Annotated in this window: 58 protein-coding genes (1 of these 58 running past the window's edge); 5 read left to right on the plus strand and 53 right to left on the minus strand. The window is 38.1% G+C overall.

The features are described 5' to 3' along the window. Positions 1-344: 344 nt before the first annotated feature. The 13 genes from ACFSR0_RS02355 to ACFSR0_RS02415 all read right to left on the minus strand — a co-directional run bounded on the left by ACFSR0_RS02355 (position 345) and on the right by ACFSR0_RS02415 (position 15261). On the minus strand, positions 345-2084 hold the full coding sequence (locus tag ACFSR0_RS02355; protein WP_379979525.1) for an ABC transporter permease/substrate binding protein: 1740 nt from the start codon (positions 2082-2084) through the stop codon (positions 345-347). Next, complete coding sequence (locus ACFSR0_RS02360; RefSeq protein ID WP_379979527.1) at positions 2077-3294, minus strand: quaternary amine ABC transporter ATP-binding protein; 1218 nt, start codon at positions 3292-3294, stop codon at positions 2077-2079. Before ACFSR0_RS02360 ends, ACFSR0_RS02355 begins: the two co-directional genes overlap by 8 nt. 218 nt (positions 3295-3512) lie before the next feature. After that, positions 3513-4148, minus strand: a complete 636-nt coding sequence (locus ACFSR0_RS02365) for a GntR family transcriptional regulator (RefSeq protein WP_379979528.1) — start codon at positions 4146-4148, stop codon at positions 3513-3515. Positions 4149-4164: 16 nt separating this feature from the next. Continuing rightward, complete coding sequence (ribF, locus tag ACFSR0_RS02370) at positions 4165-5103, minus strand: riboflavin biosynthesis protein RibF (RefSeq protein ID WP_379979530.1); 939 nt, start codon at positions 5101-5103, stop codon at positions 4165-4167. Next, positions 5090-6028, minus strand: coding sequence for a tRNA pseudouridine(55) synthase TruB (truB, locus tag ACFSR0_RS02375; protein ID WP_379979532.1), 939 nt, complete (start codon positions 6026-6028; stop codon positions 5090-5092). The genes ribF and truB overlap by 14 nt, the downstream gene beginning before the upstream one ends. Positions 6029-6188: 160 nt before the next feature. Then, a complete protein-coding gene (gene rbfA, locus ACFSR0_RS02380; RefSeq protein ID WP_379979534.1) occupies positions 6189-6536 on the minus strand; it encodes a 30S ribosome-binding factor RbfA in 348 nt (115 codons plus the stop codon). 16 nt (positions 6537-6552) lie between these two features. Further along, positions 6553-9228 carry a translation initiation factor IF-2 gene (gene infB / locus ACFSR0_RS02385; RefSeq protein ID WP_379979536.1) on the minus strand — a complete coding sequence of 892 codons (2676 nt, stop codon included), beginning with the start codon at positions 9226-9228 and terminating at the stop codon, positions 6553-6555. Positions 9229-9240: 12 nt separating this feature from the next. Next, positions 9241-9543, minus strand: a complete 303-nt coding sequence (locus ACFSR0_RS02390; RefSeq protein WP_379979538.1) for a YlxQ-related RNA-binding protein — start codon at positions 9541-9543, stop codon at positions 9241-9243. After that, on the minus strand, positions 9536-9832 hold the full coding sequence (gene rnpM, locus ACFSR0_RS02395; protein ID WP_379979540.1) for an RNase P modulator RnpM: 297 nt from the start codon (positions 9830-9832) through the stop codon (positions 9536-9538). Before rnpM ends, ACFSR0_RS02390 begins: the two co-directional genes overlap by 8 nt. A gap of 18 nt (positions 9833-9850) precedes the next feature. Then, positions 9851-11005, minus strand: coding sequence for a transcription termination factor NusA (gene nusA / locus ACFSR0_RS02400; protein WP_379979542.1), 1155 nt, complete (start codon positions 11003-11005; stop codon positions 9851-9853). Positions 11006-11026: 21 nt separating this feature from the next. After that, complete coding sequence (rimP, locus tag ACFSR0_RS02405; RefSeq protein ID WP_379979544.1) at positions 11027-11500, minus strand: ribosome maturation factor RimP; 474 nt, start codon at positions 11498-11500, stop codon at positions 11027-11029. A 223-nt stretch (positions 11501-11723) separates the two neighbouring features. After that, positions 11724-13676: a threonine--tRNA ligase gene (gene thrS / locus ACFSR0_RS02410; RefSeq protein ID WP_379979546.1), complete on the minus strand. Its 1953-nt coding sequence runs from the start codon at positions 13674-13676 to the stop codon at positions 11724-11726. Between the two features lie 382 nt (positions 13677-14058). Beyond that, positions 14059-15261, minus strand: coding sequence for a peptidoglycan bridge formation glycyltransferase FemA/FemB family protein (locus tag ACFSR0_RS02415; RefSeq protein WP_379979548.1), 1203 nt, complete (start codon positions 15259-15261; stop codon positions 14059-14061). A 157-nt stretch (positions 15262-15418) separates the two neighbouring features. Between ACFSR0_RS02415 and helD the strand changes: the two genes are divergently transcribed. Further along, positions 15419-17692, plus strand: a complete 2274-nt coding sequence (gene helD, locus ACFSR0_RS02420; protein ID WP_379979550.1) for an RNA polymerase recycling motor HelD — start codon at positions 15419-15421, stop codon at positions 17690-17692. 59 nt (positions 17693-17751) lie between these two features. Here the strand turns inward: helD and budA are convergent, their stop codons facing one another. From budA to ACFSR0_RS02590, 34 genes are all read right to left on the minus strand, one after another. Beyond that, the gene (gene budA, locus ACFSR0_RS02425; protein WP_379979552.1) at positions 17752-18453 is read right to left on the minus strand and encodes an acetolactate decarboxylase; all 702 of its coding nucleotides are present in this window, start codon (positions 18451-18453) and stop codon (positions 17752-17754) included. Positions 18454-18468: 15 nt separating this feature from the next. After that, complete coding sequence (gene alsS, locus ACFSR0_RS02430) at positions 18469-20133, minus strand: acetolactate synthase AlsS (protein WP_379979554.1); 1665 nt, start codon at positions 20131-20133, stop codon at positions 18469-18471. A gap of 234 nt (positions 20134-20367) precedes the next feature. Further along, positions 20368-21051, minus strand: a complete 684-nt coding sequence (locus ACFSR0_RS02435; protein WP_379979556.1) for a hypothetical protein — start codon at positions 21049-21051, stop codon at positions 20368-20370. A 103-nt stretch (positions 21052-21154) separates the two neighbouring features. Continuing rightward, positions 21155-21877: a YebC/PmpR family DNA-binding transcriptional regulator gene (locus ACFSR0_RS02440; protein ID WP_379979558.1), complete on the minus strand. Its 723-nt coding sequence runs from the start codon at positions 21875-21877 to the stop codon at positions 21155-21157. A 90-nt stretch (positions 21878-21967) separates the two neighbouring features. Beyond that, positions 21968-23134: a nucleotidyltransferase gene (locus ACFSR0_RS02445; RefSeq protein ID WP_379979560.1), complete on the minus strand. Its 1167-nt coding sequence runs from the start codon at positions 23132-23134 to the stop codon at positions 21968-21970. Between the two features lie 86 nt (positions 23135-23220). Next, positions 23221-23949, minus strand: a complete 729-nt coding sequence (locus tag ACFSR0_RS02450) for a class I SAM-dependent DNA methyltransferase (protein ID WP_379979562.1) — start codon at positions 23947-23949, stop codon at positions 23221-23223. After that, positions 23949-24290 (minus strand): ribosome silencing factor, encoded by a 342-nt coding sequence (rsfS, locus tag ACFSR0_RS02455; protein ID WP_379979730.1) that lies wholly within the window; start codon positions 24288-24290, stop codon positions 23949-23951. Before rsfS ends, ACFSR0_RS02450 begins: the two co-directional genes overlap by 1 nt. Positions 24291-24321: 31 nt before the next feature. Continuing rightward, positions 24322-24852, minus strand: a complete 531-nt coding sequence (gene yqeK / locus ACFSR0_RS02460; protein ID WP_379979732.1) for a bis(5'-nucleosyl)-tetraphosphatase (symmetrical) YqeK — start codon at positions 24850-24852, stop codon at positions 24322-24324. A 55-nt stretch (positions 24853-24907) separates the two neighbouring features. Next, the gene (locus ACFSR0_RS02465) at positions 24908-25543 is read right to left on the minus strand and encodes a nicotinate-nucleotide adenylyltransferase (RefSeq protein ID WP_379979564.1); all 636 of its coding nucleotides are present in this window, start codon (positions 25541-25543) and stop codon (positions 24908-24910) included. Positions 25544-25554: 11 nt separating this feature from the next. Beyond that, positions 25555-25866: a ribosome assembly RNA-binding protein YhbY gene (gene yhbY, locus ACFSR0_RS02470; protein ID WP_379979566.1), complete on the minus strand. Its 312-nt coding sequence runs from the start codon at positions 25864-25866 to the stop codon at positions 25555-25557. 12 nt (positions 25867-25878) lie between these two features. Next, positions 25879-26988, minus strand: a complete 1110-nt coding sequence (yqeH, locus tag ACFSR0_RS02475) for a ribosome biogenesis GTPase YqeH (protein ID WP_379979568.1) — start codon at positions 26986-26988, stop codon at positions 25879-25881. Beyond that, positions 26985-27512, minus strand: a complete 528-nt coding sequence (locus tag ACFSR0_RS02480) for a YqeG family HAD IIIA-type phosphatase (RefSeq protein ID WP_379979570.1) — start codon at positions 27510-27512, stop codon at positions 26985-26987. Before ACFSR0_RS02480 ends, yqeH begins: the two co-directional genes overlap by 4 nt. A gap of 87 nt (positions 27513-27599) precedes the next feature. Continuing rightward, positions 27600-29072, minus strand: a complete 1473-nt coding sequence (locus ACFSR0_RS02485) for an amidase (protein WP_379979572.1) — start codon at positions 29070-29072, stop codon at positions 27600-27602. 48 nt (positions 29073-29120) lie between these two features. Then, on the minus strand, positions 29121-29645 hold the full coding sequence (locus tag ACFSR0_RS02490; protein ID WP_379979574.1) for an acyl-CoA thioesterase: 525 nt from the start codon (positions 29643-29645) through the stop codon (positions 29121-29123). Positions 29646-29759: 114 nt separating this feature from the next. After that, positions 29760-30455 (minus strand): amino acid ABC transporter permease, encoded by a 696-nt coding sequence (locus tag ACFSR0_RS02495; RefSeq protein WP_379979576.1) that lies wholly within the window; start codon positions 30453-30455, stop codon positions 29760-29762. Positions 30456-30471: 16 nt separating this feature from the next. Then, complete coding sequence (locus tag ACFSR0_RS02500) at positions 30472-31326, minus strand: transporter substrate-binding domain-containing protein (protein WP_379979578.1); 855 nt, start codon at positions 31324-31326, stop codon at positions 30472-30474. Positions 31327-31508: 182 nt separating this feature from the next. Beyond that, positions 31509-32294 (minus strand): acetyl-CoA carboxylase carboxyl transferase subunit alpha, encoded by a 786-nt coding sequence (locus tag ACFSR0_RS02505; RefSeq protein WP_379979580.1) that lies wholly within the window; start codon positions 32292-32294, stop codon positions 31509-31511. Between the two features lie 2 nt (positions 32295-32296). Next, positions 32297-33157, minus strand: a complete 861-nt coding sequence (gene accD, locus ACFSR0_RS02510; RefSeq protein WP_379979582.1) for an acetyl-CoA carboxylase, carboxyltransferase subunit beta — start codon at positions 33155-33157, stop codon at positions 32297-32299. A 12-nt stretch (positions 33158-33169) separates the two neighbouring features. Continuing rightward, a complete protein-coding gene (locus ACFSR0_RS02515) occupies positions 33170-34534 on the minus strand; it encodes an acetyl-CoA carboxylase biotin carboxylase subunit (RefSeq protein WP_379979584.1) in 1365 nt (454 codons plus the stop codon). Positions 34535-34542: 8 nt separating this feature from the next. Then, complete coding sequence (gene fabZ, locus ACFSR0_RS02520) at positions 34543-34971, minus strand: 3-hydroxyacyl-ACP dehydratase FabZ (RefSeq protein ID WP_379979586.1); 429 nt, start codon at positions 34969-34971, stop codon at positions 34543-34545. Positions 34972-34974: 3 nt separating this feature from the next. Further along, a complete protein-coding gene (gene accB / locus ACFSR0_RS02525; protein ID WP_379979588.1) occupies positions 34975-35463 on the minus strand; it encodes an acetyl-CoA carboxylase biotin carboxyl carrier protein in 489 nt (162 codons plus the stop codon). Beyond that, positions 35460-36701: a beta-ketoacyl-ACP synthase II gene (fabF, locus tag ACFSR0_RS02530; RefSeq protein WP_379979590.1), complete on the minus strand. Its 1242-nt coding sequence runs from the start codon at positions 36699-36701 to the stop codon at positions 35460-35462. The genes accB and fabF overlap by 4 nt, the downstream gene beginning before the upstream one ends. Positions 36702-36713: 12 nt before the next feature. Next, the gene (gene fabG / locus ACFSR0_RS02535; protein WP_379979592.1) at positions 36714-37451 is read right to left on the minus strand and encodes a 3-oxoacyl-[acyl-carrier-protein] reductase; all 738 of its coding nucleotides are present in this window, start codon (positions 37449-37451) and stop codon (positions 36714-36716) included. A gap of 9 nt (positions 37452-37460) precedes the next feature. Further along, complete coding sequence (gene fabD, locus ACFSR0_RS02540) at positions 37461-38390, minus strand: ACP S-malonyltransferase (protein ID WP_379979594.1); 930 nt, start codon at positions 38388-38390, stop codon at positions 37461-37463. A gap of 53 nt (positions 38391-38443) precedes the next feature. After that, positions 38444-38668 (minus strand): acyl carrier protein, encoded by a 225-nt coding sequence (locus ACFSR0_RS02545; protein WP_379979596.1) that lies wholly within the window; start codon positions 38666-38668, stop codon positions 38444-38446. Between the two features lie 33 nt (positions 38669-38701). Then, on the minus strand, positions 38702-39664 hold the full coding sequence (locus tag ACFSR0_RS02550) for a beta-ketoacyl-ACP synthase III (protein WP_379979598.1): 963 nt from the start codon (positions 39662-39664) through the stop codon (positions 38702-38704). A gap of 9 nt (positions 39665-39673) precedes the next feature. Then, the gene (gene fabT / locus ACFSR0_RS02555) at positions 39674-40114 is read right to left on the minus strand and encodes a fatty acid biosynthesis transcriptional regulator FabT (RefSeq protein WP_379979600.1); all 441 of its coding nucleotides are present in this window, start codon (positions 40112-40114) and stop codon (positions 39674-39676) included. Positions 40115-40323: 209 nt separating this feature from the next. Beyond that, positions 40324-40554: a YkuJ family protein gene (locus ACFSR0_RS02560; protein ID WP_379979602.1), complete on the minus strand. Its 231-nt coding sequence runs from the start codon at positions 40552-40554 to the stop codon at positions 40324-40326. Positions 40555-40641: 87 nt separating this feature from the next. Next, positions 40642-41517 (minus strand): NAD(P)-dependent oxidoreductase, encoded by an 876-nt coding sequence (locus ACFSR0_RS02565; RefSeq protein ID WP_379979604.1) that lies wholly within the window; start codon positions 41515-41517, stop codon positions 40642-40644. Between the two features lie 66 nt (positions 41518-41583). After that, positions 41584-42819: a glycosyltransferase family 4 protein gene (locus tag ACFSR0_RS02570; protein ID WP_379979606.1), complete on the minus strand. Its 1236-nt coding sequence runs from the start codon at positions 42817-42819 to the stop codon at positions 41584-41586. A 16-nt stretch (positions 42820-42835) separates the two neighbouring features. Further along, the gene (locus ACFSR0_RS02575; protein WP_379979608.1) at positions 42836-43867 is read right to left on the minus strand and encodes a glycosyltransferase family 4 protein; all 1032 of its coding nucleotides are present in this window, start codon (positions 43865-43867) and stop codon (positions 42836-42838) included. Between the two features lie 161 nt (positions 43868-44028). Then, positions 44029-45756, minus strand: a complete 1728-nt coding sequence (gene ptsP / locus ACFSR0_RS02580; RefSeq protein ID WP_379979610.1) for a phosphoenolpyruvate--protein phosphotransferase — start codon at positions 45754-45756, stop codon at positions 44029-44031. After that, entirely contained in the window at positions 45756-46022 is a 267-nt protein-coding gene (locus ACFSR0_RS02585; protein WP_379979612.1) for a phosphocarrier protein HPr, read from the minus strand. Before ACFSR0_RS02585 ends, ptsP begins: the two co-directional genes overlap by 1 nt. A gap of 157 nt (positions 46023-46179) precedes the next feature. Next, positions 46180-46365, minus strand: a complete 186-nt coding sequence (locus ACFSR0_RS02590) for a hypothetical protein (protein ID WP_379979614.1) — start codon at positions 46363-46365, stop codon at positions 46180-46182. 160 nt (positions 46366-46525) lie between these two features. Between ACFSR0_RS02590 and ACFSR0_RS02595 the strand changes: the two genes are divergently transcribed. Both ACFSR0_RS02595 and ACFSR0_RS02600 read left to right on the plus strand, forming a co-directional pair. Next, on the plus strand, positions 46526-48748 hold the full coding sequence (locus tag ACFSR0_RS02595; RefSeq protein ID WP_379979616.1) for an ATP-dependent Clp protease ATP-binding subunit: 2223 nt from the start codon (positions 46526-46528) through the stop codon (positions 48746-48748). Between the two features lie 219 nt (positions 48749-48967). Continuing rightward, a complete protein-coding gene (locus tag ACFSR0_RS02600; RefSeq protein ID WP_379979618.1) occupies positions 48968-49279 on the plus strand; it encodes a DUF1827 family protein in 312 nt (103 codons plus the stop codon). Positions 49280-49347: 68 nt separating this feature from the next. Here ACFSR0_RS02600 and ACFSR0_RS02605 read toward each other — a convergent pair whose 3' ends face one another. From ACFSR0_RS02605 to ACFSR0_RS02615, 3 genes are all read right to left on the minus strand, one after another. After that, positions 49348-50928 carry a peptide chain release factor 3 gene (locus tag ACFSR0_RS02605; protein ID WP_379979620.1) on the minus strand — a complete coding sequence of 527 codons (1581 nt, stop codon included), beginning with the start codon at positions 50926-50928 and terminating at the stop codon, positions 49348-49350. A 130-nt stretch (positions 50929-51058) separates the two neighbouring features. Beyond that, positions 51059-52435, minus strand: a complete 1377-nt coding sequence (locus ACFSR0_RS02610; protein WP_379979622.1) for a hemolysin family protein — start codon at positions 52433-52435, stop codon at positions 51059-51061. A gap of 69 nt (positions 52436-52504) precedes the next feature. Beyond that, positions 52505-53644, minus strand: coding sequence for an AI-2E family transporter (locus ACFSR0_RS02615; RefSeq protein ID WP_379979624.1), 1140 nt, complete (start codon positions 53642-53644; stop codon positions 52505-52507). Between the two features lie 145 nt (positions 53645-53789). Between ACFSR0_RS02615 and ACFSR0_RS02620 the strand changes: the two genes are divergently transcribed. Beyond that, entirely contained in the window at positions 53790-54245 is a 456-nt protein-coding gene (locus tag ACFSR0_RS02620) for a GNAT family N-acetyltransferase (protein WP_379979626.1), read from the plus strand. A gap of 42 nt (positions 54246-54287) precedes the next feature. On the opposite strand, the gene ntdP is transcribed toward ACFSR0_RS02620, so the two are convergent. The 3 genes from ntdP to recX all read right to left on the minus strand — a co-directional run bounded on the left by ntdP (position 54288) and on the right by recX (position 56866). Next, positions 54288-54821 carry a nucleoside tri-diphosphate phosphatase gene (gene ntdP / locus ACFSR0_RS02625; protein ID WP_379979628.1) on the minus strand — a complete coding sequence of 178 codons (534 nt, stop codon included), beginning with the start codon at positions 54819-54821 and terminating at the stop codon, positions 54288-54290. Positions 54822-54921: 100 nt separating this feature from the next. Beyond that, positions 54922-56082 carry an A/G-specific adenine glycosylase gene (gene mutY, locus ACFSR0_RS02630; RefSeq protein WP_379979630.1) on the minus strand — a complete coding sequence of 387 codons (1161 nt, stop codon included), beginning with the start codon at positions 56080-56082 and terminating at the stop codon, positions 54922-54924. Beyond that, complete coding sequence (gene recX / locus ACFSR0_RS02635; protein WP_379979632.1) at positions 56063-56866, minus strand: recombination regulator RecX; 804 nt, start codon at positions 56864-56866, stop codon at positions 56063-56065. The genes mutY and recX overlap by 20 nt, the downstream gene beginning before the upstream one ends. A gap of 93 nt (positions 56867-56959) precedes the next feature. Between recX and rlmD the strand changes: the two genes are divergently transcribed. Next, positions 56960-57671, plus strand: partial view of a 23S rRNA (uracil(1939)-C(5))-methyltransferase RlmD gene (gene rlmD, locus ACFSR0_RS02640; protein WP_379979634.1) — the 5' portion only. It continues 665 nt past the right edge of the window; the window shows 712 of its 1377 coding nt (coding positions 1-712); it begins with the start codon at positions 56960-56962; its stop codon lies off the right edge, out of view.

The raw sequence follows: 57671 nt of genomic DNA on the forward strand, positions 1-57671 counted from the left end.
GAGTGCCCTTTTTTACACCCAAAGGGTGAAAAAAATAATTTGCAAAAACTGTTCAAGCAGAAGGGTTTACAAGGGTTACTGTTAAATACTGTGGATTATTCAGGTATATAGATATTTATTAAATATGAAAAATATATGATGAAAAATTTGCTTTGACACAACCTGTTAGCATCGACCAATCCTCTCAAACATCCCGCTCGCCTTCCTCGTTTTTTGTGTATTGCCATTTCATACATGGAACGAGAAGCAAAAAGACCAGCAAATTCAAAAGTTTGAGCAACTTATGAATTTCCGGTCTTTCTGGCTTTTAACTGAACCATATTGGCTCAGCTTTTTTTTTCATCTTATTTCGTCCATTCGTCGACTTTCTTTTGGTTCGCTTCGATCCAATCTTTCGCAGCTTGTTCTGGCGTTTGACCATCGTTTATGGCCAACATCACAGATTCAATGTCATCTGTCGTCCATTCAAAGTTATCCAAAATTTGGTTTGCTTCGGGAAAATCATCAGCGAACCCTTTTCTCGTCATTGTATGGATACTTTCTTCGCCACCCATTGTGCCTTGTGGATCTTCTAAATACTTCAAATCATACTTAGCAAACATCCAATGTGGTGACCAACCAGTAATGACAATTGGTTGTTGGTTTTTATACGCTTGTTCTAAGGCGACCATCATCGCACCTGAAGAAGAAGTCGAGACGGTCCAATTTGAAAGATTAGCATAGGTTTGTTGCGTCGTTTCTGCTGCAGCAACAACACCCGCACCAGGCTCAATCCCTACAATCGTTTGATTCGCTTGATCGGTTAGATCTTCGATTGAATCCACATCCATATAACTAGGAACGACTAGTCCCAGTTTTGCACCTTCTAGGTTTGCACCTAAATCAGTGACCTGGTCTTTGTACTTATCATATTGTGCTTTATGCGTGTTAGGTAACCAAGCAGCTAGCATCGCATCAGATTGTCCTTTAGCGACAGACTCCCACATAATCGCATTGTCTAACGGTGTGATATCTACTGTGTAGCCTTGCTCTCTCAATATTTCAGCCATGACGTTCGTTGAGGCAACTTCAGTGTCCCATTCAACATAAGCTAGATGAATGGTTCCCTTTGATGCGTCATTGGCTGATTGAGTGGTTTTCGTTTGCCAAACATTAACAAAAATGGATCCTAAAATGGCTACGACCGACACCAATGCTACGACACGTTTGGTTTTTTTGCTGATCTGTTCTTGTTCTTTTTTGTGTGAGGGTTTATTAATTAATTGGGTGAAGCGGTCCATCACGATAGCCAAGATAACCAAAGCTAGTCCATTAACAAAACCGTTACCGACTTGGGCATGTTGCAATGCTGATAAGACACCTCTACCTAGCCCAGGTGCACCAATCATTGAAGCAATCACGACCATGGATAATGCTAACATTGTCGTTTGATTAATCCCAGCTAAAATTGTGCTTTTGGCAAGCGGTAACTCAAGCTTAAACAACCGTTGCTTGCCTGTACTCCCAAATGAATCAGACGCTTCGACCAATTCTTTCGGAATTTGACGAATCCCTAAATTCGTAAAACGAACAGTAGGTGGCAATGCAAAAATAACTGAAGCAAAGACACCAGGCACCATACCAATACCAAAGAATGCTACGGCTGGAATCAAATACACAAAGCCAGGCATCGTTTGCATAAAATCAAGGATTGGCTGAATGATTTTTTCAGCACGATCGCTTTTCGCCATCCAAATACCAAGCGGTACCCCGATAATGATCGACACCACACTTGAGACAATAACTAAAGTCACGGTACTCATCAAATCTGACCATAAGTTTTGATTGTAGATATATAAAAGGCCAATCAAGCTAAACAACGCTAAGCCCCATTTTTTTCCGGAAATGATAAACGCAATCAGGCTGACGACTAGAATCAGCACAAGTGGATGAATCATCATAAGGACATCCGTAAAGCCATTCATCACGCTAGAGCCACTGTCTTGAATGACCTGAAACAGTCCTGAAAAGGTATTTGTCACCCAATTTGTTGCACTTTCAACCCAATTTGCAACAGGTATTGCTTGTTGTAAAAAGTTACTCATTTGTCACGTCTCCCTCTTTTTCATTTGCTGAAGTCTCCGTGTCCGCTAAAGCTTCAATGACACTCCCACGAATCACGACGCCCATTAAGCGATCTTGTTCATCAACAACGGCTAATGGCGTTGGTGAATCATAAATTAAATTAAAGATGTCGGTTACTAAAGTATCTGGATGAACTTTTTTGACATTTTTATCGATGACTTCTTTTAGTGCTTGACCATTTTTACGGGCACCAAGTGCCGACTCAGCAGTCAAACTACCTTTCAGTTGGCGCTTTTTGTCCGTCGCTAATAGCATGCTGACTTCTTCTTTACGCATCCGATTTAAGGCAACATTTGGTCCATCAATTTCAATATTGGTGGTCAACGCTGGCACCATAATGTTCGCAGCAGTCAGAACTTTAGAACGGTCGACATCTTCGACAAATTCTCGTACAAATTCGTTGGCTGGATTGGTTAAAATTTCCTCACCTGTACCAATTTGCATAATTTGACCATCTTTCATTAAAGCAATTCGATCGCCAATTCGTAGTGCTTCATTCAAATCATGTGTAATAAATATAATGGTTTTTTGAACTTTTGATTGTAGCTCCAAGAGTTCATCTTGCATTTCTCGACGAATAAGCGGATCTAAAGCTGAGAATGCTTCATCCATTAGTAAAATCTCAGGATCATTCGCTAATGCTCTTGCTAAGCCTACACGCTGTTGCATTCCACCGGAAAGTTGGTCAGGATATTGGTCTTTAAAAGAAAGTAATCCTGAGTTTGCGAGGGCTTGTTCAGCTTTCACCGTTCGTTCTTCTTTTGGCACACTTCTTACTTCTAATCCATACTCAGTATTTTCAAGAATCGTTCGATGTGGAAACAGACCGAAATTTTGAAAAACCATATTAATTTTATGGCGACGAATGTCACGCAAGGCTTCTTTATCCATTTTTGCGATATCTTCTCCATCAATAAATACATCACCATATGACGGTTCAATCAAGCGATTAATTAAGCGTACCAAGGTTGATTTCCCACTACCGGAAAGCCCCATGATCACAAATATCTCGCCTTCATTCACTTCAAAGTTGGCATCATACACCCCAACTGTCGCGCCTGTTTTTTCTAAAATTGTTGTTTTGGCTTCATTTTTTTTAACAAGTTCGAGTGCCTGTTGCTGACGCTTCCCGAAGACTTTAGTTAAATGTTCTACACGAACTTTGATCAAATCTTTCACACTCCCTAAAAATTTTCATGTTTTATTCAAACTGACCTTCCAATGTTAACATCGTGTGGTCACTTTGTCAAAAAATTAAGAAGCAATTAAGACAAAATCTGTCGCTATATTCAATTAGCTAAAACGAAAGACCAGAAAATCCAAAAGCTTGAGAAGCAACTTCTGGATTTTCTGGTCTTTCGATTTCTAACTGAACTATATTTTGCTTGTTACTCATAAAAGAAGCGCTGAACGCGATCAAAAACAGTCTTTGTCCCTACAAAATACAAATGATTCCCAACACTAAGCTTGGCGTATGGCCCAGGTGACAACAAAAGTTCTTTATCCGTCTGAATTGCAACGATCGTGGCACCTGTTTGATGCCAAAAATTTAGTTCATTAATACTTATTTCTAAATTTTGTGCCTGAGAAGTCAATTCTATTTCATAAGGAACAAAGGGCAATTGATCATGAACATTTTTAGTACGTGCAACGAGTTGGTCTAATAATTGATTTAAGTGATTGGTTTCTGTGCGCTGCCTCTCGATGCTCGCTTTCATCTGTTGGCGAATGGATAAAATAGACTGACTGGCTTTAAACTGTGTGACATATTCCGCCGCCTTCTCCTTAGACACAACAAAGGCACCACTGCCATGCTTCACATCCATTATCCCTAAATCAACCAATATACTGATAGCTTTTCGGGCTGTCTCAGGAGAAACATTAAAATGAGTAGCCAACGTCGAACGCGCATGAATTTTTTCCCCTTCAACATATCGGCCTTCCACAATCCGCTCCGATATTTCAACGGCTACTTGCTGGTAACGTGGTAGCTGAACCACTCGCTCATTTGGTTGCTCACTCATCTGGATTCCTCCTTACTCAATTTCCGAAATAAGTCCGTGTATCTTTTTCATCTTGTTGTAACTGAGCAATCAATGCCTCCATCGACGGAAAAGCTACCTGTCCTCTTAAATAATGTACCCAGCGAACGCGAACATGCTCGCCATAAATATCTTGATGGAAATCTAAAATATTTATTTCGACAGTTACCGGACGATTTTGTTCAAAGGTATTATTCGTGCCAATCGATCCCATTGAAGGAAACCAAGTGTCTCCTACTAAGATCTCAGTCACATAGACTCCTTCTTTGGGCAGGCGCACACTCGCCTTTGTCTGAATATTGGCTGTCGGATAGCCTAATGTGCGGCCTCTAGCATCGCCATGAACGACAATTCCTTCTGTTTCATACGTTGTTCCTAACATTGCGGTCACTTCTTCCATTTTTCCATTACTTAACGCTTCACGAATATTTGTTGAACTCACTTTTTCTCCTGCCAACGTCTCTTTCGGTACAGTCACAATCTCAAAGCGATTTTTAGCGTATTCTGCTAAATGTGGCATATCTGCGATGTCTTTTGGACCGTATGTATAGTCAAATCCCGCTACGACAACTTCCGCATGCCAACCAACAATATATTGATCTACAAATTCTTGTGGCTTTAATCCCGCAAAAGCTGACGTAAAATCAACAAAAAACAAGAAATCCACACCACTTTCGGCCATTTTTTCTTCTTTTTGCTTCAGGCTAGTCAAGTACTTCATAGTGTCAGGATTGATTTTTTGAAAGACGATGGACGGGTGTTGATTAAATGTCATAACTGCTAATTTCAGGCCTCTTTGATTGGCAATTTTGCGACCTGTTTCAATTACTTTTTGATGTCCTTTGTGTACCCCATCAAAAAAGCCCAAAACTAAAACGATTGGTTCGTCTGGTAGCTGCTCTTGATGGTAAGGATGTCTAATTTCAATTACGTTCATCTTCCCACTCATTTCGTATAACTTTTAAAGGTTTTAATTGATCACTGTCTTCACGATAGTTAGCATAAATGCTGACCACTTTTTCATGATAGAAAATGGCGATCGGTTGGTTCGGTATCTGAGTTAAACCAAAATCCGCTGCACTTAGGCGCATACCATTTTTCACTTTGGACCATAAGGCACCAGAAATGGCGACTTGTTCAAAATTTTTCACACCAAATTCAATTGGAAGCAAATACTTGTCAACTATGCCAGCCTCTTTATAAGTAGCTACTTGTGCAAGTGTGATGGCTTGCTCTTTCGTAAATCCGCCACTTGCTAATCTAGTCAGCTGTGACATATGGGCCGGATAACCTAATGATTCACCCAAATCAACTGCCAATGTACGGATATAAGTTCCCTTACCGCAATGGACTTGAAATTTCCAAGATTGAGTTTGTTGCTCCTCGTTCCATTTGGGTTCTGAGATGCGTGTGAAGGAGTCAATGGTTACTTTGCGGATGGGGCGTTTAACTTCCTCATTGTTACGCGCGTACTCGTACAAGCGCTTGCCCGCGACTTTGACTGCAGAGTACATCGGCGGAATCTGAGTGATTTCCCCAATAAATTGAACCATCGCATGATCAATCTGATCTTTCGTCAGCGGCTCAGTGACAGGCTTTTTCTGTACTACTTCGCCGGAAAAATCTTCCGTCGTGGTACTGTAACCCAACGTTACTTCACCTTCATAAACCTTTCCTTCGTCAGAAAGGAATTCAATGACTTTTGTTCCTTTGCCAATAAAGATTGGCAATACACCAGCGACATCAGGATCAAGCGTACCCCCATGACCAATTTTTTTGGTTTGCAATAGTTTTCGTAATTTAAAAACGCAATCATGACTGGTCATGCCAGGTTCTTTCCATAATGGTAAAATGCCGTCCATGCGTTCACTCCTTTTTCTTATTCAACTTTTCTATTATAGCATATGATAGAAATCGGTCCCATGCAATTGCTTTCTCTTTACAAGTAAAATTTGTTCAATCCTAAAGAAATACTAAAAAAAAAGCGTGTGACAAACATCGGTCACACACTCTTTTATGCGGTTACTCTTTATTTAGGTTACGCAATAGTTCATCGATTTTGTTTCCATATTGAACGGATTGATCCAATTCAAAGATCAGCTCTGGCGTTTTATATAGTGACAATCCTTGTCCTAATTCTCTACGAATTAAGCCAGTTGATTTTTCCAAGCCCATTTGTGCTTTTTGGCGATCAGAAGCCAAGTCTGAAAGGATACTATAATAAATTGTCGCTTGTTGCAAATCACCTGTCACATGAACATCGGTAATCGTTACTTCTTGCACGCGTGGATCTCTTACTTTTTTCCGTAAAATATCATTTACTTCTCTTAAAATTTCGTGCGCCACTCTTCTATCGCGATAGTTGGCCATAAGTCATCCTCCTATACTAGTCGACTTTAATTTCTTCCATGATGAAGCCTTCGATGACATCATCCATTTTTAAATCATTGAATTTTTCGATCATCGCACCACATTCAAATCCCATACGAACTTCTTTCACATCGTCTTTGAAGCGTTTCAAGCTTGCTAATTGTCCTTCGTAAATAACAATGCCATCGCGAATAACGCGGACACCACTGTCACGGCGGATAAAGCCTTCAGTCACATAAGCACCCGCGATGGTACCGACTTTCGATACTTTATACGTTTCGCGAACGATCATTTGACCAGTAATTTTTTCTTCAAATTCTGGATCAAGCATTCCTTTCATCGCTGTTTCGATTTCTTCGATTGCTTTGTAGATAATTCTATGCAGGCGGATTTCAACTTCTTCTGCATCTGCTTGTTGTTTCGCTTGCGGTGTAGGTCGAACATTAAAGCCAATGATAATAGCATTACTTGCGGCTGCAAGTGTCACATCACTTTCATTTACAGCTCCTACAGCTGAGTGAACAATGTTTACTTTTACGCCTTCCACATCAATTTTTTTCAATGAAGCTGCTAATGCTTCGGCAGAACCTTGCACATCAGCCTTAATAATCACATTTACGGCTTTTAATTCGCCTTCTTTTAGGCTATCGAACAATGTCTCTAAGGTTACTCGACTATTCGAAGCTCGGTGTTCCAATAGCGCTCTTTTGGCACGTTCTTCACCTGCTGCACGTGCAGATTTTTCGTCTTCAAAAACAACAAAACGGTCACCTGCTTGTGGTACATCATTTAACCCTGTGATTTCCACGGGAGTAGCTGGTCCTGCTGCCTTGTCACGGCGACCAATATCATTGGTCATCACCCGAACACGACCAAAGGTATTTCCGACGACAATTGGGTCACCCACACGTAACGTTCCTTGTTGTACAAGAAGTGTAGCTACCGGCCCTTTACCTTTGTCCAAACGCGCTTCAATCACAGTCCCAATAGCACGCTGTGTAGGATCAGCCTTCAAGTCTTCAACTTCAGCTACAAGCAAGATCATTTCCAATAATTCATCGATATTTTGACCAAATTTTGCTGAAATTTCAACAAATATCGTGTCGCCACCCCATGATTCAGGTATTAATTCATATTCACTTAATTCTTGCATGACATGTTGAGGATTGGCTCCTGGTTTATCAATTTTGTTGACAGCTACGATAATTGGGACTTTTGCCGCTTTGGCGTGATTAATAGCTTCAACTGTTTGCGGCATCACGCCATCATCTGCTGCAACAACTAGAATCGTAATATCAGTAATACTTGCTCCCCGCGCACGCATGCTCGTAAAGGCGGCATGTCCAGGAGTATCTAGAAAAGTAATTGGTTTGCCATTAATATCGATTTGATAAGCACCAATATGTTGAGTGATACCGCCTGCTTCACCACTGGTTACTCGAGAATGACGCAACGTGTCTAGTAAGGTTGTTTTCCCATGGTCAACGTGACCCATAATCGTAACAACTGGTGGGCGCGAAACTAGTTTTTCTTCATCAATCTCTTCAGGTTCGAAAAACTTATCAATGTCGGCAATATCCACTTGTACTTTTTCTTCGGCATTCATACCATAATCGGTCGCTAATAATTCAATGGTATCTTTATCTAACGGTTGGTTTTGATTAACCATGACACCTAGCATAAACAATTTTTTGATAATTTCAGCTGGTTCGCGGTGAATTTTTTTGGCAATATCGGCCACATTCATGCCCTCTGTATATTCCAATACTTCTGGAAGTTCACGGAATTTACGAGCTGGGACAGCCGGTTTTCTTTCTTGGGAAACGGTTTGTCGTCCCTTTTTCCCACGCTTATTAAATTTTGAACGATTTTGATTGTTGCCAAAATTATTGTTTTTGTTGCGATTGTTTGAGCGATTCGTTGGTTTATTGCGTTCTTGAGAATTGGCGTTGCTAGCATTGCCCGCCACTTCATATTTTGTATTTTTCGCCGGTCTATCATTTGTTGCATTTGCTGAGGGACGGTTGGTTGTTTGATTTTTTGGTGTGAATGGTTTCTTGGTATTTCGAGTAGCAGATGTTTTTGGTTTTTCTGTTGCTGAAGGTTTGTTTTGATTCATATTTTCGTTAGTACGTCCTTGGTTTGTATTCCGATTTTGAGAACGATTGGTTTGATTCGCCTTTGCCTGACCTGCGCTTGGTCGTTGATCGGTACCTTTTTTTTCATTCATCGTTGCCGCATGATTTGTTGGTTTCGTTTGTTTATTTCCACTTTGCTCTTGCGATTTAATCATGCCCAATTCTTTTGATTTCCCATTTTCTTTTCCACCGATTTTTTTCTCTGGTTGATTCGTTGCCTTTGTTACAGGTTTATTGTGAGAAACAGTTGGTTTTTCTTGTGTTCCCCTATTCGTGGCATTCGTTCTTGGTGCCTGATTCTTTCTATTTTGAAATTTCGGATTATTTCTCTGAGATTGAAATTTTGGTTCATGAGTGCTAGCTGCCATTTCTGCTTTTTTTGTTGAGTCGGATCCTTTCACTTGAAGAGACTGTCTTAATTGCTTTTCCTCTTTGTCCGAAAGAGCACCCATATGATTCTTTATATCAAAACCCAGCGCTTGCGCTTTTTCAACTAATGATTTATTTGAAGTATTTAATTCTTTGGCTAATTCATAGATTCTTTTTTTTCCCATGTAATCACCTTCCTATCCTGAGATTAATTCCTCGATTCTGCTTGCAAAGCCTTTATCTAGGATACCTAAGACCATTCTTGGTTTCCCAATAGCCTGAGTTATTTCCTCTGCTGTAAAACAATCAAAAACCGGAATATTGTAAAAAATACATTTGTTTTTTATTTTCTTTTGGGTATTTTTGCCAGCATCCTTCGCCAAAAAAACAACCTCTGCTTGATTGGATCGAATTGCTTGCACTGTCAAATCTTCGCCAGATACGATTTTTCTGGCACGCATGGCTAGCCCTAATAAATTGAGCACTTTCTGATTATTCATTTGCAAATAATTCTTTTCTTGCTTTTTGATGTGTCACATAAGCCAAAAGTTCTTGATAAAAATCATCCGATAACTTCACTTCTAACACCCGATCGAGGATTTTTTTATCCCAAGCCACTTGAGCTTCGGCAGGATCCAAAGCGATGTATGCCCCTCGGCCGGGCATTCTTCCAGATGGGTCAATTGCAACTTCGCCTTCTTTTGAACGAGTGATTCGAACCAATTCTTTTTTGGGAAAAAGGTTACCAGAAACAACTGATTTTCTTAAAGGAATTTTTCTTTTTTTCATCATAATCCCCCTTGTTTTTTATTCTTCTGGCTTTTCCGATTCAATCGGAGCAACTTCTACTTCAAGCGCCTCATCGGTTGAGTCAAGCAGTACATTGGCATTTTCTGCTTCTTGGCGATCAAGCTCTTCGTAAAAATCAGCCATATCGGTTTCGGATTTAATATCAATTTTGTGTCCTGTTAACTTAGCTGCTAGACGAGCATTTTGTCCACGCTTACCAATTGCAAGTGATAATTGATAATCAGGTACAACGACGGTGCAGGCCTTAGGATTTGTCGTATCGAATAACACATCAGAGACTTCGGCAGGATTCAATGCATTCGCAATAAAAATTGCTGGATCTTCATCCCATTCAACAATGTCCATGTTTTCACCTTTTAATTCATTGACTAATGCTTGTACACGTTGTCCTTTTGGTCCGACACATGTTCCCACTGGATCGACATTCTCATCATGAGAACGGACAGCAATTTTTGAGCGATCGCCTGCTTCACGAGCAATACTCACAATTTCAACCGTTCCATCGTAAACTTCAGGAACTTCTTGTTCAAATAATCGACGCAATAAATCAGGGTGACTGCGGCTTACAAATACTTGAGGTCCCTTTGAGGTATTTTCGACTCGTGTGACATATACTTTAATGCGATCATGGGGTTGATAAAATTCATTAGCCATTTGATCTTGTTTTGAAAGAACAGCTTCAATTTTTCCTAAATTAACGTAGATATAACGACTGTCTTGCCGTTCGACAATTCCTTGCATGATGTCTTTTTCATAAGCGCTGAACTCATTATAAATAATTGATCGCTCTGCTTCGCGCACTCGTTGCAAAATTACTTGCTTTGCTGTTTGAGCGGCTATGCGGCCAAAGTCTTTAGGTGTTACTTCAAAACGAATTTTATCACCAATTTCATAAGCTGGATTAATCAACATAGCATCTTTGAGGGATACTTCTAATTGCGAATCCATCACTTCTTCGGTTACTTCTTTCACTGCATAGACATGGATATTTCCTTTTTTTCGATCAAATTCCACTTCAACATTTTGCGCTTGACCATAATGACGCTTGTACGCTGAAATTAATGCTGCTTCTAGTGCATCAATAACAATGTCCTTTGAAATTCCTTTTTCTGCCTCCAACGCATCTAGCGCGTTCAACATTTCTTTACTCATTTTTTGATTGATCCTCCGTTATTAAAATTGAATTGCTAGACGAGCTTTTGCAATATTCGTTCGTTCGAATACTTGAGTTTTCGTTCGCGTTTTGACTCGGTAGGTTAATGTTAACGTTTCTTTATCCAGTTTTTCTAAAATACCTTCATATTGCTTTTCTCCATCTAATGATTGATATAGAGAAAGATGAATATATGAACCTACTGCCTTTTCATAATCTGCTTCTTTCTTTAATGGCCGTTCAGCTCCCGGTGAAGAAATTTCCAAAAAATAGGCTTGCGGAATGGGATCTGGCACAATATTATCCAGTTTTTCACTTAGTTGTTCACTTACCCAAGCGCATTCTTCAATATCAATGCCCTCTTCTTTGTCAATAAAGACTCTTAAAAACCAACTTTTGCCTTCTTTAACGAATTCTACTTCCACCAACTCAAAATTTTTTGTTTCCAAAATAGGGTTGACCAAATCTGTCACCATTTGAACCACTGTACTCAAAGGCTATCGCCCCCTTCTTGTTTTCTATTTACTCAGTCCCCATGTCATTAAAAAGAGTGAGGGATAAAAATCCCTCACTCAACCTAAGTATCATTACAAAAGCAATGATACCATATTTTCCCTCTAAACTCAACCTTTCGTTGTTGCGCTCAGCATATTCATCTCAAAGCTACGATACTCCGACTGTCTTTTTGAAAAGAAAGGATTTTCCTTTTTTTGTTTTTTACTGTTTATCATTGCCAGTACGACTGTAATTATTTACATCTGCTACAATGGCATCTACAAACATATTTAATTCTTCCACTACAGTTTCTTTGCTTCCATAGCGGCGAACATTGACGGTTGCATCGTTTACTTCTTGATCTCCCACGACCAATTGGTAAGGGATTTTTTGTGTTTGTGCTGCTCGAATTTTGTAGCCCATTTTTTCATTTCGATCATCGACTTCCACCCGAATTCCTTGTTCTTGAAGTCGTTCCTTCACTTCATAAGCATAATCACTATGTGCATCAACTGAAACAGGAATAATTGTCGCTTGAATAGGGGCCAACCAAGTCGGGAATGCCCCTTTGTAAACTTCTGTCAAGTAAGCAACAAAACGTTCCATTGTCGACACAATTCCTCGATGAATCATCACGGGACGGTGTGTGTTTTCACCATCTTCACCAACATAAGTAAGTTCAAACCGTTCAGGTAGTAAGAAATCTAATTGGATTGTTGACAATGTTTCTTCCATCCCCAACGCTGTTTTTACTTGAACATCAAGTTTAGGACCATAGAACGCAGCTTCTCCTTCTGCTTCAAAATACTCCAATCCTAATTCATCCATTGCAGCTTTGATCATTTGTTGTGCACTTTCCCACATTTCATCATCATCAAAGTATTTATCCGTATTATTTGGATCACGATAGCTTAAACGGAAACGATAATCATCAATTCCAAAGTCTTTATAGACAGCCGTCATTAAATCTAGTGTCCGCTTAAATTCATCCTTGATTTGATCCGGACGAACAAAAGTATGCCCATCGTTTAACGTCATTTCACGCACACGTTGCAAGCCAGACAAAGCACCTGATTTTTCGTAACGATGCATCATGCCTAATTCAGCAATGCGAATTGGCAATTCACGGTAAGAATGAATACCATTTTTATAAACCATAATATGATGTGGACAATTCATTGGGCGTAAAACAAGCATTTCCCCATCACCCATGTCCATTGGTGGAAACATGTCATCATGATAATGATCCCAGTGTCCAGATGTTTTGTATAAATTCACATCAGCCATAATTGGCGTATAGACATGTAAGTATCCCAGACTAACTTCTTTGTCTACAATGTAGCGTTCAATGATTCGACGAATCGTTGCCCCTTTTGGTAACCAGAATGGCAAACCAGACCCTACTTCTTTTGAAACCATAAACAAATCTAGTTCTTTTCCTAGTTTTCGGTGATCTCTTTCCTTGGCTTCTTCACGCATTCGGATGAATTCTTTAAGGTCTTTTTTATCAAAAAAGGCCGTACCATAAATCCTTTGCATCATATGATTGTCCGATTTGCCACGCCAATAGGCACCTGCTACTGATAATAACTTAAAGACTTGAATGCGCCCTGTTGAGGGAACATGAGGTCCTCGACATAAATCAACGAAATCACCTTGTTGATAAGCTGTGATAATTTCATCAGCTGGTAACTCGTTAATGAGTTCCACCTTGTATGGATCATTGGCAAATAATGTTAATGCCTCTTCTTTTGATACCACTTTTCGTTCAATTGGGACATTTTCTTTCACGATTTTCATCATTTCTACTTCGATGGCTGGTAAATCCTCAGCCGTAATAGGATGATCTCCATTATCGGTATCATAATAAAACCCTGAATCAATCGCAGGACCAACTCCAAAATGAATCGTCGGATACAAACGTTGCATCGCATGCGCCATTAAATGTGCCGTTGAATGACGTAATAATGCAAGTGCATCTTCATGTTCGGGCGTGACGATTTCGATTACTGCATCTTCATCGAGAGGCAAATCCAAATCAACTAATTTTCCGTTCACTTTACCAGCCAACGCTTTTTTGGCCAAGCTTTTGGAAATCGTTTCTGCAATCATTTTTGTTGTTACGCCTTTGTCGAACTCTTTAACAGCTCCATCTGGAAATGTCATTTTTATCATCTTTTTTCCTCCTCGTATTCTTCTGTTAATAACAAAAAAGTCCTAGTAGATTCTACTCTACTAGGACGAATAAACGTGGTTCCACCTAATCTTCAGACACGAAAACAATTAGTCGTATCTCTTCCAACGTCATAACGGTTCGACACCGCTTCTGCTTCAACAGAAGTCTCGAAAGTGGTCCGCAGTTGGTTTTCTTCTAAGAGTGTTTCAGCCAAGCACTCTCTCTCTTTTGGAAGACTCTCAAAATTGGTTGTCTTTCTCATCAATCTTTATGGCTCTATTTAACCATTAAATAAAATGAAATGCAAGAAAAAATGTATCAAACCTGATACTTATCGATTGATGCCCCACTTAATTGGAATCAATACGCCTAGGTTGTTAGCTATATTTTCATCTTTAACATATAGGCTTTCTTCACTAATTTGTAAAGAAGCCAGTTTGATGTACGTAAATTAAATTCCCCAGAATACTCATAAATGGATGGTTGAAAATTTTTCTTAAATTGAATAAGCCCATCATTTAAATGACCGTCAATCCCACCCAAGTTGCAGAGCTTATACCCCATTTTACCTGACTGGCTAATGGATTCAAACCAAGTAAGATATGCAGGCATATAATGTTTAAAGGTTTCATCCATTCCTGCATATAATAACTCACATGTATCTCCATACGGAACAGTCAAGGTTCCACTAATGTATTGTTCTTGCTCTCCGTGGGCTGCAATATCTTTGGTAAGTTGTTGTAATTCTTTGGTGAGACTTGCTGATGTTTCAAGTAATTTGTTCTTCTTTTTCTTTTGATTGCTATCTAGCTGATCAAGCGTCGCTTTCACTTCAGACAATTGACGCTCAACTTCGTCTTTACGTTTCCCAGGATGAATCTTTCCTAACATTAGGAAAGCATTTGGGTACACTGCTAGTAACTTACGAAAATAGTCTTCATTTCTCAAAGAAATCCCTTTTCTTTGCTCGGTTTTTTTCATTAATTCAGCAAAAATCCCAATTTTTTCAATCCCCTGCTTCTCTATGACTACGCCCCGTTTTTTGGCTGTTTGCACCCCTTGTCGACCCTTTTTTGACAAACAACTTAACTGGTAGTCTTCACAATTGACAACTGCTTGAAACCTCGGTTGAATGGTTGCATGCAAATCCAAAGTCAAAGGCTCTTGCTCAAACCCAGCGGCAATCAGTAACTGTACCTTATCTTCATTCAAAATACTTGCCTGCTCTTCTTCACCATAGAAAAATACCTTTCTTAGAACGGGCGGGTCCATCCGTACAAACACCGCATGATGTTGTTTGGCAATGATTTTCAACTGTTTTGTGAAACCGTTAATTGTCTCTTTATCAAAAGAAAGTATTGGGCCTTTCGGAATATAGAAAAAAGAACGTTGCAACGGTAATTTTTTTTTCAAAATGAGCACGGTCCCAATCAGTTGCTTGTTCGCATAAAAACCAAAAGGAAGACTTTCCCAACTATTCTTAATCTCCCCCCATTGATAGGATTGAAGAATAGTCGCCTGTTCCAAATGATGATGATAGCTGTTAAACTCTTTTTCACTGACACTTTTTAGCTCATAATTCACAAAACATTCCTCCCAAACATGCGAAATCAAACAAGCCCTATATTAAAAGAGAAGCTCGTTAATGTCAAACAAAGCAAAAAAGTTTCTTTCTAAATCGAGTGGGTTTTTCTTAAAAATATGCTATACTTTTAAAGCATCTTTTAAGGAGGTTTTGTCCATGAATGAACGAGCATATGAACGTCATCATCTAAATGAAGTCCTACAATTCATTCGCAAAGAAGAAGAGTTACTTCAAAAACAACAACAACAACTAACAACTAGTATGCAAACAAAAGTAAAGGAATTAACTGAAAATAAAATCAATACTGGAAATGAAGAAGCCTTTTACGAATCTGTTATTGCGTATCGCGAGCAAGAAAAAGAACTCCAACTGACTTATCAAACAACCGAAGCAAAACAAAAAAGGTTGGTCACTCTCGCAACCATGAAAAACACTCCTTATTTTGCGAGAATTGATTTTTCTGAAGGGAATGACGTCCAAGAAACTCTCTATTTAGGAATCGCTTCATTAAGGAATCCTAGTGATGAGCCAATAATTGTCGACTGGCGAGCCCCCATTGCCAATCTTTATTACGAAGGAGAATTAGGTTCTACTTATTATGAAACCGATCATGAGCGCTTTGAAGTTTTTTTATCGCTCAAACGACAGTTTAAAATTCAGGACGGCTCCCTCATTTCAATGGTTGACACATCAGAAGCAATTAATGATGAGTTTTTATTAGAAATTTTAGATGAAGCATCGACATCACAAATGAAAAATATTGTTGCCACTATTCAAAAAAGCCAAAATGAAATCATCCGAGATACCGACAACCGAATTGTCTTGATTGAAGGAATCGCTGGTAGTGGCAAAACGTCCGCCCTATTGCAACGAATTGCTTTTTTGCTTTATCGACATCGTAAATGGCTCAAGGATTCGCAAGTCTTACTTTTCAGCCCAAATCATTTGTTTTCTGATTATATTTCTATGGTTCTACCCTCACTCGGCGAAAGTGAAATCCCTACAAAAACCTTTTATCAATTTCTAAATGAACTTCTTCCTAATTATACATTAAAGCAAAAGGATACTCAGGAAGAAAGTTTTTTGACCGGCGACGAAAATCAGATTGAAACAGTGAAAAATGGGTTATCAATTTTAAAAAAAATTGATCCTTATGTACAAAGTATCCAACCGATTGGACCTCTTTTCCGTAGTTTGCGTCTCCAAGGAAAGGTCTACATTGATAAAAAACTCATTCGTCAATGGTACTTACAAACAAATGATCTTTTGCCACTTTATCAACGGACTCAACTTTTGCAGGAGAAACTCCTCAAAAAATTGGGTGGACTAGTTAATGATGAAATGAAACAAACCTGGGTGAAAGAACTAGCCGATGAGAAGCTAATTCAATATATGAAGGAACATCCTCATCAGGAATATACAGAAGCCTCTGAAAAAACGCTTCTGAAAAAAATCAAAAAATCCATTGTTAAGAATAAATTTGCAGCAATGAAACGATCAATCATGGCCTTTCGTTTTGTGAATTTACCCATGCAGTACATTCATTTTTTACAGCAGGTTGCACCGACCATACTTATGGAAACTACAATCTCTGAAAAACAGTGGCAACAACATCTTGCTCAACTAAAAAATGATTTTCGCAATAAAATAATTCCTGTTGAAGATGGCATCCTTTTGTTTTTGTTAACGAAAGCTATCTATCCAGTTGATATTTCCCAAAAAGCAAGATTTATTTTCATTGATGAAATGCAGGATTTTCCACCTGCTCAAGTAGCACTCTTAAAAGAACTCTATCCCGATGCTTCAATAACCTTATGTGGTGATTTAAATCAAAAAGTTTTAGGAAATGATACGATTGTGACACACTTAAAAGAATTGTTTCCAAATCAATATGTCAAACAATACCAACTGACCACTAGTTATCGATCCACTGCTGAGATAACAGCTGTCGCGAATCAGTTTTTATCACAAGAAGACACGGTAAAACTGACCGCCCGTAATGGGGAAAAACCAATGATTTATGTCGGCTCACTAGCGGCCCAACATGCGCTACTAAGTCAAATCATCACTAAAATCCAAGAAAAACCGTCTCATCATCGCACAGCGATTATCACCAAAACCATTCAGGAAGCAATTCAGTTACATGAAAAACTAGCTGAAGCGACAAAACAATATGTTCAGTTAATTGCTTCTGAAGATACCTTTATGAAACGATCAATCATGATTATTCCAGCTTTTTTGGCCAAAGGATTAGAATTCGATGAAGTTTACGTTTGGAACGTATCAACGAATTTTCAAACGGCTCACGATCAACTAATCTTGTATACGATGGTTAGCCGCGCAATGCATCAGTTGACAATTTTTAGCGATGGACAATCCCCGTTTTTACAACAAGTTTCAAAAGAACTAGTCAATGTCGAAACAATCTAAAAAAACTGCTCCAATCGAAAGAGGATACCTTCTTATCCCCTTTGATTGGAGCAGTCTTTTTATTCAGAAATACTTATTTCTTCGGCAATATTTGAATAATCAAAATCTGAATCCAAAAATTCAGCTTCTTTAGGAAAATCCTGAATTAAATCTGCATAGTCTTGAATTTCAATTTTTACATCCTTGACAGTATAATCCAAAATATGTCCCCCAAATTGATGATCGTCAGAAATGAAATGTACGTGGAAACCAGCAACTGATGTTCCATGAAATAAAGCGGGTGAATAAAACCCAACAACAGTTCCTTTAATTTCTTCTGCATAAAAATTAGGTTGATCAACTTCTGAAAAGCGGATATAAGGTGGTTCTTGTTTCGGCATTGCCCGGGTGTGCATTTTCTTAAATACTCCAGTAATTTTTACACCAGCAAACAAATTTTTACTACGCATTTTTGCTAAAACAAGTTTTTCAACTGCCTCACTGCCCAATTCTTTGGAAACTGTTATTGTATGATTGGCATGAAAATGAGCAATGGCGCCGTAAGGTAATTTTTCAGCTCCCATTAAGTGAATCACTTCGCCAGAAGCACTCACCTTATACGCTTGTCCATTTAGAATGATTAATTCACCATCCACGCCATCCATTGTTCCTATGCCAAAATCGCCATGCTTTAAAAAATCATTAATGGTATCTGTGCCATCCATCGCTCCTGCCATCAAAGAGCCAATTGTACCATATTGGTATAAAGAATTTTTCGACATTCTTTTCACTCCTCTTTAATAAAATTGGTCTGGCAACATTGCTTCGCCAAGTTCTTCATTGGCAGAATAATCCACAGGAATATCAATAATCACTGGACCATCTGTCGCAAATCCTTCTTGAATAGCTTTGCTTAATTCTTCCTTGTTTGTTGCTCGTAATCCCTTTGCTCCAAATGCTTCCGCGTATTTAACAAAATCAACTGGTCCAAAATTAACCCCTGAAGAACGATCGTATTTCATTACTTCTTGAAATTCAACCATATTATACCGGCCATCATTCCAAATTAAATGAACAATTTTTAATTTTTTGCGAACAGCTGTTTCTAAATCTTGCGCTGAAAACAAGAAACCACCATCCCCAGAAACGGAGACAATTTGGGTATTTGGTCGAACCAAAGCGGCTCCAATCGCCCAAGGTAAAGCCACTCCCAACGTTTGCATACCATTACTGAACAACAATTTACGTGGTTCATAACTTCTAAAATGACGAGCCATCCAAATATAGTGACTGCCCACATCGACAGTAACCGTCATTTCATCTGTTACAGCATTTTGTAAGGTTTCAATAATTTCAAGTGGGTGCAATAACCCTTCTTTTTTGTTATCTGGAATTTCATCACGTTCCACCAATTTGTGCTGTAACTCCGCAAGGTATTCTTGCGAATCCTTTGGTAGATGATAAGTTGAAATTTCATTTGTTAATAAATCTAGTGTATCAGCAATGCTACCAATTAGTTCTCTTTCTGGCTGCATGTAAGGATCAATCTCAGCGGGAATTTTGTCAATAACAATGATTCGAGCATCCTTTTCAGCATTCCAATTACGCGCTTCATATTCAATTGGATCATACCCCACGGCGATCACTAAATCACTACGTTTTAATAACATATCCCCCAATTGATTTCGGAAAAGTCCTACCCGCCCAAAAAAGCGGTCTTCTAACTGTCTTGAAATTACGCCTGCCGCTTGAAATGTTTCAACAACCGGTAGTTTTGCTGATGAAACCAATCTACGAATTGCATCACTTTCAGCCTGACTTGATCCTCTCATACCGACTAGTAACACAGGAAGTTTGGCTTCTTTGATTCGTTTTACTAAATAAGCAATATCTTCTTTAGAAGCAGATCCTAATCGAGGTTTACTTAACGGCCGAATGCTTTCTCCTTTTACAGGGGCATCTACCACGTCTTGGGGAATACTGATAAAACTTGCACCTTTTTTATTGGTTCGAGCATTACGATACGCGTTAGCAATGACTTCCGAAATCGTTTCAGGGTCTTGAATCTCTGCGCTGTATTTGGTAATTGGTTTAAACAGTGCGGCATTGTCCATACTTTGGTGAGTTAATTTCAACAGGTCGCTACGTTTGACTTGACCAGCAATCGCTAGCACTGGATCGCCTTCTGCTGTAGCAGTGACTAGTCCTGTTGCTAAATTGCTTGCACCCGGACCACTTGTCGCAATCACGACCCCTGGTTTGCCCGTAATTCTTCCTACAGCTTGTGCCATAAAAGCTGCATTCTGTTCATGACGAGTCACAATTAATTCCGGTCCCTTATCTTCTAGTGTATCAAATACACGATCGATTTTAGCTCCTGGTATGCCAAATACGTACTCAACATCATGATTAATTAGACTATCGACAACCATATCTGATCCATGTTTTACAACATCAGACATCTGTAACACTTCTTTCTTTTATTGTTATATTTTTATAAATATTTAAGAATAAAAAGCTATCAAATAGCTATTCATCTGTTTCAATAAAAGGAGTATAACACACCAAAAAGAAAATGTTTAGTATTTTGTTTCAGAAAATATTTATTTTTTTCATTCAAAAAAAAGACTAATCCAGAAAGTAGCACCCCTCAAAAGTTGACCTTTTTTGGGGGACTACGGAAACTGTCAGTCTTTTTAATCCACACTATTTTTTGCCGGTAACGAAAATAATTGCTTGTCAGGATATTTTTTTTGAATAATCGCCAAAACTAGTTGTAACTCTGTGCGTTCACGATCATTTTCAATATCCAAAATCATACTATGACGCCCCTTGTGCCCATTATCTAGTAAATGTGACTCACGATTCCAAATTAAAAATTCATCAAATGAAGTCATCTTACTAACAGGAAAACTGGCAACATCAATAATTTCAGCTAAACGAAACGCTAGGTAACCAGCATCAATCACAAATAACTCACTTTCAGCATAGGAATACTTATTTTTCATAGAATCAATAATGACTGTTTTTCGATTGTATTGCAATTCCCAATCCAACAACTGAATAAACGAAGGGAATCGATAGGATTCTTGAAAAAGAATATAAGATTCGGGTGAATGGCGAAAAACCAAGGGTATTAAATAACGTGATCGATAGATTAACATTGGCACACGGTAAAATTCACACGGTAAATAACGATTAATAAAACAATTCCCAGAAAAATCATCAATCTTATAGCCAGTAATTCCTAGATAATGGTATTTTTCTGCAATTTTGGAACAATCGGCGACCGAAACGGCCACTTCTGTCAATTTGTCAAATCCGCTTAAAATGCGATTGAAAGGCTGTAACTGAATGGCATCTCCGAACAATTGATTCACCCTCTTCAAAACACTTGTTTTGTCTATCATAACACATTTCATTTTTTTGAAAAATAAAAAAATAACAAAGAGCCCTTAAAATCAAGGCCCTTTGTTATTACTATTATTCTTCGTCTAAGTTAACATTATGATAAATGTTTTGGACATCTTCTAAATCATCTAAAACGCCAATCATTTTTTCAAATTTCTCTAAGTCATCTCCAGAAAGTGTCACTTCATTTTGTGGAATCATTTGCATTTCAGCGATGGTAAAATTCGTAATTCCTTTTTCATTCAATGCTTCTTGGATGCTATGAAAATCTTCAGGTTCGCCATAAACAAATATTTGATCTTCTTCAGCTGCTACATCTCGAACATCAATTTCTTTTTCCATCAAATATTCAAGAATTTCATCTGCATCTTCCCCAGCAAATCCAAATAGCGCTGTGTTATCAAACATATAAGAAACAGCCCCAGAAACGCCCATATTTCCTCCATTTTTTCCAAACGCTGCTCGAACATCCGCAGCGGTCCGATTGACATTATTTGTTAATGTATCCACGATGACCATTGACCCATTTGGTCCAAATCCCTCATAGCGTAGTTCTGAAAACTGCTCATCTCCTGAACCCTTTGCTTTTTCAATTGCTCGATCAATGATATGTTTTGGTACATTATATGTTTTCGCACGTTCAATAACAAATCTCAATTTTTGGTTGGCATGAGGATCAGGATCACCAGATTTCGCTGCCGCATAGATTTCAATACCAAACTTGGCATATATTTTACTATTGTTCGCGTCTTTCGCAGTCTTTTTTGCTACGATATTTGCCCATTTACGACCCATATTTTCACTTCGCTTTCAGTTTTTTCGTTCCATTTTAGGAAAACGTCGTTCCTATTATACTTGGCTTATGTCCACTTGTGAAGCATTTTGTTAGGATTTATCAATCAAATACGCATAGCGCCCAAAATTTTGTTCTTTTATTTGGGGATTCAAAAGTTGGTATAAACGATCAGCCTTTAATGTCATTGGATAAATTTCTGCTTCTTTTTTGGCAAAACGTGCAACAACAGGTTTTTTTTGAATCAGTTTACTTGCCAAAAATGCCTGTCCTTTTTTATTGTAGGCTAGCGGTCGGATAGCCGTTTGTTGCCATTGTGTTGCCATTTGTTCCTCTGAAATATTTAACAACGTGTATAAACAAAGTCTTTGAATTCTCGGTTTTACGTAGCGCTTGGATATGGTCTTAGAAATAAACTCTGAAAAGCTATGGCTTTCATTGGCTTTTTTTTTCATTCGATACTCCATACCATTAACCATCTGATACACTTGCTGTAGTTGGAAAATACTATCCATTTGTAAACGGTATTTCAAAAAAGGCCAAATTTCTTCCCAGTCAATGAAAGGCTCACTTGCAAGCAAATCCGCTGTTTGCATCGAAACAAACTCGTGAATGTTTTGCCCTTTTCGGATTGCTTGTCGAATGGCAGTTGCGCTTGCAATCGTTCCTTGCAGATCCGTAGAATGATAACTTGCTGTTTTTCTTGCAACTGAAACGAGTTTCATTGGTTCACGCAATTCTGCGTTTTCCTTTGCATAACTTAATGCTAACATGTGATTTGGTTGATTTTCTTCAAATTGAATATCTGGCAGATTTTCCGATAGACTAATCATCATTTTTTGTGCGTAAGATAGACGTTGATCCGTTAGTTTTTTTAGTGTTTCATTTATCTTGAGTTGGTTTTCAAGATACTGTTGTCCAAACTGTTGATAGTCAAAATCATCCCCGTAATCCGAACCAAAACATAAGCTAGTGCATTGCAAATCTGAAAGAATTTTTACCGCCCCTTTCGCAAAAAAATCAGCTGATTGTACAGCCCATTCAAATGGCAATTCGACAACTAAATCCACTCCATTCGCGACTGCAGCTTGTGCCCGGTGCCACTTGTCAATGATTGCAGGTTCCCCTCTTTGAAGAAAATTTCCTGACATAACTGCAACAATAACATCCGCTTGCGTTTGCTCTCGAGCCCTTTGCACGTGATAGGCATGACCATTATGAAAAGGATTGTATTCAGCAACAATGCCACAAATTTTCACCGTTTTCCCTCCTCATTGAAATACATTTCAAAAAAGCTGAACCCAAGCGTTCAGCTAAACATGACTAATTCTTTTTCTCTAAAACATTATTTTTGGCAAACAAAAAACCAACGTCGACTTTTTTCATTGGGTTCACTGTCGATAAAATCCGCATAGACCTCAATTGAAGAAAAGCCTGCATTTTCAAGCATGCGAAGATAAGTTTCCAATTCATAGGTTCGTTCTTTATGCAATTCGTCCACACGATCAAACTTGCCATCTTCATTTTGAACAAAGAAAGTCAGAAAATGTTCGATACTATGTAATGCATCGCCTTCATAACTGTCCCATAAAAATGCAAAATCATCCGTTTGATAATGATAGCTATAATTGGGAAAAACTTCATCTACTTGATAGATAGAATGAACATCAAATAGAAACCGTCCTTGATCAGCCAAAATTTGATACACCCCATCGAAAACTTGCTGAACTTCCTCTTCTTTTTTCATGTAGCAAAGAGAGTCAGAGAAACAAGTAATGGCCTGATAGCTACCGACATTGGTTAAATCGAGCATGTCTCCTTCAACAAATTGGATTGTCACTTCTTGCTCAATGGCTCGTTGCGATGCAATCATCAACATTTCTTCCGATAAATCCAAGGCAGTAACCTCATAGTGATGGCGAGCAAATTCAACAGCCAGGGCCCCTGTTCCACAAGCTAGTTCTAGAATTTGTTTGCGATTCCCTAAGTGTCTTTCTGCAAATTCAAACCATCGTTGATACAAATGGCTATCCATCACTTCATCATAAACAAATGCAAATGTTTCATAGGCCATTAGTCATCAATCCATTCAGTAATATTCAATAGTGGTGCATTAGACCAAAGTTTTTCCAAATTATAAAACGAGCGTTCCGAATGACTGAATACGTGCACAATAACATCTCCTAAATCGATTAAAATCCATTTAGCTGAATCTTTTCCTTCGATTTGTTTGATTTGTACGTTTGCTTCACTTTCCTTATCGATAATTGTATCCGCAATTGCTTGAATTTGACGCTCATTATTTCCTGAACAAATCATAAAGTAATCAGCCAGAAGCGAAACTTCTTTTACATTTAAAACCAAAATATCTTCTGCTCTTTTCGAATCAGCGGCTCTCACGGCTAATTCGACCATTTTTTCACTTGTAATCATAAATCCTCCTATATTACTGTGCTTTTGCAACCCAGCGATTATATGTTTCGATTGTTTTCGGGTAAATCTTGCTTTCTTTTTCAACTAAGAAAACAAGTGTATGCTTTGTTTCATAAGCAACTGCATCATCTAGATTAAGCATGGCAATTTCTCGTGCTTCTTTCACTCCAGGAAAGACTCTCCCCGGTTCAATGAAATCGGCAACATAAAGAACTTTATCCAATGGAGACATGTCTGCTGCCCCAGTTGTATGGACCGAGATTGCCTGAAAAATCTCTGGATCATCAATGCCAAGTTCTTTTTTTACAATATACGCACCCACAACGCCATGCCAAATTGCATTGTTCCATTCTTTTAAAGCTGGATCCAACTTTTCCTCATCAATCACTGCAAAAAAAGTATCGCGCGAGCGTTCTTTTGCATAATCATGCGTTAAAGCCGCAATACTTGCTTTCGTAGCGGAGACACCATATTTTTCAGCTAAAGCAATGGCTGCTTTTTCAACCCCAAGAACATGTCTAAAGCGTTTTTCACTTATTTGCATTTGTACTCGTTGGATCAAATCTTCACGGGCTGCTTCTGTGTAATCCGAAACGTAATCAATCAAGATAAAGACCTTCTTTTTCAATATATTTTTGGACATCTGCTGTTAGAAAATAATTAGTCGAGCAACCTTCTTTTACTTTTTTACGTATAAAACTGGAACTAATGTCAATCAATGGCACATCAATCCAGATAATGGGATAAGGTGACTCGGTTGGGTAACCCGAACGCTTCACTCCAACGAAACGAATCATCTGACTCAATTTTTCAATATTATACCATTTGGGTAAATAGGCAACCATATCTCCGCCAATAATAAAATAGTAGTCCGTATCAGGATTCATTTCGATTAAAGTTTTCATCGTCTCGTAGGTATAACTTTTGCCCCCTCGAACCAACTCAATTGTCTCAATTTCCAGTAAAGGGTTGGTTTGAATGGCCAACTCAATCATTTTTTGCCGATGTATTCCAGCAATAGTGTCTTTTTGATCAATATGTGGTGGTTCACTTTCAGGCATCAGATAAACCTTATCTAACCCTAGTGCATGCCCAACTTGATCAGCAAGCGTCAAATGGGCAAGATGAATAGGATTAAAATTGCCACCTAATATCCCAACCTGTTTCCTTTGAGATTGATTAGGTGAAAAAGGAAGTGTCTGAATTTGATTATTTTTTTCCAAGCGTACAGTCATTGTAAGTCCCCCTACAGTTTTGTTAGCTCGCTTGAAAAGACTTGGTTTTTCTGTTTTGAAGAAGCCTTATAAACGACCAAAACACGGCCAATAATTTGGACAACGGAACAGCCAACCTTCTCTTCAAGGACTTCAGCAACCTCACTTGCCTCTTCGTCTGTATTTTGCAAGAGTGATATTTTCAATAACTCTCTTTTTTCAAGTGCTTCACCTATTTGAATCAGCATAGCATCGTTTATACCACCTTTCCCAATCTGAAAGATAGGGTTTAGATGATGTGCTTTGCTACGTAAAAATCTTTTTTGCTTTCCAGTTAAATTCATAATAATCTCCCTTTAAATCAATGCTTTGCGAATTTCAACGCTGACGCCTTTTGGTGCCCAACCTGCGATGACTCCAGGCTTAGTAATCGTAATCCATCCCAAACCGGCAAACACAAGATCCGATCGTTCCTTAATTGAGAATTCAAAACGTACCAGCTCAGGAAAATCGGCAAGTTCTTCGGTTGTCGGCGGTTGCAAAAGTTCCCCTACATGTTTTTGATAAAATGAATCGGCATTGTCTAATTTTGTCCGATGAATCAATAGCTCATTAGCCAAATAAACAGTAAACGAGCTCTTTTCTCCTTGAATAAAATCAAACCGCGCAATCCCTCCAAAAAATAAGGTTTGCCTTGGTTGCAATTGGTAGGTTTTGGGTTTAATTTCCTTTTGTGGTGCAACTAATTTCAGATCTTTTTTCCCTAGATAGTGAGCCATTTGATGCCGATGAATAATCCCAGGGGTATCAATCATTACCGCACCATCATCTAAAGGAATTTCAATTTTATCCAACGTTGTACCAGGAAAACGAGAAGTGGTGATTAATTCTTTGACGCCAGTAGCTTGCTTGATAATTTGATTAATCAATGTTGATTTTCCAACATTCGTCACTCCGACAATATAGACATCCCGTCCTTTGCGATACTGCTCAATAATTGTTAATAATTGCGCAATATCTTGACTCTTTTTCGCACTAGTCAAAAGAACTTCAATTGGCCTTAAGCCTTGTTCAAAAGCTCTTTCTTTCATCCATTGAATCATTTTCGGCTTCTTTAGTGATTTAGGAAGAACATCTACTTTGTTGCCAACCATGATAATTGGATTGTCACCCACAAATCGGTGCAAACCAGGAATCAATGAGCCGTTGAAATCAAAAATATCGACTACATTGACAATTAAAGCATCGGTTTTGCCAATTTCGTTTAGTAATTGCAAAAAGTCATTATCCGTCAAGGCAACATCTTGGATTTCATTATAATGCCGTAACCGAAAACACCGTTGACAATATAATTCCTCATTCGCTAGCCCTTTTTCAAACGCAGCCTGAGGAGTATAACCAATTTTATCTGAGTCTGTGGTTTGAATTTCTACGCCACATCCTATACAATGCCAATGCTCGTTCATTTTATTTCTCCTTGCCATATCATATCAGGATTCTTTTTTTGTAAATAGCTCATAATTCTACGTTCACAAAAACGATTAAATTGAGTTTTCCAACTATCGGTTTGGACAATTGGCTTTACCAGAATACTACGAATGCCCACACGATGGGCAGCCCGAATATCTGTCATAATTTGGTCACCAACCATAACTACTTCATCTTTAGACAAGTCTAGCCGATGAACGCCTTCGCGAATGCCTTTTCCCAAAGGTTTCAGCGCGCGTGCAACAAAATCAACCTCAAACTTATCGACAGCCAGACGTACACGATGATGATTATTATTGGAAATAACGATAACAGGAATGCCGGCTTCTTGTAGGTTTTTTAGCCAGTTTTTCAATTCATCGGTTCCATCAGGATTGTTCCATGCAATTAGTGTATTATCTAAATCCGTCAGCACCCCTTTAATTCCATGCTTTGCTAATTGCTCAGGTGTGATTTGATAGATGGCATCTACCATCCAGGTTGGTTTAAATTTTGAAAACATATATACTCCTCTATCCAAAAAATGAAGGAGTACAACTGTACTCCTCATTGATTGATTATACATGATTTTTTGTTAAAATAAAAGATTTCAAGAGGATGAGCCAAGCTGAATGGTTGGATGGAGAAATTCAAATGCACCCGCACTCTCTAATTCATACCCTAACTGAAATAACAAATCTTCCCGCCCTTTGGCTGATTGCAATTGAATACCAAGTGGTAAGCCTTCTTTGGAACGTCCTACTGGTAAGCTAATGGCCGGCTGACCTGTTAGATTCGCTAGTTGAGTATAAGGCGTCAAATGCAAACTTTTTTCAAACATTTGATATACCACTTCCTCCGTTTGCGAAAAAGGAAGATCAGCAATGACCTGCAATTGGTTTCTTATTGCATCACTTTGCAAATCATCTGTCAGTTTTGGTGCAATCGTTGTCGAGGTTGGGGATAATAAAACATCATACTTTTGGAAGAAAGTCTCCATTTGAACGGCTGCTTTATCCCAGACATTTAGGGATTCCACATAGTCTGCTGCATACATTTTCTTACCAGATTGATAAATGCCCCAAGTCATAAGTTCCATATCCTCAATTGTCAGTTTTCGATTGAACTGCTTTTCAACAGATGCAAACATTGCTGCCGTATCAGCACCATTCATGCGATAATAGGCCTGAATCAATTGTTTTCCATCAATCGGATAACTTATTTCATCTACTTCATGTTTGTTTTGAATAAGAAGATCAATTGTTTTTTGGACAGTCTGCTTTGCATCTTCACTTACCCTATTGCCGATTGGTGAAGCAGTAAAAAAACCAATTTTTAATTTTTTCCCACTGGTTGCTTGGTTTTGTGACCATTCTGCATAAGGTGCTTGGTAAGGGGATTGATTTGTTTTATCCCGTAAAGCATAGAATAGTTTTTCTGTGTCACGCATGGAACGAGTTAACGCAAAACTAACAGAAGCACCTTGCCACGATCGATAGTCACCTGGCCCAACTGGCATCACCCCTCGACTAGGTTTTAATCCAATTAACCCAGTAAAAGAAGCGGGAATTCGTATTGATCCCCCACCATCACTGGCAGTAGCTATCGGAAACATTCCTGAGGCAACCGCCGCTGCTGCACCACCACTTGATCCACCAGGTGAATAACTTAGATTCCAAGGATTCTTAGTTTCTCCATATAGTTGGGGATCCGTCACATTCTTAAACCCAAACTCTGGTGCATTGGTTTGCCCTAGAGGGACAAAGCCAAGTGTTTCCAATCTATTGACAAATTGACTGGTTGAATAAGAATGTACAGATTCGAATAATTTAGAACTTGCCGTTGCCGGCCAGCCTTTTTTCGTATGACCAAGCATCTTTAAGGGAATTGGTAACCCCGCAAAAGGGAGGGTTTCCCAGTCGGTATCCATTAGTTGTTTCTTATATTCTTCTCCATCATATGTAACCAAGGAATTGAGTAGGGGATTTTGCACTGCAATGGTTTTACCCCATTCATCAATCAGTTCATTGTGACTGATTTTTTTTGTTTTAAGCAAATTTACCCATGATAATGTATCGTACATACGTTCACCTTTCTAAAAAAACCATTGAAAAATTTAAAGCGTTATCATCTATTCTGACCAAGGGAGCTCAATTGATAGATTTTGTTGAAATTGCTTTGCTTCTTTCCTCTCAAGCACTTTTTTCTCCCGTCTTTGTTCATATCCCTCACAAACTGCTTTTTCTTCAGCACTTTCTGGAACAACAAACGGTACTTGAAAATTTGGATCTTCATTCATAAACGAAACAATCGCCACATAAGTAATAAAGCAGCTGGCCGCTAAATAGCGTTCCCCTGTAACTAAATCCTCACCGATTACTTTGACAAAGACCTCCATTGAACGGTGATGGACACCAGAAATAAAACTTTCCACACAACAAGAATGATTGGCATGCAAAGGATGTAGAAAATTTAAATGGTCAACAGATGCCGTTACTGCACCTCTTCGACAATGGCGCGAGACCGAAATAGATGCCGCATCATCAATATATGTCATCAATTTACCACCAAATAGATACCCAAAAGGATTTAGATCAAAAGGAAAGACCCGATGTGTTTGAATAACTTTTGATTCTTTACAATATTTTGTTTCCAATTCTTCCACCTCTTACGTTCAGTATAGCATAGTCCCTCTCATGTAATGTAGTGAAAAAAGCTCTAAAACTAGTTTTTTACTAGCTTCAGAGCTTTGCTTGTGCGAAAGTATTCTTTAACGAACTTTCACAAATCCTTTTCCTAATTTATTTTCCCATAACTTCAATAATTGAGAAGTCACAAACGTCATAAAGAAATAAATAATTGCTGCCACATAGAGTGGTTTTAAGGGAATGAACGAAGAGGTAATAACAATCTGTGCACTGTTCATTAACTCATAGATACCTAATGTAGATAATAAAGAGGAATCTTTTATTAAAACGATAAATTCATTTCCCAAAGCCGGCAAAATATTTCTTAGTGCTTGCGGAAAAACGATGAAGCGCATTGTTTGTGAACCATTCATCCCTAAAGAGCGAGCTGCTTCAAACTGTCCACTACTGACCGCATTGATTCCTGCACGAACAATTTCAGCTACGTATGCTCCTGAGTTCATCGACAATGCCAAAATTCCTGGAAATAAGCGACTGAAATCGATTTGTAAGACACCAATGGTAATTGGCGGTAGTGTCACTACTTGGTGAAATAACCCATTGGCAATTAAAATTTGTACTAACATTGGTGTTCCACGAAAAATAGCGATATACGTGGATGCAACCCATTTTAAAGGAGCAAGTGAGGAGCGCTTCATCAAGGCCAATAAGATACCAAAGAAAGTTCCAAAAAATATTGTAATGATTGAAATCATTAATGTAATCACTGACCCTGAAACAAAGTAGGAATAATACTCCTTTAAAAATGAATAATCCATATGCTACCCTCTTCTCTTATTTTGATGCATTTTCGTTTGCTAAATCGGTATTTTTTTGTACATATTCTTTAATTGTTCCATCTTCAATCATTTTTTTCAAAATGGTGTCTATTTTTTCCGTCAACTTGGTACTTCCTTTTGGTAAAGCAATGGCGTATGCATCTCCCTCAGATGTTTCTAACTTGGCATCAGCAATCGCTAAATCATCATTTTGCGCCACATAAGATTTTGCTACGGCACTCTCAACCACTGCAGCATCAATCGAATTTTGTTTTAGCTCAACCATCAAATTGGGGACCTTTGCTAAAGAAACAATTTGGGAATCTGGCAATTGATCTTTGACAATGGATTCTTGAATGGAACCTTTTTGTGCACCAACTTTTTTATTTGCTAAGCTATCAAGAGTCGTATATTTGTTCGTATTTGCTTTATTGACTACCACCAATTGTTCTGGTGAAAAATAATTGACTGAGAAATTAAAAGTTTTCTTTCGTTTATCTGTTGCAGAAATACCAGAAACAGCAATGTCAACTTGACCTTGTTCCAAAGAGGCTAAGACTGCATTAAAGTCCATATCGACATATTCAACCTTTACCCCAAGTTCCTTGCCAATTGCATTCATCATATCAATATCAGCACCCACAATTTGATCTTTGCCATTGACCATTGCATGAAATTCAAAGGGCGCAAAGTCTGCGGATGTCCCGACCTTTATGATTCCAGCTTTTTCAATTTTACTCCACTGATCAGCTGCATCTGTCGTTTTTGATTCTCCGGATGAACTTGATGTACCCGATTTCGATGATGAGCCACAAGCTCCTAAAATAAAAATCGAAGCAATTCCTACTAAACTTAATAATCCCTTTTTCATTTTGTTCTCCCCTTTTATTTTTATGCAATAATTTTAATATTTTTTAATATATATGCATATTATCATAAAATAAAAGGAAAATAAAGCATATTTTAAATTTTTTTTGGTATTATATACATATTTATTCAAAAAAAGATTTATGAGGAAAGAATTCCTTTCCTCATAAATCTTTTTAATAATGATTAATAATTTCTGAAACGCTCGTATCTTTTTTCAATGCGAAGGTCATCATCCACTGCCATTAATTCGTTTAATTTACGTAGAATATCACTTTTCAACCGTTGCATAATTTCTGTTGAAGATAAGGGACGTCCACGAAATGTTTCAGGGATTACACGTTCAACTATGCCCATTTCTTTTAGTTCTTTGGCCGTTATTTTCATTAATTGCGCTGCTTCATTCGCTCGTTTGCCATCTTTCCATAAAATGGAAGCAAATCCTTCAGGAGACAAAATTGCATAAATGGAATGTTCCAACATCCAAACCTCATCTGCAAGAGCAAGTGCTAAGGCTCCCCCACTACCACCTTCACCAATGATAATTGAAAGAATTGGGATATGTAAATCGGACATTTCTAATAAGTTGCGGGCAATTGCTTCCCCCTCACCACGCTCTTCGGCTCCAATGCCGCAGAATGCTCCAGCCGTATTAATCAACGTAATAATCGGGCGTTGGAATTTTTCAGCTTGCTTCATCAATCTCAAGGCTTTACGATAGCCTTCGGGATGGGGAGAACCAAAGTTTCTTCTGAGATTTTCCGTTAGATTTTTCCCTTTTTGGATACCAATAATTGTCACCGGTTTTCCAGCTATAAAAGCAATCCCACCAATGATTGCCTCATCATCGCCATATAGTCGATCACCATGAAATTCTTGAAACCCATCTGAGATTTGGTGAATTATTTCTAAGGATGTCATTCTCTCTTTGTCTCGGGCTAGCGCCACAATTTCATAGGCTTGTTTTTCCATACCTACCAAGCCCCCTTCTGATGCATTCGCAGCAATTCAGATAGTTTTGTTTTGATTTCTAATCTTGGGACAATCTGATCAATAAAGCCGTGCTTTAATAAAAATTCCGCTTTTTGAAAATCTTCTGGTAGTTCTTGTTTGATTGTTTGTTCAATGACTCGTCTACCCGCAAAGCCAATTAGAGCTTGAGGCTCTGCTAAGATAATGTCACCTTCCATCGCAAAACTGGCGGTCACTCCACCGGTTGTGGGATCTGTCAGGAACGCAATATACAGCAATCCTTCATTACTATGACGCTTGACGGCTGCTGAGATCTTAGCCATCTGCATCAATGAAAAAATCCCTTCTTGCATGCGTGCACCTCCAGAAGCTGTAAAAAGGACTACAGGCAGTTTTTCACTTGTTGCACGCTCAAATAGGCGTGTAATTTTTTCTCCGACCACAGTCCCCATGCTTCCCATGATAAAATGTGAGTCCATAATACCAATTGCTAGCGGTTGTTGATCAATCATTGCTTTTCCTGTCAACACCGCTTCATTCAAGTGTGTCTGTTCTTGCGCTTTGGCAATTTTCTCAAGGTACCCAGGAAAATGCAATGGATCTTCAGTTGCAAGGGACTCATTCCATTCTTCAAAACTTTGACTGTCAATCACTAATGCTAATCTTTCCCATGCACGTATGCGAAAGTTATAACCACAATTGGGGCAGACCTTTTCAACCCCCATTTCTTTTGTATACAAGATATGTTTGCAACTTGGACATTTCGCCCACATGTTATCAGGAACGGTAGGTTCATGATTGGTTGGTTGATTTCTATTTGGCGAGATTCGAATATAGTCTTTTTTCTTCTTGAATAATGCCATTACGCTTCACCTCTAATCTTCAGCTTGCCAATTCGGTAAAAAATCTTCTTGTAAAAAAGCAGTTGTGTAGTCTCCTGCTATAATATTGGGATGACTGATCAAATCCATTTGAAATTCCGCATTGGTTTGAACGCCATCTGTAATTAGCTCGCCCAGCGCTCGTTGCATTTTCATTAAGGCCTCGAATCTCGTTTCTCCATGAACAATGATTTTTGCAATCATCGAATCATAAAATGGAGGGATTGTATAACCCGAATACATCGCACTATCAACACGTAACCCCATTCCCCCACTTGGTAGCAATAAATTGGTTATTTTGCCTGGAGAAGGAGCAAAATGAAAGGCAGGATTTTCCGCATTGATTCGACATTCTATAGCATGACCTGAAAAGTGAATAGCCGCTTGTTGCAAATTTAATGGTTGCCCATCCGCAATTTCAATTTGTTTCTTAACAATATCAATGCCCGTGACCATTTCTGTCACAGGGTGTTCGACCTGTATGCGAGTATTCATTTCCATAAAATAGAAATTGCCTTGTTCGTCTCGTAAAAATTCAATGGTTCCAGCATTTTGGTATTGAACCGCTTGGGCTGCTCTGACTGCTAGCTCTCCAACATATGCGCGATCATTCGCAGAGAGTGCTATCGAAGGAGATTCTTCCAGAACTTTTTGATTGTTTCGTTGTAACGAACAATCCCGTTCACCCAAATGAATGATGGAACCGAACTCATCTCCTAATATTTGAACTTCAATATGTCGTGCTGGGTAAATAATTTTTTCCATATACATATCGCCATTCCCAAAGGCCGCTCGTGCTTCTTGTTGAGCGGATGAAAACAAGTTTGCTAATTCTGAGGAATTTGGAACTTTTCGAATTCCTTTTCCTCCCCCGCCGGCAGCAGCCTTTAACATCACCGGATAACCAATCTCTTCTGCCAAATTAAGAGCTTCTTCAACCGTGTTTAAAACACCATGAGAACCAGGAATCACTGGTACATCGGCCTCAATCATCAGTTGACGCGCATGAATTTTATTTCCCATTTCATCAATTGTATGACTATTAGGGCCGATAAATTTTATCTGACACTCCTCACACATTTCAGCAAAACGACTATTTTCAGATAAAAATCCAAAACCCGGATGAATGGCTTCTGCTTTCGTAACAATCGCCGCACTTAAAATTTGTTGTACATTTAAGTACGAGTCTGTTGCTTTGGCGGGACCAATACAAATTGCTTCATCAGCTAATTCTGTATGAAATGCTTCACGGTCAGCCTCCGAGTAAACAGCGACCGTTCGAATGCCTAATTCTCGACAAGCTCGAATGATTCGAACAGCAATTTCTCCGCGATTTGCAATCAATATTTTTGAAAACATGTATTCACCTATCCAATCATAAAAGTTAGCTCTGCTTCTGCTACTTTTTTTCCATCAACTTTGGCAATTCCTTTGCCTACCCCTGCGTTGGCTTTTATTTTTACAATCTCAACTTCTAAAAATAATGTATCACCAGGAGTCACTTTTTGGCGAAATTTGGCTTTATCAATCCCGCCAAAGTAAGCCGTCTTCCCTTTAAAATTAGCCATCGATAATAAAGCAATAGCACCAGCTTGAGCCATTGCTTCCAATATTAAAACTCCAGGCATCACCGGTTCGTGGGGAAAATGGCCTTGAAAAAAAGGCTCATTGATCGTAACATTTTTTTTGGCAATGATCCGTTCACCAACAATTAATTCCTCCACTCGATCGATGAATAGCATTGGATATCGGTGAGGAAGAATCTCTTTAATTTCATTAATTGATAGACTTGTCATAGACTAGTTCTCCTTTATTTGAATCAAGGGTTGCCCAAATTCAACTACTTCTTCATTTTCAACTAAAATGGCAGTTATCTCTCCATTTACGTCACTAACAATTTCATTCATCACTTTCATTGCCTCAATAATACAAAGAATTTCACCCGCTTTTACCTGCTCCCCAACCTGTTTGAAAACAGCTTTATCCGGGCTAGGTTTTAAATAAACTACACCAACCAACGGCGAAGAAATAACGTGGCCTTCACTGTCAATAATGGTTGGCTCATCATCCATTTCAACCTGAGTAAGAATCGAGGTTTCTAAATTGTTAGCCGGTACCACGGACGAATTTTTCACTTCCAAATGAGGCAATCCTTCTGTTTGACTGGCTAATCCGCATTGTTGATTTTTATTTAAATACAATTCAAATTGTTGATCTTTTAAGCGAAATTCAGTCAATTCTGATTGATTAATCATGGTAACTATTTCTTTTATCTCTGAGAAGTTCATTCTGCAGCTCCCCATTTCTTCATCAAAATAACGGCATTATGTCCCCCAAATCCCAAAGAATCACTTAAAGCATAGTCAAAGTTTGCCTCGATACTCGTGTTTTTGACCACATTTAATTCAATGGCTGGATCTTGTTCTTCTATATTAATATTTGGTGGAATAAATTGATGTTGTAAGGCAAGTAGTGTGGCAATCGCTTCAACCCCACCTGCAGCACCTAATAAATGACCAGTCATGGACTTAGTACTACTAACATACGTGTTCATGTAGGAGTCACCCAAACCATATTGGATAGCTGTGGCCTCCGCACCATCATTTGTTGGTGTACTGGTTCCATGAGCATTAATATACCCCACTTGCTCTGGTTGAATCTTCGCTTCTGAAATGGCTTGTTGAATTGCTTTGCCCGCACCGGATCCATCTGGATTGGGTGCAGTCATATGGTATGCATCACAAGTCGCACCATAACCGACTACCTCTGCTAAAATAGTAGCACCTCGTTTTTGTGCATGCTCCAAAGATTCCATTAAGACCACACCGGCACCTTCACCCATAACAAAGCCACTTCTCTCTTTATCAAATGGAATGGATGCTCGATTTGGATCTTCAGCCGTAGTCAAGGCTGTTAAAGAAGCAAAGCCAGCAATTCCAATTTCGCAAATCGTGGCCTCAGCCCCACCTGCTAGAATGAAATCTGAATACCCGTGCTTTATATTACGAAATGCTTCTCCAATTGCATTCGTTCCAGTCGCACAAGCCGTGACAGGTGAATAGCAAACACCTTTGGCACCAACACGCATCGCGATGTTTCCTGAAACCATATTTACAATAGAAAGTGGAACAAACATTGGTGACACTCGTTGTGGTCCTTTGGCATTCATTCGTGTCACTTGATCTTGGATAGTTGGTAATCCACCAATACCAGAACCAATAATCACACCAAATCGATCAGCATCCACTTGCTCTGCTTGAAAATTAGCCATTTTTAGTGCATCTAATGCAGCATGGATGCCATAAATTGAGAACATTTCCATTCGTTTTGCATCTTTTTTTGTAAAATACTTCTCTAAAGGAAAATCTTTCACTTCTCCAGCTACATGTATTCCTGTACCTTCTGCAGCGAATTTGGTGATTGGACCAATCCCATTGGTTCCTTCTTTTAAACTAGTCAAAAAAGAGTCTGCATCATTTCCAATTGGAGAAACGACTCCAAATCCTGTAATTACTACTCGATTCATTTTTTTCCTCCTTTAATCATGCATAACCAAGCCACCGTCAACATTCACGACTTGACCGGTAATATAGGGACTCTTGGCTAAAAATACGGCTGTTTGAGCAACATCTGTAACCGTTCCAAACGATTGCAAAGGAATGGTTTGGCTAACTTGCTGTTTTACTTTTTCAGAAAGAACATCCGTCATGTCCGTTTGAATAAAGCCAGGAGCGATTGCATTACACGTAATTCCTCGAGTCGCGACCTCTCGCGCGACGGTTTTGGTAAAACCAATCACGCCAGCTTTACTTGCAGCATAGTTTGCTTGACCAACGTTCCCTATTAACCCAGAGACACTCGAAAGATTGATAATTCTTCCCATCCGTTGCTTCATCATTTTTTTAACTATTAATTGCGTCATATTGAATGTGCCGATAAGATTAATTTTGATGACCTCTTCGAAATCAGCTGGTGTCATTCTTAACAGTAGTTTGTCATTGGTGATGCCAGCGTTATTGACCAAGACAGCTATATCACCCAATTCTTGTTCCGCTCTTGCTATCATTTCTTGGGCATACTCATATTGAGAGATATCTCCACTCACCGCAATGCATTTTACGCCATACGAAGAAAAAGAAGCCACTAATTCTTGTGCAATTTCTTTTCGTCCATTTAAAATGATATTCATTCCTTCTTGCGCAAAAGCTTGCGCAATCGCCAACCCAATTCCTCTAGAACTACCAGTAATAAATGCTGTTTTTCCCTTTAGTTTCATCGCTTCCCCCTATTGACAATTTGCCAATGTCTCTTTCAGTGTTGGTATATCTTCGATATGATTCGTTGCAAGTGTCTTATCTATTTTTTTCATAAACCCGGTTAGTACTTTCCCCGGACCAATTTCGATAAATCTTGTGACGCCCAAGTCCCTCAAAGTATGAATGCTATCGTAAAATTTGACGGGTGACATCACTTGACGTTCCAGTAAATTGACAACTTCATTGTCTTGCATCACCTGAGCAGTTGTGTTTGCAACGACAGGAATTTTCATATTGGAAAATGGCACGTTTGCCAATTCTTTCCCTAATTGAAGGGCTGCCTTTTTTAGTAATGGTGTATGAAAAGGTCCACTTACATTAAGTGCTATGCATCTTCTTACACCAAGATCATGTAAATACTTCACCACTTCATCAACAGCTTCGGTTTCTCCACCGATGACTATTTGTTGTGGTGTATTGTAATTAGCAGGGGCAACTATTTTTCCAGTTTCACTCGCAATTTTCTGACAAGAATCCTCAATTACTTTGGAATCTGCATTCATGATTGCCACCATTTTCCCGGTTCCATGAGGAGCACATTCAGCCATATATTTGCCTCTTTTTGAAACAAGTTTCACTGCATTTGAAAAGCTGAGCGCTTCACTTGCCACTAATGCTGTATATTCTCCTAGACTTAATCCCGCAACTGCTTCGGCAACGAGACCTTCTGCTTTTACAACCGTCAAGATTGCCGTACTAACCGTTAGAATGGCTGGCTGCGTATATTCGGTCAAATTTAACTGCTGATTTTTTTCAAAACATAGCTTGGCCATATCGTATCCTAGGCAGTCACTTGCTTCAGTGAACACATCACGAGCAACTTTAAAATGATTGTGGATTTCTTGTCCCATTCCAGTATATTGTGACCCCTGGCCACTAAATAAAAAAGCAGTCTTCATGTATCTAATCCTTTCTAAAAAGAAAAGCTAGGCTTTCGCCCAGCCTCTAAGTATTATGCTTGTTGGTTTTCTACATATTTAACTAAATCCTCAACTGTTTTGATTCCATCTTCTGTTTCGATTTTCACATCGAATTCATCTTCAATTTCATTGATAATTTGGAATAAGTCAAGACTATCTGCTTCTAAGTCTTCTTGAATATTCGTCGTTAATTTAATTTCTTCTTTCTCTTTTCCTAATTCTTCTGCCACAATTTCTTGAATTTTTTCGAATACCATTTATCCATTCCTCCATAAATTTCATTTTTATAGTTAGACCTGAAGCAAAAGATTCCCCCAGGTTAATCCACCACCAAATCCGGTCATCATAATTCTTTGTTGACTGCCAAGAACAATGGTTCCATCCGTTACAGCTTCATCCAACAACAAAGGAATTGTAGCTGCTGATGTATTTCCATATTTTTGCATATTTTGCAAAAACTTTTCTCTGGATATATTCAGTTTTCTTGAAAAAATATCCAATATTCTCACATTTGCTTGATGAAGTAAGAAATAATCGACCGGTGTTTGTTCATCTTGCATCAAATTTCTAACCGAGCGCACAACTGTACGTGTAGCAAAATCAAAAATCGCTCTTCCTTCCATCTGTAAAGGATGAATGGCTTTTGGTTTGTTCGACAATGGATCTGCCTCAACAAAACCTGAAGTAAGTGCTTGTCCCAACAAACCATCCGAACAAAGCGATTCGTTTAAAATCATCGGTTCTTCTGAAGCTTCAAGCAACACGCCAGCAGCTGCATCACCGAATAAAACCGCAGTTGAACGATCTTCCCAATCAAGCATCTTAGTCAATACTTCTCCGCCAATAACTAGACCACAATTCGCACCTGTTTGAATCAGTTTGTTGCCCAGAGACAAGGCATAGACAAAACCTGTGCAGGCCACACTAATGTCAAATGCAAACGCATTTGCTGCCCCAAGTGATCCTTGAACAATACAAGCAACCGATGGCGTATGGAAATCAGGTGTCATCGTAGCCACTATAATAAAGTCAAGCTCCTCACTCGGTTTATTGGCTTTTTTTAATAATGATTTAGCTACATGAAGGCACAAATCCGAAGTGTTCTCATTTACAGCCATATGCCTTTCTTTGATGCCTGTACGACTATAAATCCATTCGTCACTTGTATCCATTATTTTTGTTAAATCGGTATTTGTAACTATTTTAGGCGGAACGTAACTAGCAGTTGTCGTAATCCGTCCATAACTAACCATCTCATCCACTCACTTGTATTCTTGCAAAAAGTTATGCAAATTATCTAGCGCTTTAAGTAACGCCGAAGATTGTTCTCCATCCATCCCATGAATGACCGCTTTAATCATCTCACGATGAAAATGCTGATGAACACGAAAAATCAATTTCCCTTTTTTTGTCAAACCTAATTTAACAACGCGTCGATCGTCCTCACTTCGAATTCGTTCGACGTATCCTTTTTTTACTAAACGATTGATTGCAATGGTCAACGTGCCAACGGTAATCGACAATTCATTTGCCACTTCCGTTGTCGTTTTCTTTTTGTACATCCCAATGGCTTCAATGGTGTGCATTTCAGTTATGGATAAGTCCTTGAATTGCGATTTTTTTAATTCCGACTCTTCAATCACTAAAATATCATTGAATACTTCTACTAATAAATTGTTAATCTCTTCAAAATTTTGTTCCATAATGTGCCCACCCGGATAGTTTGATTGTCAAATGATTTGATAATCAAACTATAAATTAAGAAAAAAAAAAAAGCAAGTATAATTTTAAAAAAACTATATTTCCCTCTAAAAAAGCAGTTACTTCAATAAATTTTATATTAAAAAAATATTAAATTATTTTGATTATCAAATTATTTTACAAAAAAAAGAGCGAAATTGCTCTTTTTTAGTTACTGTATTAAGTCATAAATTTCCATTGCTACGATATCAACATTATCAAATTGATACGGTTGATTTGATTCTGCCTCTGTTAACTCAAATGTTTCAGTTGCGCGATCATATGTTACGGTACATTTTTCCACGCCATCTTTCTCAAAGCGTCGTACTTGAATTTCATTATCTTGGGCCTCAATCATGGCTTCAAGACGTTTGATAATAGCGACTAATTGCGAACTCTTCATTCGACAATCCTCCCCTTCCTCGTTTCTGTTACATTGTAACAGAAGCAGGTTTAACTTGCATTTGTTTTCAAGAAAAAAAATATCTTTTTAAGATTTTTTCTCATTATCCCACCATAGTTTTATTAGCGCCTGAGTGCCATCATTTTCATATCCCTTGTCAGCTAATTGTTCATACAGTTTCGTTGCTAGCGCTGTACTAGGTAAATCTATGCTCATTGCTTTGGCTTCATCCAACGCTATTTTTAAGTCTTTAATAAAGTGTTTAACAAAAAAGCCGGCAGAATAATCTCGTTTTAGTATTCTCGGTCCATAATTCATCATCGACCAATTTTCTGCGCTACCACCACCCAATGTTTGGATTACTTTTGGTAAATCTAACCCTGCTGACTGAGCATAAACCAACATCTCCGTCATACCAGTCATCGTTCCGGCTATCATAATTTGATTGGCCATTTTTGTGTGTTGGCCTTTACCTGCACCGCCATGTAATGCAAATGTTTTTCCTATTATTTCAAAAAAAGGAACTACTTTTTCATAGACTTCTTCCTCTCCACCTACCATTACAGTTAAAGTTGCATTTTTTGCCCCAAGATCACCACCTGAAACCGGTGCATCTAAACTAGCTGCACCAACTTTTTTCGCTTCAGTATAAATCTTTTTTGCAAGCGCAGGCGTACTCGTAGTAAAATCAACTAAAATTTTTGCTAGCAATTCTGCCTGGAAGACACCTTTTTCACCAAAATAGATCTCCTCAACATCTCTAGGGTAGCCAACCATTGAAAATACATAGTCTACCTGATTGGCAAGTTCTTTTGGCGTTTCACACCAAATGGCTCCTTCATTAACTAAGTCATCTGTTTTCGATTTAGTCCGATTGTATACATATAATTGGTGACCAGCAGTCAGTAGATGTTGGGCCATCGCATGCCCCATGACTCCGATACCGATAAATCCAACTTTCATTTCGTTCCCTCCAATCAAAAATCACAAGTTTAGTATAAACTATCCTTGTGATTTTGTGCGAATATTTTATTCTGTCGATGATTTTTTTAAACTTGGCAACTTCATTTTCATTTTTTTCAAAATGACTTCTTCTTGTTTTTCTTCCCGTTCCATTTGATTCAAAGCAATTAAATCTTCATAAAATTCAATAATTGTTTTCCCAAATTTTTCTGCCGATATTTCATCCAATTTCTTTTTTAGAATTGTTGGGTCCATCGGGATTTGTTGGTCTATATAGTCAATTACTGCACGTGAAAAATTTTCATCATTTTTAAATGTTACTCCTAAACAATCATAGTCAATCAGATGATCTAAGTAATCGTTTCCTTCGACAATCAATTGCGTCCCTGCTGCCATCGCTTCCGTATAAGTCAGACCCTGTGTTTCTGATGTAGAGGTACTGACGAAAAAATCAGCCGCATGATAATAAATAGCTACTTTCTCATTTGGAATTTCACCAACAAAAATAACGAATTGCTCCATCCTTTTTTCTTTCACAAGATCTTCCAAATCATCGCGATAAGGTCCATTGCCGACAATAACCAAACGAACTTCTGGTTTCTCTTTAATAATGGCTGGTAATCCACTAATAATAGCTTGAATATTCTTTTCGTAGGATAAGCGGCTTAGGGATAATAACATAATTTGTTCATCCGTAATGCCTAGGATTGTGCGAGTTTCTTTGGACATTTCAGGCGTAATATCCGGCCGCTCAAACTTCTCGATTTCGATACCAGTAGGGATAATACGCATCGGAATTGATACACCGTATTTTTTTAGCGTTTTTATCACTCTCTCACTCGGACAAATAACCCCACTAGAATGGTTAACAAACAATCGAGAAAGATATTTCACGTGCGCTGGTCGCAAAACCTTCCCATTCGCAATATAATGCAAATAATCTTCATACATTGTGTGGTATGTATGAACAACTGGTATTTTTAATTTTTTTCCCACCATTTTCCCCAAAATACCTGCACCAAACTCGGTATGGGTATGAATAAGATCTAATTCCAGTTCTTTGGCAATCAGATAGGCATACCACATTCCTCTAACAACAACGCGCCGGTCTTTAAATGAAACAAAAGGTACACTCGGCATCCGAATTATTCCTTCATCAAATTTGGGCGCATTTGGGTCCGTCGTGGTAAATATATATACTTGATGTCCATGTTCTTCAAGTTGATCTTTTAACGTTTTAATGGACGTAGCTACCCCACTAACTTGTGGAAAATAGGTGTCAGTAAAGAAACCAATTTTCAAGAATAGCCCTCCTCTCTTACGAACGATATTTTTGATAAGTCTTTGTGTAATAGTCAAACCATAGCTTGGCAACCGCATCCTCTGAGTATTTTTGCGCAGCTTGCCGCGATGCCTTTTGCCAAGTTTGCAAATCGTTGGATGAAGATTGTAAGGCAGTTAGTTTGTCCTGCATTTCTTCTTTATCCTGACAACCAATATAAAAGTCTTTAATAACTGACTGATATAAATCTAGCTCCCGTACCATTACTGGTGTTCCACAATTAAAAGCTTCCAAAATACTCATAGGAAACAACTCGTTATAGGAAGGAAGTAAAAAGATGTTCGCGATATTATAATAATCAACTAAGGTATCCCGGTCAACAATTCCAGGAAATGTTAAATTTTTTGGTGGATTCTTATAAATTTTTTCATATTCCGAATAGCCATCCGTAATTTTCCCAAATGAAAACCCGCCAGCCCAGATGAACTTCCATGATGGATTGTCTTTCGCAAGTTGAATAAAATCATCCAACCCTTTTCTTTTTTGGATTTGACCTACACCTAATATCACAAAATCAGTTTCTTCATAGCCAAGTTTTTCGCGAATGAGTTGTTTTTCGGTTGCATTTTTTTCATAGAATTCTTTTTGTGAAACAAAATTAGGGATATAGGTAATTTTGTCTTTCTGGCAACCAGCTCGTAATAATGCGGGAATAAAACTAGGATTAACAACAACCAACTCATCCATTCTTCGATAAAAATCAAGTAAGTACCAATTGAAGATTTTTTGAAAGGGTTGGTAGAGTTCAATACTTCCTTCCAGCGTCTCAGGTAAAAAATGGACATAGCCAATCCTTACTCCTCGTTTGCGTGTAAAGAATGTAGAAAGATAATAAGAAAAATTCACTGTATGATAATGAGAAATATCCGATTTTTTCCATGAGTTTACCCTCAGCAAAAATTCTTTTGAGAACTTATCCTGGAGCATTTTTATCAATTCTAAATAGGCACTTCCTACTCCCTGACCTTTCACTTTATCTGCGTGTGAAAACATGGTTATTCTTAACATCCAATATCCTTTCCAATACCATTTTGCTAACTTAAAAAATAACTTTCCAACTAATAGTATAACATAGCTTACTTGTATTCAAACAAATCTTAAGAAGGATTCTTATGCAAAAAAAGCCATGAGGAACGACCTCATGGCTTTTTTGTAGCAATTGATTCTCTTTAACCAACGTATTCTTGAACCAACGCTACAACTTCTTCCATTGTATCGCAATCATTCAATGCGCGGTCTGACAATTCTTGCATTTTTGTGGTGTCTAGTTTTTTCATTAAGCTACGTGTCTTCAAAATAGAAGTTGCACTCATTGAAAATTCATCCAATCCCATTCCAACTAATAATGGAACAGCAATTTGATCACCAGCCATTTCACCACACATACCCGCCCATTTGCCTTCTGCATGAGCAGAATCAACGACATGTTTGATTAGACGTAATATTGATGGGTTATATGGTTGATAGAGATAGGATACTTGTTCGTTCATCCGATCTGCTGCCATGGTGTATTGAATCAAATCATTTGTACCAATACTGAAGAAGTCAACTTCTTTAGCGAATTTGTCCGCAAGAACCGCTGCAGCTGGTATTTCAATCATAATACCAACTTGGATGGAATCAGAAACTGCCACCCCTTCTTCAATAAGTTTTTGTTTTTCTTCATTGTACAATGCTTTTGCAGCACGAAACTCTTTCAGCGTTGCAACCATAGGGAACATAATCCGTAAGTTTCCATGAACAGAAGCCCGCAATAGAGCGCGCAATTGCGTACGGAACATACCGTCACCTAATGAAGACAAACTAATTCTTAGCGCACGGTACCCTAAAAATGGATTCATTTCATGTGATAATTTTAAATATGGTAATTCTTTGTCTCCACCAATGTCCATCGTTCTAACAACAACTGGTTTCCCATTCATACCTTCTAAAACAGCTTTATAGGCCTTGTATTGATCTTCTTCCGTTGGAAAATCTGGAGAATCCATATACAAAAATTCTGTCCGGTACAAACCAACTGCCTCAGCTCCGTTATTATTTACACCGGTTAAATCTTTTGGTGTACCAATATTGGCTGCCAATTCAAAATGTTTGCCATCCGCAGTAATCGTCTTCGCAAGTTTCAACTTTTCCCACTCAGCTTTTTGTGCAGCAAACGCTTCACCTGCTTTGATGAAAGTAGCTTTTTCTTCTTCAGTTGGTTTAACGATTACTTCTCCTGTAATCCCATTTACAGCTATAATATCATTGGCTTTCACTTTGTCTGTAATTTCTTTTGTTCCGACAATCGCAGGGATTTCCAATGAACGCGCCATAATGGCAGAGTGAGACGTACGACCACCAATATCAGTCACAAAAGCTTTAACAAATTGGCGATCCAATTGTGCTGTATCACTTGGAGTCAAATCATGCGCAATAACAACCACTTCTTCATTAATCATTGATGGATTAGGTAGTGTCACTTGCAATAAATGAGCCAAAATTCGTTTTGTTACATCTCTAATATCGGCTGCACGTTCTTGCATATACGCATTGTCATCCATTGCTTCAAACATTGAAATATACATATCTGTCACTTCTTTAAGAGCAGATTCTGCATTAACCTTGTTGTCCACAATATTCTTTTTTATTTGTCCAATTAATTCTGGATCACTTAGTACCATTAAGTGTGCATCAAATACCTGTGCTTCGGCCTCGCCTAAAGTTTTGGCAGCTTTATCACGAATAAATTGCAAATCCTTTGTTGACTTTGCTAAAGCCTCATCTAAACGTTTTTCTTCTCCAGTCGTGTCTTCAACACTGACTTTAGAAAATGATAAATCTGGTTGAACTAATAGGTATGCTTTTGCAACAGCTACTCCATCACTTGCCGCAATTCCTTTTAGCATTTCAACCATTATTCAGATAATCCTTCCTTTTGCATTGTTTCTGCAATTGCTGCAATTGCTTCTGCTTCGTCAGCACCTTCTGCTGTAATGGTTACATCAGAACCTTGACCAACACCAAGAGACATAACACCCATGATTGATTTTAAATTAACTGATTTACCTTTATATTCTAGGTTAACATCAGAGTTAAATTTACTTGCTGTTTGAACCAATAATGTTGCTGGGCGTGCATGGATTCCTGTCTCAGCTACTACATGAAATTCTTTCTTTTCCATAATCAATCAATCTCCTTCATTCAACGAATAATTTTTATTAGAGCGTGCTCTTTTCATCTGAGTTTGTTCAGTTGAAAACAGTTACCCCTTCAATTGTTTAGATTACCATTTTTTCCGGTGTTAGACAACCGTTTTACGATTATATTAGAATTATTCATCATATTTTTGTTGTTTTGTACCGATAAATAATTTGTCCATTCAAACTAGCTTCTCCGACAAAGTTCATTCTGTCTGTTTCTTTTAACCAAATTTCTCTAAAATTGAGAAATTCTTCTCGATTAATGACCAATTCTTCTTGAATGCCATTTTTTACATTTTCAAGTTCTTGCTTGTAATTTCTCATTATTCCCCACTCCTCACACACTAGTTTAACTTTTTTTGTAGTTGAATCCTAGTTTGAAATCAAATTGTTGAAAGTTTCCTTATTTTTTGTATAATAAGCATAAAGGTCAACATTGGTCAATAACCAATGACCTAATTTATATCAGAAAGGTTGTGAGCCCATGCTTTGTCAAAATTGTGGGAAAAATGAAGCAACAATTCATTTATATGCTAATATAGCTGGTCAACGAAAACAAATAGATTATTGTCAAAGTTGTTATCAAAAAATAAAGGCTCAGCAAGAAACAAATACTAATCAAATGATGCAAAAAGACCCTTTTGGTTTTGGCAATTTAGATGATTTCTTTCGTCAAATGTCTCAACAAATGCAAGCACCAAATGATCGTAACCAAACGCCACCAACACAAAATAGTGGTGGAAACAATCATCAACCCCCTCAAAACAATGGATTGCAAGGAATTTTAGGGGAATACGGTATTAACATAACGAAACTTGCCCGAGAAGGAAAAATCGATCCCGTTGTCGGTCGTGACAAAGAAATTGAACGTGTTATCGAAATACTTAATCGACGGACAAAAAATAATCCAGTATTAGTCGGTGAACCCGGTGTTGGTAAGACTGCTGTTGTCGAGGGCTTCGCACAAAAAATAGTCGATGGAGAAGTCCCTCAAAAATTACTAGGTAAGGAAGTTGTCCGGTTAGACGTGGCCTCTCTTGTCCAAGGAACAGGTATTCGAGGACAATTTGAAGAACGTTTACAAAAAATGCTACAAGAAATAAAAACAGCTGGCAATATCATTCTATTTATTGATGAAATCCATGAAATTGTTGGTGCTGGTTCCGCAGGCGATGGCAACCTAGATGCTGGGAATATCTTAAAACCTGCATTAGCCCGAGGTGAAATCCAACTAATTGGCGCGACTACTTTGAACGAGTATCGAATTATTGAAAAAGATGCCGCTCTCGAACGAAGAATGCAACCAGTAAAAGTTAATGAACCATCTGTAGAAGAAACCATTCTCATTTTGAAAGGACTTCAACCACGATACGAAGCCTACCATCACGTGACATATACTGAAGAAGCAATCCGTGCTGCAGCAGAATTATCGAATCGCTACATTCAAGATCGGTATCTACCTGATAAAGCCATTGACTTACTTGATGAAACTGGATCAAAAGAAAATTTGACTATTCAATTTACTGATCCGAAAGTTATTGAACAAAAGTTGCAATATGCTGAAGAGCAGAAAAAAATAGCTTCTCAAGAAGAAGATTTTGAAAAAGCTGCTTATTATCGTGACCAAGTCAGTAAATTACAAAAACTAAAAGAAAAACAAGTTTCTGATGAAGATATACCGGTTATTACAGAAAAAACGATGGAAAATTTAGTCGAACAACGGACAGGTATTCCTGTGGGTGATTTAAAAGAAAAAGAACAAACCCAACTAAAAAATCTAGCCCGAGATATTAAGAAACATGTGATTGGTCAAGATGAAGCAGTTGATAAAGTCACCAAGGCCATTCGTCGAAATCGAATTGGTCTCGGAAAGAAGAACCGCCCGATTGGTTCATTCCTGTTTGTAGGTCCCACTGGCGTTGGTAAAACAGAACTCGCTAAGCAGCTAGCTTTTGAGTTGTTTGGCTCAACCGATTCAATGATCCGTTTTGATATGTCGGAATACATGGAAAAACATAGCGTGTCCAAATTGATTGGTTCACCCCCTGGCTATGTTGGCTATGAAGAAGCTGGCCAATTAACTGAAAAAGTTCGTCGAAATCCATATAGCCTAATTCTTTTGGACGAAATTGAAAAAGCCCATCCAGATGTGTTGCATATGTTTTTACAAATTTTGGACGACGGTCGACTAACTGACGCACAAGGACGGACAGTTAGTTTTAAAGATACGATTATTATCATGACGAGTAACGCTGGAACTGGCCATGTTGAAGCAAACGTAGGTTTTGGTGCAGCGATAAACGGCACGACCAAATCGGTTTTAACTCAGCTGTCGAATTATTTTGTACCAGAGTTTCTAAATCGCTTTGATGGCATTGTCGAATTTAAAACGCTAAGTAAAGAACATCTTCAAACAATTGTTGGCCTAATGATTGATGAAGTGAATGACATGCTAACAACGCAACATCTTCATCTCACTGTACCGTTACCTGTGAGAGAAAAAATCGTTGAATTGGGCTACAATCCTTCAATGGGTGCAAGACCTCTTCGCAGAACCATTCAGGACACACTTGAAGATGGTGTGGCAGAATTTTATCTGGATCATCCCGAAGTTCATGATTTGCAAGCAGTCTTAGATGATGAAAAGCACATTCAAATACAAGCTGAAGCAGAACCAGCATTGGTTGAATCCAAACAAATAGATTAATGCAGAAAGTTTGCACCACGTTTCGACGGGTGTGAACTTTTTTGTTATCGAATACTTATAATTCAAATTTCCTTTAAAAATTTGATCCTCTGACTGACTTTCATTTTTTATGAATAATTCCGTACTTTTTGTGTTTTATACTTTCTATTTCTACTAAAAAAAATTATAATTAGTTATGAAAAGAGAGAAAAAGCTAACTATGATAAAGAAGGTGAGAAAATGAAACTAATTAATGTTACAAATAGCCATTCACGGCTTGTTATGCAACAACTAGAACATACGGATGCTGAATTGGTGAAAGTTTATACTGCAGGAGATATTACTGTTGTTTATACCGTAGCGCCTACCCACTATGAAATTTTACTCGTCAATAAAAAAAGAGCATTGAAAGCAAATGAAGTTCGAGATATTAAAGCATATTTTCTAAAAAAAATACCGAATGAAAATTACGATCCTGCGACTATTAGCATCATTGAAACTCCTGGTTTAGTAGAAATTTCAATTCCTCAAAAAAAAACACTCGCTAACTAAAAAAATCTGAACGATTTCAATAAGAATTACGCCTGTAATTTCTAAATGAATCGTTCAGTTTTTTTAGTTTATAAAAGTGTTTTTAGTTTTACATTTGGGTATTTTTCAACAAACCACCGTTCAGCAAATTGATTTTCAAAAAGAAACAAAGGCTGATCAAAACGATCTTTTGCTAAAATATTTCTACTTGAGCTCATTCTTTCATCCAAATCTTTTGGATCAATCCAACGAGCAATTTTATGTCCCAGCGGTGTCATAATTACCTCAGAACTATATTCATTTTTCATCCGGTACTGGAAGACTTCGAATTGCAATTGTCCCACTGCGCCTAAAATGTATTCATCTGCTAAGTACGTTTTATACAATTGAATGGCTCCTTCTTGTACTAGCTGATGAATGCCTTTATGAAAGGACTTTTGTTTCATAACATTCTTTGCACTGACTTTCATAAATAGCTCAGGCGTAAACGAGGGAAGTTCTTCATAACTGATTTTCAACTTGCCTTCAGTCAGTGTATCACCAATTTGGTAATTTCCGGTATCATAGACCCCGATAATATCACCTGCGACTGCTTCATCAATATTTTCTCGGGCATCTGCCATAAATTGTGTAACATTGCTCAATTTCATTTTTTTGCCAGTTCGTTGCAAAGTGATATCCATTCCTCTTTCAAACGTCCCTGAACAGATACGGACAAAGGCAATCCTGTCTCGATGGGCAGGATTCATATTGGCTTGAATTTTAAAAACAAAACCTGAAAATTCTTCTTCATAAGGGCTAATCATTTTTTCATCAATTGTTTTATGTGCGTGTGGGGCTGGAGCAAATTTTAAAAAGGTCTCCAAAAAGGTTTGAACACCGAAATTTGTCAATGCTGAACCAAAGAAAACTGGTGTTTGATTCCCCTGAGCAATTTTTTCTGGATCAAATGTATCGCCTGCTTCTTTTAGCAGTTCCACTTCATCAAGTACTTGATGATACAAGTTGTTTTCAGTCAGAGGATGTTCTGATGGAAGTTCCCCTTTTTCATCCAATTCTACAAATCGTTGATTAGCAAATTGCTCAGGACGATAAAATTCAATACGATGGTTAAAAATATCATATAGTCCTTCAAGTCCACGGCCCATTCCAATTGGCCAATTCATCGGATAAGATTCAATCGCTAATAACTCTTCCAATTCTTCCAATAATTCCAACGGTTCTCGACCGTCACGATCTAATTTATTAATAAAGGTGAAAATAGGAATGCCTCTTTTTTTAACAACTTGGAACAGTTTTTTGGTCTGTGCTTCGATTCCTTTTGCGCTATCAATGACCATCACGGCACTGTCAACGGCCATTAACGTTCGATAGGTATCCTCTGAGAAATCCTCATGCCCGGGAGTATCCAAAATATTTACCTTTTTATCATCGTAATCAAATTGCATGACTGAACTGGTTACTGAGATCCCCCGTTGTTTTTCAATTTCCATCCAGTCCGATTTTGCAAAATTTCCTGTTTTTTTCCCTTTTACTGTTCCAGCTTGGCGAATGGCTCCACCAAACAACAATAATTGCTCCGTAATTGTTGTCTTCCCAGCATCCGGATGGGAAATGATTGCAAATGTTCGTCGGCTTTCAACTTGTTCTTTTAACTTTTCATTTTTCATATATTTTCACTCTCTTAGAGTACTTGCCCCCTTCAAACTTGTCTAAATTACATAACTGATTTAGTATAGCATGATTTGTCCATTAAAAAAAGAAGAGGTAGCAAATGCCATCTCTCCCCCTATTGAATAATTATCTTCTTGGTTCATCTTCTTCAAATTCTTTTCTAAAAAAGCGTCTTTCTTCCTCGGGCTCCTCATTTTGTTCATGAATTTCACTAAAAACAACCCTAATTTTCAATACTCGACTGCCTTCCATTTCTTCAGAAGTAAGAGTTATATTATCCACTTTAAATGAAAGTTTCTCACCCTCATCAGGAATCGTGCCTAACGCGGTAATTAAATAGCCCGCCATCGTATCCACATCAGACATGTGTAAATTAGTGTCAAAAACTTCATTAAACTCATCGATTAACATTCGACCTTGAATCATATATTCTTGATCATTAATTTTTTCGTATAAATTTTCAACTTCATCGGTTTCGTCATCAATTTCCCCAACAATTTCTTCAAGTAGGTCTTCTAGCGTTACAATACCTACCACCCCACCATACTCGTCAAGTAAAATAGCCATTTGGTTTTGGGTTCGTTTCAATTCATAAAGTAAATCATCAATGAAGACCGTTTCGGGTACAAATAATGGCTCTTGGAGGATTGCTTGTAAATTTAATTTATCAAAGCCTTCTTTGTAAGCTGCTTTTAGTAGATTTTTCGTATGTAACACACCAATTACTTTATCTTTATCCTCATTGTAAACGGGAATTCTTGAAAAGTTTTCTTGTAACACACGGTTTAAAATTTCTGATACTGGATCATTAATGTCAATCATAAATGCGTCTGTGCGTGGAACCATGACTTCGCGTGCTACTTTGGTATCTAATGAAAACACACCTTGCAACATTTCAAGTTCATCGTCCTCAAGCACACCTTCAGTCTCGAGCATATACCGCATTTCATCACGGGTCATTTTTTCATCTACATCATCAAATTTCATTGGTGTAATCTTAGCCAAAAAACTTGTAGAAGCAGATAGCAACCAGACAAAAGGTTTCATTACAACCCCAATAGCCTTTACTACACCTGATGTTGCCAAAGCAATTTCTTCTGATTTGTTTAAAGCGACTCGTTTCGGATAAAGTTCTCCAAATACAATTGAAACATAAGTCAAAACGGTTAGTACAATGAATTTTGCTAGGCTTCGAGCCGCGGTGGTTTCACCTATCAAAGGTGTCAAACGAGCGGTTAGACTCTCTGCTAAGGAAGCCCCAGACAAAATATTAACCAATGTAATTCCCACTTGAATTGTAGACAGGAAATTAGTAGGATTTTCTAATATTTTCAATAATTTCTTGGACTTCACATTACCTTCTTCTGCTTTTTGTTCCACTCGCGTCTTGTTAATTGATACGACAGAAATTTCAGCAGCAGCTAAAAAAGCATTGACCATTGTTAAAACAATCAAAATTAAAAATTGCGCTAAAAGCGACTGACTCTCGGGGTCAGCATTCATAATTTATTCTCTCCTTATATATAAAAAAATAGTAAAAAAAAGCATGGATAAATCCACGCTAAAATGTTATCACAAAGACCCATTATTTGCAACAGAATCCTTCTCTGGCTGTTCTTCTTTGTTTTCTCTCGCTTCAATCAATAACTTATAAAGAAATACAATAATCGTTCGACAAATCGCATAGAAAGGTACCCCTAAGAAGATGCCCAACAGACCTGCTAAATTCCCTGCCACCAATAAGACAATAATAATTGTAAGTGGATGAATAGCTAATGACTTGCCAATAACATTTGGATAAATGATATTGCCATCAAGTTGCTGGACAACTAATACAACAACACAGCACAACAACGCCTTAAACGGATCATTAAAAACTGTTACCATAACGGCAGGCAATAACCCAATATAAGGACCCAAGTAAGGAATTAAATTAGCTAACCCGGCTATGACACCAAATAAAAAGGCATAGTCAACTCCTAAAATTAAATAGCCCAGAAAAGTGAACGTTCCAACAAACAAACATTCAATCGCTTGTCCGCTAATATAATTGGATAAGGTTTTATTCAATTGCCCCAGCAAGTCTGCAACTTGATTGCTTCGTTTCGGTGATAGTACCTTCTCAACATTAGGAACGAACTTGTGACCATCTTTTAACATATAAAAAAGAATGAATGGTACCGTAATAATAATCATTGCTGCATTGGCTATTGTGCTCACAATTGATCCTAAGCTACTTGAAACGCCACTCAAAAACTTTTGTAACAGTGTTCCGTATGAAATATTAAATTTTTCAATTTCATTCATAATATCCACTTTTTTTAACCATTCTGTTCGTGATAATTTGTTTAACCAATCTTCCACATCAGAAGCAAATGAAGGAATGTTCATTGCTAATTGCGCAATCTGATTTACCAAATTAGGGATGACACTAACAACAATTAAAACCAATGCCACCAGTAATAATAAGAAAACGAATATGATAGCCATAATTCGTTTAAAGTGAAAGCGCCCTGTCAAAAGATTAACAACAGGATTTAAAACATAGTACAAGAAACCCGCAATCAATACTGGGATGAATAAAGTGGAGAAAAAAGTACCCACTGGTTGAAAAAGAAAGCCAATCTTACTGAGTACAAAAATAAGAGTCGCTCCAATTAAAATTTCAATTGACCAAAATAGTAAATGCTGTCTTTTTTTTGAATTTATCAACGTATATCCTCCTCTTTTATAGGCTCTATTATATGATATTTTGACATAAAAGAAAATTTTATCGAAATTTTTTCTGCACCGTTCTTCATAAATATGGCAAAAACAATTATACTACTCTTATATTAACAAATATGAGGTGGTCTAAATGATTATTCGCCAAACCAGAGACACGCTTAGCCCTATCTATTTTGATGCGTTAACAATTAGAAAAGAAGTCTTTGTGGATGAACAAAAGGTACCAGTTTCTTTAGAAATTGATCAAGAGGAAGCAAACGCCATCCATTTTGTCCTTTACCGAGAAGATGATCCAATCGCTACGGCTCGAATTCTTAGTAAAACACCAAAATTAGCTAAACTTCAACGTATGGCGGTTCGAAAAACAGCTAGAGGTGCTGGAAATGGTGCTTTTTTAATACGGGCAGTTGAAAAGGTCTGTCAAGAAATGTCCTTCGAAACAATCCAGTTGGGTGCTCAACTCTCAGCTGAAGGCTTTTATCAAACACTCGGTTACACTAGTTATGGCGAACAATTTCTTGATGCAGGCATTCAACATATTTCTATGCAAAAACACATTGCGCCTTTAGAACGAAAAAAAGACTGAAGAATTTTTCTCATCTTCAGTCTTTTTCCATCATAAAGACACTCATCTCTGTGACAATTGCTTATAGCGATTATACCAGATATCAACATACCCTTCGGAAAAAGGCCCTTCCTCATTGTTAATCCAATCAACTAAAATTTTGACATTTTCTTTCAAAATGAAGTCGATATCACGAGGATAGTGCATCATTTTCTTATGTAACTCGTATTCATCGACGTCAAGTAGTCGTTTTTCACCATCAGGAAATACTTTTATATCCAAATCATAATCAATATACTTCAGTGCTTCTTCATCCAAAAGATAAGGTGAAGCAAGATTGCAATAATAGGAAACGCCTTTTTCACGAATCATTGCAATCACATTGAACCAATATTTCTTATGAAAGTACACAATGGCTGGTTCACGTGTAACCCAACGCCTACCATCTGATTCCGTGACCAATGTATGATCATTTAATCCAATCATTGAATATTCGCTAGTCTTCAATACCATGGTATCTCGCCACGTCCGGTGCAAATTGCCATCGTGTTTGTAGCTTTGTATGCTGACAAACTCTCCTTCTTTCGGAACTCGCATAGCAACCCTTCCCTCAGCGAAACATCAACGCAATAGTTTGGTGAAATTCACCAATATCATTATTATTATAACAATAAAAAATTTTTTTGCCTAGCACTATTCATGATTGTTGCCGATTTTTATTCAATTCTTCAACAAGTTTTTGTTGTGGTTTGGGAAAGACATAATTTGGGAAATCTGCCATTTTCACCCAGTTCGCATCGAGCAGTTCATCCGTCCCAACTTGCCGACCATAAAACAAAAGTACATGCCATTTTAAATGACTGAAAACATGCGTAATTTCTCCTAAATGGCGTGTTTGCCAAACAATGTTCCCTTTAAAATAGTCCGCTACTTCAATGGTATCCTCTTCCGCAACCAAACCTAAATCTAATTGTTGCTCTTTTTCTTTTTTGCTCCAGGTAGCTGTTAAATGGCGATACTCACTTTCATTCACCTCTTGCATTGGAAATAACCACATATTCGCTAGCAATCCATTTTCAGGCCGTTTAACAATCGCAAATTCTTTCTGAGAATTCTCGATTGCCGCGGCTATATAATATTGATTTTTGGGTTTCTGCTTTTTTGATTTCACAGGAAATTGATTCGTTTGCTTTGTTTCATATGCGTAACAAACCTGCTTGATTGGGCAACGTTCACATTCAGGAGATGTGGGTGTACAAATACTCGAACCCAAGTCCATAAACGCTTGATTCATCTCTCCAGGTTCTTCAGCTGACAAGATTTGCCGTAAGTAGGAATCAAAAACCTTCCGCGTACTTGCTTTGGCTATGTCATCAGAGAGGCCAAATAAACGGCTGGTTACGCGCATCACATTGCCATCAATCGCTGGTTCAGGTAATCCAAATGCGATACTGGCAATTGCGCCTGTTGTATACGGTCCAATTCCTTTTAAACTAGCAATTTCTTCAACCTTTTGCGGAAACTCCCCTCCGAATGTAGCGACAATTTGTTTCGCTGCCAGTTGCAAATTTCTAGCACGCGAATAGTAACCTAGCCCTTCCCAAATCTTCAATAATTTATCTTCAGGTGCATTGGCTAAATCGTCAATGGTTGGAAATTCTGCCATAAAACGATAATAATAACCGATAACAGTCTCGACCCTCGTTTGTTGAAGCATAATTTCCGATACCCAAATAGCATACGGATCTCGGTACTCTCGCCAAGGTAATTGTCTTTTTTCCCGGTGATACCAAATCAAAAAAGCTTGTTGAAAAGCCAGTATTTTTCTTTCTGACCAATTAAATTTCTTCTGTGTCATCGATACATTCCTTATCTATAAACTCTTGAATCGCATCACTTGCAAATCCCTTTGAATAGAGTGCTTGTTTTACTTTTTGTTTTCTCTTCGTGAATGGTAACCGACTATTTCTGTTCCAAACAAGCATGCCAGCCTTCTCTAGCGCGTTTTTTTCTTCTTGTTCATCGGCTTCAATTGCTAATTGTTCCATAACCTGTTCAATAATTGAGGATTGATAGCCTTTTTGAAGTAAACCTAACCTAATTTTTTGCAAACGCTCACGATGGCTCTTATGGTGAATTTTTTTATTCAACTTTATTGCTGTCTTCAAAGCCAATTCTCTTTCACTTTGTTCATCAAATAAGTGCAATGCTTTTTGGATTATCTCGTCATTGATTCCCTTTTGTTTTAACTTTTGCTGGATTTGCTTTGGCCCTTTATCGGACAAAGAAACTTGCGTACGAATATAACTTTCAGCATAAAAAGCGTCATCAATCACTCGTAAATCGGCTAATCTTTGGATAATTTTTTTTTGCTGCTCACGATTAAACCCCTTTTCTTGCAAAAAGTGGTTCACCTCTTGCACCGTTCGCAATTGATAACTAATATAAGCTAGCGCAAGTTGCAGCCCGCGATCATAGCTTGCTTTATGCCGTAATCTTTCCCATTCAGCTTGATCCAATTCATTTCCCTTTATTAATCGAAATTCAATCAATAAATCTTCGGAAACATCTAGGAACATTTGATTATCAAATTCAATGGTGTATGTCTCTTTCTTTTGTTTCTTCACTTTTGTCACTTTCATGCACCCAACTCCAATCCTTTTCAGTTTACCATATTTTTTTAGCCTAGGCATGTGTGTTACAATTAGTGGAATACATTCGCAAAGGAGTCAGCCATGATACAAGCAGGCATAAAAAAAGGGCAAACCATTCAACTAAAAATTAAGCGTTTAGGAATCAACGGGGAGGGAATTGGTTACTTTCGGAAACAAATATGCTTTATTCCAAATGCACTACCCGGGGAAGAAATTGTCGCACAAGTCACCAATGTTTCTCAAACATTTGCCGAAGGAATCGTCACAAAAATTATTAAAAAAAGTCCTAATCGCATCACTCCGCCTTGTCAGGTTTATGAAGCATGTGGTGGCTGTCAGCTTCAGCACCTTACTTATGAAAAACAATTGCAATTTAAACGAGATTTAGTAAAACAGGCACTACATAAATTTAAACCGGCTGGTTACGTTGATTATGACTTGCGGCCGACAATTGGTATGGACACACCTTGGCATTATCGAAACAAAGCGCAATTTCAACTACGATACTCTGAGAAACATCATCGCATTGAAGCAGGCCTCTATCGGCCAAACAGCCATGAGTTGGTTCCTATTGACAACTGCCTTGTCCAAGAGCCACAAACGCAAAAAGTATTGAATACCACCGTTCAGTTATTAAACAAATACCAAGTACCTATCTACGATGAAAAGAAAAACAGTGGCATTTTTCGAACACTCATGGTTCGTATAGGTATAAAAACCAACGAAGTTCAATTGGTTTTTATCACCAACTCAACTAAATTTCCAGCGAAACAGGCATTAATTAGGGAATTGA

Origin of the sequence: Enterococcus camelliae (assembly GCF_042685105.1) — a bacterium.
Classification (GTDB): domain Bacteria; phylum Bacillota; class Bacilli; order Lactobacillales; family Enterococcaceae; genus Enterococcus_G; species Enterococcus_G camelliae.

Coding starts and splice junctions, on each gene's coding strand:
- fabZ (WP_379979586.1), bottom strand. CDS start 34,971: ATGACAAGTCTATCAATTAATGAAATTAAAGAGATTCTTCCTCACCGA.
- fabD (WP_379979594.1), bottom strand. CDS start 38,390: ATGAAGACTGCTTTTTTATTTAGTGGCCAGGGGTCACAATATACTGGA.
- ACFSR0_RS02595 (WP_379979616.1), top strand. CDS start 46,526: ATGCTTTGTCAAAATTGTGGGAAAAATGAAGCAACAATTCATTTATAT.
- truB (WP_379979532.1), bottom strand. CDS start 6,028: ATGGACGGCATTTTACCATTATGGAAAGAACCTGGCATGACCAGTCAT.
- ACFSR0_RS02495 (WP_379979576.1), bottom strand. CDS start 30,455: ATGGATTATTCATTTTTAAAGGAGTATTATTCCTACTTTGTTTCAGGG.
- ACFSR0_RS02560 (WP_379979602.1), bottom strand. CDS start 40,554: ATGAAGAGTTCGCAATTAGTCGCTATTATCAAACGTCTTGAAGCCATG.
- ACFSR0_RS02590 (WP_379979614.1), bottom strand. CDS start 46,365: ATGAGAAATTACAAGCAAGAACTTGAAAATGTAAAAAATGGCATTCAA.
- ACFSR0_RS02610 (WP_379979622.1), bottom strand. CDS start 52,435: ATGAATGCTGACCCCGAGAGTCAGTCGCTTTTAGCGCAATTTTTAATT.
- helD (WP_379979550.1), top strand. CDS start 15,419: ATGAATGAACGAGCATATGAACGTCATCATCTAAATGAAGTCCTACAA.
- ntdP (WP_379979628.1), bottom strand. CDS start 54,821: ATGCGAGTTCCGAAAGAAGGAGAGTTTGTCAGCATACAAAGCTACAAA.
- ACFSR0_RS02545 (WP_379979596.1), bottom strand. CDS start 38,668: ATGGTATTCGAAAAAATTCAAGAAATTGTGGCAGAAGAATTAGGAAAA.
- fabT (WP_379979600.1), bottom strand. CDS start 40,114: ATGGAACAAAATTTTGAAGAGATTAACAATTTATTAGTAGAAGTATTC.
- fabF (WP_379979590.1), bottom strand. CDS start 36,701: ATGAATCGAGTAGTAATTACAGGATTTGGAGTCGTTTCTCCAATTGGA.
- yqeK (WP_379979732.1), bottom strand. CDS start 24,852: ATGCAAATAAGTGAAAAACGCTTTAGACATGTTCTTGGGGTTGAAAAA.
- recX (WP_379979632.1), bottom strand. CDS start 56,866: ATGAAAGTGACAAAAGTGAAGAAACAAAAGAAAGAGACATACACCATT.
- accD (WP_379979582.1), bottom strand. CDS start 33,157: ATGGCATTATTCAAGAAGAAAAAAGACTATATTCGAATCTCGCCAAAT.
- rnpM (WP_379979540.1), bottom strand. CDS start 9,832: ATGAAAAAAAGAAAAATTCCTTTAAGAAAATCAGTTGTTTCTGGTAAC.
- budA (WP_379979552.1), bottom strand. CDS start 18,453: ATGTCGAAAAATTCTTTATACCAATATGGTACAATTGGCTCTTTGATG.
- ACFSR0_RS02390 (WP_379979538.1), bottom strand. CDS start 9,543: ATGAATAATCAGAAAGTGCTCAATTTATTAGGGCTAGCCATGCGTGCC.
- ACFSR0_RS02355 (WP_379979525.1), bottom strand. CDS start 2,084: ATGAGTAACTTTTTACAACAAGCAATACCTGTTGCAAATTGGGTTGAA.
- ACFSR0_RS02565 (WP_379979604.1), bottom strand. CDS start 41,517: ATGAAAGTTGGATTTATCGGTATCGGAGTCATGGGGCATGCGATGGCC.
- rbfA (WP_379979534.1), bottom strand. CDS start 6,536: ATGGCCAACTATCGCGATAGAAGAGTGGCGCACGAAATTTTAAGAGAA.
- ACFSR0_RS02605 (WP_379979620.1), bottom strand. CDS start 50,928: ATGAAAAATGAAAAGTTAAAAGAACAAGTTGAAAGCCGACGAACATTT.
- ptsP (WP_379979610.1), bottom strand. CDS start 45,756: ATGGTTGAAATGCTAAAAGGAATTGCGGCAAGTGATGGAGTAGCTGTT.
- ACFSR0_RS02450 (WP_379979562.1), bottom strand. CDS start 23,949: ATGGCCTATGAAACATTTGCATTTGTTTATGATGAAGTGATGGATAGC.
- ACFSR0_RS02440 (WP_379979558.1), bottom strand. CDS start 21,877: ATGGGTCGTAAATGGGCAAATATCGTAGCAAAAAAGACTGCGAAAGAC.
- ACFSR0_RS02515 (WP_379979584.1), bottom strand. CDS start 34,534: ATGTTTTCAAAAATATTGATTGCAAATCGCGGAGAAATTGCTGTTCGA.
- rsfS (WP_379979730.1), bottom strand. CDS start 24,290: ATGGTCGAATTAGCCGTGAGAGCCGCTGATTCGAAAAGAGCAGAAGAT.
- mutY (WP_379979630.1), bottom strand. CDS start 56,082: ATGACACAGAAGAAATTTAATTGGTCAGAAAGAAAAATACTGGCTTTT.
- accB (WP_379979588.1), bottom strand. CDS start 35,463: ATGAACTTCTCAGAGATAAAAGAAATAGTTACCATGATTAATCAATCA.
- ACFSR0_RS02505 (WP_379979580.1), bottom strand. CDS start 32,294: ATGGAAAAACAAGCCTATGAAATTGTGGCGCTAGCCCGAGACAAAGAG.
- ACFSR0_RS02485 (WP_379979572.1), bottom strand. CDS start 29,072: ATGTACGATACATTATCATGGGTAAATTTGCTTAAAACAAAAAAAATC.
- ACFSR0_RS02620 (WP_379979626.1), top strand. CDS start 53,790: ATGATTATTCGCCAAACCAGAGACACGCTTAGCCCTATCTATTTTGAT.
- ACFSR0_RS02585 (WP_379979612.1), bottom strand. CDS start 46,022: ATGGAAAAGAAAGAATTTCATGTAGTAGCTGAGACAGGAATCCATGCA.
- yhbY (WP_379979566.1), bottom strand. CDS start 25,866: ATGAATTTAACTGGAAAGCAAAAAAGATTTTTACGTAGCAAAGCACAT.
- ACFSR0_RS02480 (WP_379979570.1), bottom strand. CDS start 27,512: ATGTTTTCAAAATTTAAACCAACCTGGATGGTAGATGCCATCTATCAA.
- ACFSR0_RS02575 (WP_379979608.1), bottom strand. CDS start 43,867: ATGTTAAGAATAACCATGTTTTCACACGCAGATAAAGTGAAAGGTCAG.
- ribF (WP_379979530.1), bottom strand. CDS start 5,103: ATGAACGTAATTGAAATTAGACATCCTTACCATCAAGAGCAGCTACCA.
- ACFSR0_RS02500 (WP_379979578.1), bottom strand. CDS start 31,326: ATGAAAAAGGGATTATTAAGTTTAGTAGGAATTGCTTCGATTTTTATT.
- ACFSR0_RS02465 (WP_379979564.1), bottom strand. CDS start 25,543: ATGACTGTACGCTTGGAAAAAAATAATCAAATTCAGACACTTCCTTTT.
- thrS (WP_379979546.1), bottom strand. CDS start 13,676: ATGATAAAAATGACATTTCCAGATGGAGCTGTTAAAGAGTTCGACAAA.
- ACFSR0_RS02600 (WP_379979618.1), top strand. CDS start 48,968: ATGAAACTAATTAATGTTACAAATAGCCATTCACGGCTTGTTATGCAA.
- ACFSR0_RS02550 (WP_379979598.1), bottom strand. CDS start 39,664: ATGGTTAGTTATGGACGGATTACGACAACTGCTAGTTACGTTCCGCCT.
- ACFSR0_RS02365 (WP_379979528.1), bottom strand. CDS start 4,148: ATGAGTGAGCAACCAAATGAGCGAGTGGTTCAGCTACCACGTTACCAG.
- infB (WP_379979536.1), bottom strand. CDS start 9,228: ATGGGAAAAAAAAGAATCTATGAATTAGCCAAAGAATTAAATACTTCA.
- fabG (WP_379979592.1), bottom strand. CDS start 37,451: ATGAAACTAAAGGGAAAAACAGCATTTATTACTGGTAGTTCTAGAGGA.
- nusA (WP_379979542.1), bottom strand. CDS start 11,005: ATGAGTAAAGAAATGTTGAACGCGCTAGATGCGTTGGAGGCAGAAAAA.
- yqeH (WP_379979568.1), bottom strand. CDS start 26,988: ATGAACGAGCATTGGCATTGTATAGGATGTGGCGTAGAAATTCAAACC.
- alsS (WP_379979554.1), bottom strand. CDS start 20,133: ATGTCTGATGTTGTAAAACATGGATCAGATATGGTTGTCGATAGTCTA.